Annotated in this window: 51 protein-coding genes and 1 pseudogene (2 of these 52 cut by a window edge); 24 read left to right on the top strand and 28 right to left on the bottom strand. The window is 73.3% G+C overall.

Going from position 1 to position 56,356, the window contains the following annotated elements:
* Positions 1-1,251, bottom strand: partial view of an amidohydrolase gene (locus tag ACFY0D_RS05405; RefSeq protein WP_390797083.1) — the 5' portion only. 333 nt of this gene lie to the left of the window's left edge; only the first 1,251 of its 1,584 coding nucleotides appear in the window; its start codon is at positions 1,249-1,251; the stop codon falls past the left edge of the window.
* A 12-nt stretch (positions 1,252-1,263) separates the two neighbouring features.
* Positions 1,264-2,598: a lysine N(6)-hydroxylase/L-ornithine N(5)-oxygenase family protein gene (locus ACFY0D_RS05400; RefSeq protein WP_390797082.1), complete on the bottom strand. Its 1,335-nt coding sequence runs from the start codon at positions 2,596-2,598 to the stop codon at positions 1,264-1,266.
* Between the two features lie 256 nt (positions 2,599-2,854).
* On the opposite strand from ACFY0D_RS05400, the gene ACFY0D_RS05395 reads away from it, so the two are divergent.
* The 3 genes from ACFY0D_RS05395 to ACFY0D_RS05385 all read left to right on the top strand — a co-directional run bounded on the left by ACFY0D_RS05395 (position 2,855) and on the right by ACFY0D_RS05385 (position 6,146).
* A complete protein-coding gene (locus tag ACFY0D_RS05395) occupies positions 2,855-3,799 on the top strand; it encodes a methionyl-tRNA formyltransferase (protein WP_390797081.1) in 945 nt (314 codons plus the stop codon).
* A gap of 156 nt (positions 3,800-3,955) precedes the next feature.
* Positions 3,956-5,512, top strand: a complete 1,557-nt coding sequence (locus ACFY0D_RS05390; RefSeq protein ID WP_390797080.1) for a serine/threonine protein kinase — start codon at positions 3,956-3,958, stop codon at positions 5,510-5,512.
* A 121-nt stretch (positions 5,513-5,633) separates the two neighbouring features.
* Positions 5,634-6,146 (top strand): hypothetical protein, encoded by a 513-nt coding sequence (locus ACFY0D_RS05385; protein ID WP_390797079.1) that lies wholly within the window; start codon positions 5,634-5,636, stop codon positions 6,144-6,146.
* Between the two features lie 25 nt (positions 6,147-6,171).
* Here ACFY0D_RS05385 and ACFY0D_RS05380 read toward each other — a convergent pair whose 3' ends face one another.
* Positions 6,172-7,107, bottom strand: a complete 936-nt coding sequence (locus ACFY0D_RS05380) for a LysR family transcriptional regulator (protein WP_390797078.1) — start codon at positions 7,105-7,107, stop codon at positions 6,172-6,174.
* 127 nt (positions 7,108-7,234) lie between these two features.
* On the opposite strand from ACFY0D_RS05380, the gene ACFY0D_RS05375 reads away from it, so the two are divergent.
* On the top strand, positions 7,235-8,488 hold the full coding sequence (locus tag ACFY0D_RS05375) for an MFS transporter (protein WP_390797077.1): 1,254 nt from the start codon (positions 7,235-7,237) through the stop codon (positions 8,486-8,488).
* Between the two features lie 33 nt (positions 8,489-8,521).
* Positions 8,522-9,358: an arylamine N-acetyltransferase gene (locus ACFY0D_RS05370; protein ID WP_390797076.1), complete on the top strand. Its 837-nt coding sequence runs from the start codon at positions 8,522-8,524 to the stop codon at positions 9,356-9,358.
* 54 nt (positions 9,359-9,412) lie between these two features.
* On the opposite strand, the gene ACFY0D_RS05365 is transcribed toward ACFY0D_RS05370, so the two are convergent.
* From ACFY0D_RS05365 to nadE, 3 genes are all read right to left on the bottom strand, one after another.
* Positions 9,413-10,174, bottom strand: coding sequence for a GNAT family N-acetyltransferase (locus ACFY0D_RS05365; protein ID WP_390797075.1), 762 nt, complete (start codon positions 10,172-10,174; stop codon positions 9,413-9,415).
* Positions 10,175-10,233: 59 nt separating this feature from the next.
* Positions 10,234-11,457, bottom strand: a complete 1,224-nt coding sequence (locus tag ACFY0D_RS05360; RefSeq protein WP_390797074.1) for a PP2C family protein-serine/threonine phosphatase — start codon at positions 11,455-11,457, stop codon at positions 10,234-10,236.
* Positions 11,458-11,587: 130 nt separating this feature from the next.
* Complete coding sequence (gene nadE / locus ACFY0D_RS05355; protein WP_390797073.1) at positions 11,588-12,418, bottom strand: ammonia-dependent NAD(+) synthetase; 831 nt, start codon at positions 12,416-12,418, stop codon at positions 11,588-11,590.
* Between the two features lie 146 nt (positions 12,419-12,564).
* On the opposite strand from nadE, the gene ACFY0D_RS05350 reads away from it, so the two are divergent.
* Together ACFY0D_RS05350 and ACFY0D_RS05345 are read left to right on the top strand one after the other, a co-directional pair.
* Positions 12,565-17,400: a hypothetical protein gene (locus ACFY0D_RS05350; RefSeq protein WP_390797072.1), complete on the top strand. Its 4,836-nt coding sequence runs from the start codon at positions 12,565-12,567 to the stop codon at positions 17,398-17,400.
* Between the two features lie 64 nt (positions 17,401-17,464).
* A complete protein-coding gene (locus tag ACFY0D_RS05345) occupies positions 17,465-18,214 on the top strand; it encodes an SAM-dependent methyltransferase (protein WP_390797071.1) in 750 nt (249 codons plus the stop codon).
* 130 nt (positions 18,215-18,344) lie between these two features.
* Here ACFY0D_RS05345 and ACFY0D_RS05340 read toward each other — a convergent pair whose 3' ends face one another.
* Positions 18,345-18,758 carry a nuclear transport factor 2 family protein gene (locus ACFY0D_RS05340; RefSeq protein WP_390797070.1) on the bottom strand — a complete coding sequence of 138 codons (414 nt, stop codon included), beginning with the start codon at positions 18,756-18,758 and terminating at the stop codon, positions 18,345-18,347.
* Between the two features lie 86 nt (positions 18,759-18,844).
* Between ACFY0D_RS05340 and ACFY0D_RS05335 the strand changes: the two genes are divergently transcribed.
* The 3 genes from ACFY0D_RS05335 to ACFY0D_RS05325 all read left to right on the top strand — a co-directional run bounded on the left by ACFY0D_RS05335 (position 18,845) and on the right by ACFY0D_RS05325 (position 20,738).
* Positions 18,845-19,411 carry a PadR family transcriptional regulator gene (locus tag ACFY0D_RS05335; RefSeq protein WP_390797069.1) on the top strand — a complete coding sequence of 189 codons (567 nt, stop codon included), beginning with the start codon at positions 18,845-18,847 and terminating at the stop codon, positions 19,409-19,411.
* Positions 19,398-20,177 (top strand): SGNH/GDSL hydrolase family protein, encoded by a 780-nt coding sequence (locus tag ACFY0D_RS05330; protein WP_390797068.1) that lies wholly within the window; start codon positions 19,398-19,400, stop codon positions 20,175-20,177. Before ACFY0D_RS05335 ends, ACFY0D_RS05330 begins: the two co-directional genes overlap by 14 nt.
* A gap of 78 nt (positions 20,178-20,255) precedes the next feature.
* Positions 20,256-20,738, top strand: a complete 483-nt coding sequence (locus tag ACFY0D_RS05325) for a hypothetical protein (protein WP_390797067.1) — start codon at positions 20,256-20,258, stop codon at positions 20,736-20,738.
* A 75-nt stretch (positions 20,739-20,813) separates the two neighbouring features.
* On the opposite strand, the gene ACFY0D_RS05320 is transcribed toward ACFY0D_RS05325, so the two are convergent.
* The 9 genes from ACFY0D_RS05320 to ACFY0D_RS05280 all read right to left on the bottom strand — a co-directional run bounded on the left by ACFY0D_RS05320 (position 20,814) and on the right by ACFY0D_RS05280 (position 28,382).
* Positions 20,814-21,401, bottom strand: coding sequence for a GNAT family N-acetyltransferase (locus ACFY0D_RS05320; RefSeq protein ID WP_390797066.1), 588 nt, complete (start codon positions 21,399-21,401; stop codon positions 20,814-20,816).
* A gap of 66 nt (positions 21,402-21,467) precedes the next feature.
* Positions 21,468-22,880, bottom strand: coding sequence for an ATP-binding protein (locus tag ACFY0D_RS05315; protein ID WP_390797065.1), 1,413 nt, complete (start codon positions 22,878-22,880; stop codon positions 21,468-21,470).
* Complete coding sequence (locus tag ACFY0D_RS05310) at positions 22,877-23,608, bottom strand: response regulator transcription factor (protein ID WP_301373850.1); 732 nt, start codon at positions 23,606-23,608, stop codon at positions 22,877-22,879. The genes ACFY0D_RS05315 and ACFY0D_RS05310 overlap by 4 nt, the downstream gene beginning before the upstream one ends.
* A gap of 34 nt (positions 23,609-23,642) precedes the next feature.
* Positions 23,643-24,230: a hypothetical protein gene (locus tag ACFY0D_RS05305; RefSeq protein ID WP_390797064.1), complete on the bottom strand. Its 588-nt coding sequence runs from the start codon at positions 24,228-24,230 to the stop codon at positions 23,643-23,645.
* Between the two features lie 76 nt (positions 24,231-24,306).
* Complete coding sequence (locus ACFY0D_RS05300; protein ID WP_301373847.1) at positions 24,307-25,083, bottom strand: cytochrome c biogenesis CcdA family protein; 777 nt, start codon at positions 25,081-25,083, stop codon at positions 24,307-24,309.
* On the bottom strand, positions 25,080-25,727 hold the full coding sequence (locus ACFY0D_RS05295; protein ID WP_390797063.1) for a TlpA disulfide reductase family protein: 648 nt from the start codon (positions 25,725-25,727) through the stop codon (positions 25,080-25,082). Before ACFY0D_RS05295 ends, ACFY0D_RS05300 begins: the two co-directional genes overlap by 4 nt.
* Entirely contained in the window at positions 25,724-26,485 is a 762-nt protein-coding gene (locus ACFY0D_RS05290; RefSeq protein ID WP_390797062.1) for a thioredoxin family protein, read from the bottom strand. The genes ACFY0D_RS05295 and ACFY0D_RS05290 overlap by 4 nt, the downstream gene beginning before the upstream one ends.
* Before the next feature lie 256 nt (positions 26,486-26,741).
* On the bottom strand, positions 26,742-27,308 hold the full coding sequence (locus tag ACFY0D_RS05285) for a hypothetical protein (RefSeq protein ID WP_390797061.1): 567 nt from the start codon (positions 27,306-27,308) through the stop codon (positions 26,742-26,744).
* Positions 27,309-27,497: 189 nt separating this feature from the next.
* Positions 27,498-28,382 (bottom strand): CAP domain-containing protein, encoded by an 885-nt coding sequence (locus ACFY0D_RS05280; protein WP_390797060.1) that lies wholly within the window; start codon positions 28,380-28,382, stop codon positions 27,498-27,500.
* A 398-nt stretch (positions 28,383-28,780) separates the two neighbouring features.
* Here ACFY0D_RS05280 and ACFY0D_RS05275 point away from each other — a divergent pair, with 398 nt between their 5' ends.
* Positions 28,781-29,491 carry a hypothetical protein gene (locus ACFY0D_RS05275; protein WP_390797059.1) on the top strand — a complete coding sequence of 237 codons (711 nt, stop codon included), beginning with the start codon at positions 28,781-28,783 and terminating at the stop codon, positions 29,489-29,491.
* Here ACFY0D_RS05275 and ACFY0D_RS05270 read toward each other — a convergent pair.
* Together ACFY0D_RS05270 and ACFY0D_RS05265 are read right to left on the bottom strand one after the other, a co-directional pair.
* On the bottom strand, positions 29,451-30,089 hold the full coding sequence (locus ACFY0D_RS05270; RefSeq protein ID WP_390797058.1) for a GNAT family N-acetyltransferase: 639 nt from the start codon (positions 30,087-30,089) through the stop codon (positions 29,451-29,453). The two genes, ACFY0D_RS05275 and ACFY0D_RS05270, sit on opposite strands and share 41 nt — an antisense overlap.
* Positions 30,090-30,262: 173 nt before the next feature.
* Entirely contained in the window at positions 30,263-30,742 is a 480-nt protein-coding gene (locus tag ACFY0D_RS05265; protein WP_390797057.1) for a hypothetical protein, read from the bottom strand.
* A 71-nt stretch (positions 30,743-30,813) separates the two neighbouring features.
* Between ACFY0D_RS05265 and ACFY0D_RS05260 the strand changes: the two genes are divergently transcribed.
* The 3 genes from ACFY0D_RS05260 (at position 30,814) to ACFY0D_RS05250 (ending at position 32,809) form a co-directional block, all read left to right on the top strand.
* Positions 30,814-31,671, top strand: a complete 858-nt coding sequence (locus ACFY0D_RS05260) for an NADPH-dependent F420 reductase (RefSeq protein ID WP_390797056.1) — start codon at positions 30,814-30,816, stop codon at positions 31,669-31,671.
* A gap of 126 nt (positions 31,672-31,797) precedes the next feature.
* Complete coding sequence (locus ACFY0D_RS05255) at positions 31,798-32,136, top strand: PadR family transcriptional regulator (RefSeq protein ID WP_390797055.1); 339 nt, start codon at positions 31,798-31,800, stop codon at positions 32,134-32,136.
* A gap of 355 nt (positions 32,137-32,491) precedes the next feature.
* Positions 32,492-32,809 (top strand): hypothetical protein, encoded by a 318-nt coding sequence (locus tag ACFY0D_RS05250; RefSeq protein WP_390797054.1) that lies wholly within the window; start codon positions 32,492-32,494, stop codon positions 32,807-32,809.
* A 53-nt stretch (positions 32,810-32,862) separates the two neighbouring features.
* On the opposite strand, the gene ACFY0D_RS05245 is transcribed toward ACFY0D_RS05250, so the two are convergent.
* The gene (locus ACFY0D_RS05245; RefSeq protein ID WP_390797053.1) at positions 32,863-33,657 is read right to left on the bottom strand and encodes a class I SAM-dependent methyltransferase; all 795 of its coding nucleotides are present in this window, start codon (positions 33,655-33,657) and stop codon (positions 32,863-32,865) included.
* A 282-nt stretch (positions 33,658-33,939) separates the two neighbouring features.
* Between ACFY0D_RS05245 and ACFY0D_RS05240 the strand changes: the two genes are divergently transcribed.
* Positions 33,940-34,344 carry a RidA family protein gene (locus tag ACFY0D_RS05240; protein WP_390797052.1) on the top strand — a complete coding sequence of 135 codons (405 nt, stop codon included), beginning with the start codon at positions 33,940-33,942 and terminating at the stop codon, positions 34,342-34,344.
* An 18-nt stretch (positions 34,345-34,362) separates the two neighbouring features.
* Here ACFY0D_RS05240 and ACFY0D_RS05235 read toward each other — a convergent pair whose 3' ends face one another.
* The gene (locus tag ACFY0D_RS05235) at positions 34,363-35,202 is read right to left on the bottom strand and encodes a dienelactone hydrolase family protein (protein WP_390797051.1); all 840 of its coding nucleotides are present in this window, start codon (positions 35,200-35,202) and stop codon (positions 34,363-34,365) included.
* Positions 35,203-35,477: 275 nt separating this feature from the next.
* On the opposite strand from ACFY0D_RS05235, the gene ACFY0D_RS05230 reads away from it, so the two are divergent.
* Both ACFY0D_RS05230 and ACFY0D_RS05225 read left to right on the top strand, forming a co-directional pair.
* Entirely contained in the window at positions 35,478-37,379 is a 1,902-nt protein-coding gene (locus tag ACFY0D_RS05230; RefSeq protein WP_390797407.1) for an alkyl/aryl-sulfatase, read from the top strand.
* Positions 37,380-37,408: 29 nt separating this feature from the next.
* Entirely contained in the window at positions 37,409-38,059 is a 651-nt protein-coding gene (locus ACFY0D_RS05225; protein ID WP_390797050.1) for an HAD family hydrolase, read from the top strand.
* A gap of 19 nt (positions 38,060-38,078) precedes the next feature.
* On the opposite strand, the gene ACFY0D_RS05220 is transcribed toward ACFY0D_RS05225, so the two are convergent.
* The 3 genes from ACFY0D_RS05220 to ACFY0D_RS05210 form a co-directional block, all read right to left on the bottom strand.
* Complete coding sequence (locus ACFY0D_RS05220) at positions 38,079-38,813, bottom strand: hypothetical protein (protein WP_390797049.1); 735 nt, start codon at positions 38,811-38,813, stop codon at positions 38,079-38,081.
* 129 nt (positions 38,814-38,942) lie between these two features.
* A complete protein-coding gene (locus ACFY0D_RS05215; protein WP_390797406.1) occupies positions 38,943-39,773 on the bottom strand; it encodes an IclR family transcriptional regulator C-terminal domain-containing protein in 831 nt (276 codons plus the stop codon).
* A 923-nt stretch (positions 39,774-40,696) separates the two neighbouring features.
* Positions 40,697-41,275, bottom strand: coding sequence for an RNA polymerase sigma factor (locus ACFY0D_RS05210; protein ID WP_301373819.1), 579 nt, complete (start codon positions 41,273-41,275; stop codon positions 40,697-40,699).
* Positions 41,276-41,902: 627 nt separating this feature from the next.
* Here ACFY0D_RS05210 and ACFY0D_RS05205 point away from each other — a divergent pair.
* Positions 41,903-43,795 (top strand): hypothetical protein, encoded by a 1,893-nt coding sequence (locus ACFY0D_RS05205; RefSeq protein WP_390797048.1) that lies wholly within the window; start codon positions 41,903-41,905, stop codon positions 43,793-43,795.
* A 56-nt stretch (positions 43,796-43,851) separates the two neighbouring features.
* Positions 43,852-45,072, top strand: coding sequence for an FAD-dependent monooxygenase (locus tag ACFY0D_RS05200; RefSeq protein ID WP_390797047.1), 1,221 nt, complete (start codon positions 43,852-43,854; stop codon positions 45,070-45,072).
* Positions 45,073-45,092: 20 nt separating this feature from the next.
* On the opposite strand, the gene ACFY0D_RS05195 is transcribed toward ACFY0D_RS05200, so the two are convergent.
* A complete protein-coding gene (locus ACFY0D_RS05195) occupies positions 45,093-45,725 on the bottom strand; it encodes a hypothetical protein (RefSeq protein ID WP_390797046.1) in 633 nt (210 codons plus the stop codon).
* A 135-nt stretch (positions 45,726-45,860) separates the two neighbouring features.
* Here ACFY0D_RS05195 and ACFY0D_RS05190 point away from each other — a divergent pair, with 135 nt between their 5' ends.
* Together ACFY0D_RS05190 and ACFY0D_RS05185 are read left to right on the top strand one after the other, a co-directional pair.
* Positions 45,861-46,538, top strand: coding sequence for a response regulator transcription factor (locus ACFY0D_RS05190; protein ID WP_390797045.1), 678 nt, complete (start codon positions 45,861-45,863; stop codon positions 46,536-46,538).
* Between the two features lie 88 nt (positions 46,539-46,626).
* Positions 46,627-48,003, top strand: coding sequence for a sensor histidine kinase (locus ACFY0D_RS05185; RefSeq protein WP_390797405.1), 1,377 nt, complete (start codon positions 46,627-46,629; stop codon positions 48,001-48,003).
* Between the two features lie 38 nt (positions 48,004-48,041).
* On the opposite strand, the gene ACFY0D_RS05180 is transcribed toward ACFY0D_RS05185, so the two are convergent.
* On the bottom strand, positions 48,042-48,926 hold the full coding sequence (locus ACFY0D_RS05180) for a thermonuclease family protein (RefSeq protein WP_390797404.1): 885 nt from the start codon (positions 48,924-48,926) through the stop codon (positions 48,042-48,044).
* A 519-nt stretch (positions 48,927-49,445) separates the two neighbouring features.
* Here ACFY0D_RS05180 and fusA point away from each other — a divergent pair.
* Positions 49,446-51,521: an elongation factor G gene (gene fusA, locus ACFY0D_RS05175; protein WP_390797044.1), complete on the top strand. Its 2,076-nt coding sequence runs from the start codon at positions 49,446-49,448 to the stop codon at positions 51,519-51,521.
* Between the two features lie 228 nt (positions 51,522-51,749).
* Here the strand turns inward: fusA and ACFY0D_RS05170 are convergent, their stop codons facing one another.
* From ACFY0D_RS05170 to ACFY0D_RS05160, 3 genes and pseudogenes are all read right to left on the bottom strand, one after another.
* Entirely contained in the window at positions 51,750-52,487 is a 738-nt protein-coding gene (locus tag ACFY0D_RS05170; protein ID WP_390797403.1) for an SAM-dependent methyltransferase, read from the bottom strand.
* A gap of 18 nt (positions 52,488-52,505) precedes the next feature.
* Positions 52,506-53,717: pseudogene (locus tag ACFY0D_RS05165) on the bottom strand (glycosyltransferase); the annotation flags it as partial.
* Between the two features lie 112 nt (positions 53,718-53,829).
* Complete coding sequence (locus ACFY0D_RS05160) at positions 53,830-54,471, bottom strand: hemerythrin domain-containing protein (protein WP_390797043.1); 642 nt, start codon at positions 54,469-54,471, stop codon at positions 53,830-53,832.
* 241 nt (positions 54,472-54,712) lie between these two features.
* On the opposite strand from ACFY0D_RS05160, the gene ACFY0D_RS05155 reads away from it, so the two are divergent.
* The gene (locus ACFY0D_RS05155) at positions 54,713-55,606 is read left to right on the top strand and encodes a LysR family transcriptional regulator (RefSeq protein ID WP_390797042.1); all 894 of its coding nucleotides are present in this window, start codon (positions 54,713-54,715) and stop codon (positions 55,604-55,606) included.
* Positions 55,607-55,836: 230 nt separating this feature from the next.
* Positions 55,837-56,356: the 5' portion of an FABP family protein gene (locus tag ACFY0D_RS05150; RefSeq protein WP_390797041.1), read on the top strand. It continues 23 nt past the right edge of the window; 520 of the gene's 543 nt are visible here — the first part of the coding sequence; the start codon lies at positions 55,837-55,839; the stop codon falls past the right edge of the window.

The following is a 56,356-nucleotide window of genomic DNA, read 5'->3' as shown; positions in this document are numbered from 1 at the left end:
GGTGACCCCGTGGTCCAGGAAACCCCGGCCCCGGTACATCCAGGGGGCCCGCTCCGGGCCCATCACGGCCGCGTAGTCGTCGCCGAAGGAGCGCAGGAAGTGCGGCTGGACCACCGCGCTCACGCCGAGACGGGCGAAGCGCGCCAGCTGGTCGGGCCGGATCAGGCCGGCGTGTTCGATCCGGTGCCGGGCGGTGGGCCGGGGCCGTAGCCGCTGGGCGCGTTCCAGGGCGTCCAGGGCCAGGTCGGCGGCGCGGTCCCCGATGGCGTGCACGGCGAGCTGCCAGCCGGCCAGGTGGCCGTCGACGATGGTGTCGGTGATCCGCTCGGGGCTGTCCTGGAACTCCCCCGCGTGGTCGGTCCCTTCGTAGGGGCGGGTGAGTGCGGCCGTACGGGCCATCATGCCGCCGTCGGTGTAGACCTTGAGCGCGCCGAGGGAGAGCCAGTCGTCTCCGAAGCCGGTGCGCAGGCCGAGGTCGAGGGCGCGGGGGATCCCGTCCGAGGCGTGCGCGGCCACGGGCCGCAGGGTGTCGGCGGCCGCCATGAGCTGGACCCGCAGCGGCAGCCGTCCCTGGTCGCGAAGGAGTTGGTAGGCGCCGAGCTCGACCGGGCTGTTGCCGAGCAGGCCGCCGCCGATGCCCGCCTCGGCGCAGGCGGTGACGCCTTCGGCGAGGCAGGTGCGGCCGGCGTGCTCGACGGCGTCGGCGATCTCCTCCTGAGAGTAGGGCAGGCGCAGCCGGCGCGCGGTGGTCATGGCGCTCTCGGCGAGGAAGCCCTCGCCGTGGGCGAGTTCGCCGGGCAGCAGGTCGAGGACGGTGGTGTCGACGACGCAGCCGTGTCCCGAGTCGTGCAGCATGAACACCTTGCGGCCGTCGCTGACCTTGTCCAGTTCGGCGGCGGTCAGGTGCCGGCCGAGGGCCCGCTGGTCGTAGCCCACGATGTCCACCCACGCGCCGCGCGGTTTCCGGGCCACCGCCTCCGCGACGACGGCGAGCACGTCCTCGACGCGTGCGCAGGGCGCCACGCTGGGGGTGGTCGCCTTGAGTCCGGTCCAGGCCAGGTGCACGTGGGAGTCGATGAATCCGGGCAGCACGGTGGCGCCCTGGAGGTCGACGACCTCACGGGCGGGCAGTGCGGTGACGGCCTCGTCCAGGCCGACGATCCGGCCGTGCCAGATGCCCAGGTCGTGGGCGACGGGGTGGCCGGGGTCCATGGTGAGGAAGGTGGCGTTCGTCAGCCTGGTGCAGAGCATGGGTGCTGGTCCTCAGGGGGTGGGCGCCGTACGGGAGGCCGGTACCGGTACGCGGCCGTGGGCGATGATGGACTGGAGGATCTCGCCGACCCTGACGGCGGTGTTCGACAGCAGGGAGGACGTGATGCCGTGCGTGTGCTCCGTTCCTCCCTGGAGGTAGATGCCGCAGCGCAGTTCGGGCTCGCTCTCGACACGGTAGTCGCGTGCCACGCGGACGCGGCCGAGGCCGTCGCGCCGGCAGTACTTCTCGACGTCCCCGAGCAGTCCGAGGCCGTCCGCCGAGCGGTATCCGGTCGCGTAGACCAGCGCGTCGGCCGCCAGGGCCTCCTTCTCCCCCGTGACCAGCGACTCGACGGTGACGCGCACGTGGTCGGGGGTCTCGGTGACGTCCGCGAGCCGTGACACCTTCAGGAAGCGCAGCCGCTCGGTGCCGAGGACCTTCTCCTGGTACTCCTGCCGGTAGAGGTCGTCGATGAGGTCGATGTCCACCACGGAGTAGTTGGTGTTGGCGTGGTACTCGATCAGCTTGCGCTTGATCTCCTCGGGGGCGGTGAAGTACTCGTCGACCGCCGAGGGGTCGAAGATCCGGTTGGCGAAGCCGCTGTCGTCGGCGGGGCTGTAGCCGTAGCGGGAGAAGACGGCGCACACCTCGGCACGGGGGAAGGTGCGGTGCAGGAAGGCCACGTTCTCGGCGGCGCTCTGGCCGGCGCCGACGACGATGAACCGGGCGGGGTCCGCGTCTCCCAGCGCGGCCACCCTTGTGAGGAGTTCCGAGGTGTGCCAGATGCGCTCGGTGCGTTCCACGCCCTCCGGCATCTGCGGCCGCAGGCCGGTGCCGATCACCAGGTTGCGCGCCCGGTGGACCACGAGCTCGGAGCCGGAGCGGGCGGTCACGTCCACGTACTCGATCGCCCCGTCGCGCAGGACGGGACGTACGGCGACGACCTCGGACCCGTAGGAGACCATGTCGTCGACCTTGGCCGCGGCCCACTCGAAGTAGTCGTGGAACTCCACGCGCAGCGGGAACAGGTTCTTGTGGTTGACGAAGTCGATCAGGCGGCCCCGGCTCTGGAGGTAGCAGAGGAAGCTGTACTCGCTCGCCGGATTGCGCAGTGTCACCAGGTCCTTGAGGAAGGACACCTGCATGGTGGCGTCGTCGATGAGCATGCCGCGGTGCCAGCCGAAGCGGGGCTGCTGCTCGAAGAAGTGGGCGGTGACCGCCTCCTGCGGTCCGACGCCGGCGTTGTGCTCGCTGAGCGCGATCGCCATGGCCACGTTCGAGGGGCCGAAGCCGATGCCGATGAGGTCGTGGATCAGTGGCGCGTCATCGGGCAGATCCTGTGACATGTCACTCCCAATCGTGCGGGGGGGGGCAGCCGATCGCCATGCGTGGGGGAACCGGGGGCAGGGCACGCCGAAGGAGCGGAACCCGAGGCGAACTTAGGGAAGGCTAACCTGACACGATGGACCTGTCGATGGGCAAATCAGATCGAGCCTTCATCGATTTGCCATTGAACTCTCTCCAAAGAAGGGGATGTTGCGCAGTTAGGTAAGCCTTGCTTTACTCATTTTGAAATCTGTCGCCGCTCCAAGGAGGAACCCCATGCGGGTCGTCATGTTCGGCTATCAGACGTGGGGGCACCGCACCCTGCAGGCCCTGCTGGAGTCCGAACACGATGTCGTTCTGGTCGTGACGCACCCGAAGAGCGAGCACGCGTACGAGAAGATCTGGAGCGACTCCGTCGCCGACCTCGCCGACGACCACGGCGTCCCGGTGCTCATCCGCAACCGCCCCGACGACGAAGAGCTGTTCACCCGGCTGAAGGAGGCGCAGCCGGACATCATCGTGGCGAACAACTGGCGCACGTGGATCCCCCCGCGCATCTTCAACCTGCCCCGCCACGGCACCCTCAACGTGCACGACTCCCTGCTGCCGAAGTACGCCGGCTTCTCACCGCTGATCTGGGCGCTGATCAACGACGAGCCCGAAGTGGGCGTCACCGCCCACCTGATGAACGACGAGCTCGACGCGGGAGACATCGTGGTCCAGCGGGCCGTACCGGTCGGCCCGACGGACACCGCGACCGACCTGTTCCACAAGACGGTCGACCTGATCGCACCGGTCACCGTCGGCGCCCTGGGCCGGATCGCGGCCGGCGAGACCGATTTCACCCACCAGGACCGCTCGCAGGCCAGCTTCTTCCACAAGCGGTCGGCCGAGGACATCCGCATCGACTGGAACTGGCCCGCCGAGGACCTCCAGCGGCTCGTCCGCGCCCAGTCGGCCCCCTATCCGGCCGCCTTCACCCACCACCGCGGCAAGCGTCTGGAGGTACTGGCCGCCGTCGTCTCCGAGGGCCGCTACGGCGGCACGCCCGGCCGTGTGTTCTACCGCGAGGGCGAAGGCGTCGTGATCGTGGCCGGGGCCGACGCCCGCACCGGGCGCAACCACGGCCTCGCCATCACGCGGGTACGGACCGAGGAAGGCGAAGAGATGCCCGCCACCGACTACTTCACCACCATGGGCGGGTACCTGACCAGCCGCTGAGCCCCGGCGCCGACCCGGGCGCCGGGCTGGGCCGTGTCCGGCCCCCGGCGCCCGGGCGGCGACCTGGACCACGTCTGCGAACGCCTCCGAACACCCGCATGACCATGGTTCAAGCCACTAGAATCCGGCCGTACCAGGCGCGATCCGGGGGGCCGAGTGGACGCATTGATACCGGGTGACCCCGTGCGGGTCGGGCCCTACCACGTCGTCGCACGGCTCGGCAGCGGCGGCATGGGCCGCGTCTACCTGGCCCGCACGCCCGGCGGCCGCAGCGTCGCCGTCAAGGTGGTGCATCCGGAACTGGCCCGGGACCCGGAGTTCCGGCGCCGCTTCGCCCGCGAGGTCGCCGCCGCGCGAGCCGTGGACGGGAGGTACACCGCGCAGGTGCTCGCCGCCGGCGTGGACGACCCGACACCATGGCTGAGCACGGTCTTCGTGCCCGGGATGTCGCTCGCCGAGGCGGTGGCCGAACACGGGCCGTTCCCCGAGGCCTCGGCGCTCGCCCTGGCGCGCGGGCTGGCGGCGGCACTCGCGGCGGTGCACGCCGCCGGGCTGGTGCACCGTGACCTGAAACCGTCCAACGTGCTGCTGGGCCCCGACGGACCCCGGGTGATCGACTTCGGGATCTCGCGGGCCACCGAGGCGAGCGCGCTGACCCGCACCGGACTGACCGTCGGCTCCCCCGGCTTCATGTCGCCGGAGCAGGCCTCCGGGGGCGCCGTGGGAACGGCCTCCGACGTGTTCTCCTTCGGGGCGGTGCTGGCCTTCACCCTGAGCGGCGAGAGCCCCTTCGGGTCCGGCGCCACCCCCGCGCTGCTCTACCGGGTCGTGCACTGCGAGCCGCGGCTGGACGCCCTCTCGGGGCTCGCGCTGGACCTCGTACGGCGCTGCCTCGCCAAGGACCCCGCCGCGCGGCCCACCCTTGCCGCGCTGTTCACGGAGCTCTCGGCCGGGACGGACGACGCCCGCCCGGTCGGTTCCGGCTGGCTGCCGGCCCCGGTCGCGCACAGCCTGCTCGCGCGCGCCTCCTCGGCACTGGAGGCGGACTCCGACCCCTCGCTGACGGCCACCGCGCCCCCGCCGTACGCGCCGACGCGGGTGGACCCCGCCGTGGCGGCCGGGCCGCCCGCCGCCCCGCCCGGGTACGGACCGCGCCCGGCCGGGGCCCGCACCCGGTTCCGTACGGCACCCTTCGTCGCGGCCGCCGCCGTGGTGGTGGCCGCGGCGATCGGGGCCCTCGTGTACACGGCCGCGCAGAACGGGAAGGACGCGGCCGAGCACTACGTCTCCCAGGACGACAGCGGCGGCACTCCCACGGATCCGGCGCCGGAGAGCACCGACCCGCTCTACGGCTGGTCCCTGTCGGACGAGGCGGAGGTCCAGCTGCCCACCGGCCACGGCATCGACGCCGCCGACCTCACGGAGGCGAAGGCGGGGGACGGCTTCGATGTCGACCTGCACCCGAACTGGGACCTCGCCGGAGACGACATCCTGCTGCTCAAGTCCGGTGACTCCGACCTGAACAGCGACTGCCTCGCGGACGGACACGGCTCCGGCTACGGAACGCTGGTGGAGGACGCCGAGTGGGACACCGACGACATGATCTGCGTCCGCGTCTCCTCCGATCTGCTGCTCGTGCTGGAGGTCACCCACATCGAGGACGGCCAGGACGACTACCTGGAGGCCGTCGCCAAGGTGTGGGAGCGCGATTGATCCGCCGCCGCCCGCACCATGATCACTACCGGTAGGGTGATACGGAAAATCCCATATGCCTGACGGCGGTTCACCGCACCCCACGCACGCCCCACCCCACCCACCGAAGCGACGCACCCCTGTGAACGAGACAGACCCGGCACCCATCGACGACACCCACTTCGGCGCGATCACCGTGCGCCAGGACGGCCAGGACCGCGTTGAGGTCGACGGCGAGGCGATCCCCCGTGTGAGCCTGGAGCGCGACCCGGCGAGCGAGGCGGACCCGCAGACAGCCATCGGCACCCGCGACCCGGCGCACCTCACGATGCGGGTCGACGGCGCGGTGGTCCGGCTGCTGCCGGCGAAGGGCCGCCTGAGCAGGCACTCGTACCGGGTGGACGTGACGTACGACGGAGCGGACTACCGCCTGGTCCCGGACTCCGTCGCCACCAGTCGGCTGACCCGCGACGGCGTGCACCTGGGCGACTTCTCCTCGGACGGCGACGAGACGGTCATCGCCGAATGGCGGGAGGACCGCGAGATCCGGCCGGCGGACGCGGCGATCGGGTACGCCCTGGCCTCGGCGTTCGGCACGGGCGCCCAGCCCATGTGGATGATGATCGTCGACGGCGTGACCAGCGCACTCCCCTGAGGATCGCCGCGCGGGCGGGGGTGGTTCAGCGCGGAATCACCCAGCCCGGTACCCAGGTCCCGGCGGCGGCGTGGCCGGCCGCCGTGGCGGCCAGGTGGGCGCGGAGGGTGACCAGGGCCGGGTGGGGGTTGTCGCGGTGCCACAGGAGCGAGTGCGGGTAGACGGGCGTCGGATCGGTCACCGGGATGCGGCGCAGGCCGTGGCCGGCGGGCCAGATCAGGCGGGTGTGCTCGCCCATGAAGGTGGCCAGGGCCGGGCTGTCGGCGATGGTGTCGAGGAGCGCGTCGGAGCCGAAGTTGGGGCCGGTCGCCTCGATCGTGAGCCCGAACTCCGCGACGAGGTCGTCGTAGTAGGCGCCCCACTCGGTACCGGGGACGATGCCGGGCATCCAGATCCGGTGCCCGGCGAGCTGAGCGACGGTCACCGTCCGGGCGCCCGCCAGCGCGTGGGCCGGGCCGGTGAGGAGCTGGAGCGGCTCGTCGAGCACCCGGACGGACTCGATGTCCTCGGGAAGGGGCCGGCCGGGCGCGGCGACGGCGCGGAAGGACGCGTCGATCGCACCGGACCGGATCGCGGCGACGGCCGTCTCGATCTCGAAAAGCATCACCACGTCGAGGTCGATCTCCGGGTACGCGCGGTGGAAGCCGCGCATCAGGCCGGCCTGGGCGCCGCGCGAAGCGATCACGTCGACGCGTAGCGGACGGCGACCGGGGCGCACGGACGTGACCGCGCGCTCGGCAACGCGCAGCAGCTCCCGCGCATGGGGCAGGAACGCCTGCCCGTCGATGGTGAGCTCGGCGCCACGGGGCGCGCGGGTGAACAGCCGCACGCCGAGGCTGCGCTCCAGGGCGGCGATGCGCTTGGAGACGGCCTGCTGGGTGACCGACAGGTCGGCAGCGGCTTTCTGGAACTGGCCCGCTTCCGTGACGACGACGAAGGTGCGTACTGCTTCGAGATCCACGCCGATCCACCTTAGTGAACAACGAATGGTTGTGGACAACCGGGCGTGCGGTTGTTTGACCTGCGGTTGTGCTGCTCGGTTGGCTCCCACGGGTCAACGTCGGTTTGTTCGGGTGGGAGCGCTGGGCATGGTGGGCAGGAGACCGTCGGGCCGGCAGTTCGGCCTGCTGTGGACGGCGTATGCGGTGAGCGCCTACGGGTCCGGGCTGGGGTTCGGCGCATTGCCGCTGATCGCCGTGCTGGCGTTGCACGCCGGTCCCGCCGAGGTGTCCGCGCTGTCCGCGGTGGGGCCCGCGATGGGCGCGCTGATCGCTCTGCCGCTCGCGCCGTGGGTGGAGTTCCGGCGCAAGCGTCCGGTCATGATCGCGATGGACCTGACGCGGTTCGCGGTCCTGGCGACGATCCCCGTCGCCTACTTCTCCGGGCGGCTCGGCTTCGTCCAGCTGCTGGTGGTCGCGGCCGTGATCGCCGCCGCCAAGATCGCCTTCAACGCGGCCGGTGGCGCCTACCTCAAGGCCCTCGTCCGGCCGGACGGCCTGCTCGTGGCCAACGCGCGGTTCGAGTCCACGAACTGGAGCTCGATCGCGGTCGGGCCGCCGCTGGGCGGGGCGGCGATCGGCCTGTTCGGGCCGGTCACCACCGTGGTGGCCGACGCGGTCAGCTACCTGGTCTCCGCGCTGTGCCTCACCGCGATGCGCGGCCGGGAAGAAGCACCGCAGCCCGGCGGCAGGAGCACCGCCCGGGCCGGCGCACTGCTCGACGGCTGGCGCCACATCATGGGCCGTCCGGATCTGCGGGCGCTCTACCTCAACAACATGCTCGTGTCCGGTCTGATCATGGCCACCGAGCCGCTGCTGGCCGTACTCCTGCTGCGCCAACTCGGATTCCCGCCCTGGCAGTACGCCCTCGCCTTCGCCGCTCCCTGCGTCGGCGGACTCATCGGCTCGCGGCTGGCCCGCCGTGTCGTGGCCCGCCACGGCCGGCACCGGGTCCTGCGGACCGTCGGCACCCTGCGCGCCGTCTGGCTGATCGGCCTGGTCTTCGTCCGGCCCGGCGTCGTCGGCCTCGTCACCGTGATGGCCGTCGAGCTGGCGATCATCGTCAACATGAGCCTGTACACGCCGGTGCTCGCCACCTACCGGCTCGAACACACCCCCGGGCATCTCGTCGCCCGCACCCTGACGGCCTGGTCGATCGGCCAGCAGGCGTCCATCGCCGTCCTCACCGCGCTCGCCGGGCTGCTCGCCGACGTCACCGGCCCACGCACCGCTCTCGCGGTCGCGGGCCTGCTCATCCTGGCCACCCCGCTCCTGCTTCCCACAGCCACCCATGACGCACCCCGACACGCCGCCGAGGGCGGCCGGCCGCAGGTGGACCGGTGAAGGGGTGGACCTACGGCCTAGGTCCAAACGCGTATGGCGGGGGCGGGGGCGGGTTGCGAGACTGCCGGGATGGAAGAGCTTCCCGTGACACGTGTTGACGCCTACCTGCGGCGGATCGGGGCGGCGCGGCCCGGGTCGGCGAGTGCGGCGGCCCTGCGCGACCTGCACCTGCGGCATCTGCGGACCGTCCCCTTCGAGAGCCTGTCCATCCATCTGGGACAGGAGATCGTGCTGGAGGGGGAGGCACTGCTCGACAAACTGCTGCGGGGCGGCCGCGGCGGGTTCTGTTACGAGCTGAACGGTGCGTTCGCGCTGCTGCTGCGGTCCCTGGGCTACCGGGTGGAGATGCTGCAGGCCCGGGTGCACTCGGCCGACGGCGGGCAGGGCGTTCCCTACGACCACCTGGCGCTGCGCGTGGAGTGCGAGGACGGCCGCCCGTGGCTGGTGGACGTGGGCTTCGGCGACCACAGCCACTTCCCGCTGGCCTTCGACGAGCGCGGCGAGCAGACCGACCCGGGCGGGGTGTTCCGGATCGTGCCGGCCGGTGGCCCGGAGGGGGACCTCGACGTCCTTCAGGACGGCGTGCCCCGGTACCGGATGGAGACGCGCCCCCGGGTCCTGTCCGACTTCGTGACCGGCGCCTGGTGGCACAGCACCTCGCCCGCGTCCGGTTTCACCCGCAAGCCGGTGTGCTCGGTGCTGACGGAGTCCGGCCGGACCACCCTCAGCGACCGCGTGCTGACGGTCACGGCGGACGGGACACGCACCGAGCGGACCCTGGCCGACGACGCCGAGGTCCTGGCGGCCTACCGCACCCACTTCGGCATCGACCTGCCCCGCGTCCCGGTCCCCCTCCACCCCCGCCCCTGACGGCCGGGCGGGCGGCGCGCAGTGCGTCGGGAGGGGCGTACGGTGCCTGACGCGTCAGCCGCGTTCGAAGGCGTGCGAGCGGCCGATGACGGCGAAGCCGCGGCGCTCGTACCAGTGGCGCGGCCAGTCCATCGCATCGGCGGTCAGGAAGCGGAAGTCGCTGCCGTGGGCGGCCGCCGCGTGCAGGGCGCCCGCCAGGACGGCGTCGGCGTAGCCGTGCCCGAGGTGGGACTCCGAGGTGATCAGGTCCTCGATCTGGGCCGTTCCGGTCGCCCGGTCGACGTAGAGGTCGGCCCATGAGGCGACCTCGCCCGCCTCGGTGCGGGCACCGATGAAGCGGACGACGTCCGCCCCGCGCCGACGGGCCTCGCGCCGGTCGACGAGCTGGCGCAGGACCTCGTCGTCGGCGTCCGGGAGGAATCCCCGCCAGCGCCGGGTCAGCGGAACGCGCAGCCCGTCGAGGTCCACCTCCCGCGCGGGTCCGGCGTCCGGCACCGGGCCCGTGTGCAGCATGACCAGGTAGGTGGAGTGGGTGTATCCGGCCCGGATCAGCGGCTCCGCGCACGCCGTGCCGGTGTCGTCGTCGAGTACGGAGACCAGCCGGTGCGGCAGATGCCCCAGGGCTTCCTCCGCGAGGGCGGGCAGCGCCTCGGGATCGACGTCCGCGTCGATGACGACCTGGTTGTTCGCGCGGGACTGCGCGTACGCGTCGTCGTACACGGCGAACCCTCCGGGAACGGCGGCGGTGCGCGCGGCCTGGCGGCGGGCGAAGTCCGACAGGAAGGCGTTGACGCGCTGGAGTGCTGGGCTCGGCATGGGCCGAGCCTATGCAGCCGGGGCCGTGGACGCCTTCGATTTACCCTGGCGGGCGGCCGTCACAGGCGCAGGATGACGAGCGCGGTGTCGTCGGTGATGCCGCCCGCGGGGATGAGCTCGGCCAGCAGTGCGTCGGCGAGGGTCTCGGGGTCGGCGGTGCGGTGGCGTGCGAGGGCGTCGGCGAGCCTGCCGAGGCCGACGTCGATGTCCTCGCGGCGGCGTTCGATGAGCCCGTCGGTGTAGAGGACGAGGGTGGAGCCTTCGGCGAAGGCGAGCCGGTCCTCGGGGCGGCGGGCGTGTTCGGGCCGGGCGCCGAGCGGAGGATCGGTGGCCCGGTCGAGGAAGGTGACCGTGCCGTCGGGGTGGCAGAGCAGGGGCGGGGGGTGGCCGGCACTGCTGTAGGTGAGGGTGCTGCTGTTCCAGTCGATGAAGACGGACACGGCGGTGGTGGACTCGGCGCCGTCGATGGAGCGGGCGTACAGGCCGAGGACCTCCAGGGCCTGGGCCGGGCCCTCGGCGACGTGGGACGCGGCCGACAGGGCGCTGCGCAGCTGGCCCATGACGCCGGCCGCCCGGAGTCCGTGGCCGACGACGTCACCGACGGCCACGGCGGTGCGGCCGGGCCGGTCGACGAGGTCGTACCAGTCGCCGCACACGTTCAGGGCCACGGTGGCGGGCCGGTAGCGGACGGCGGCCCGGTGGTGGCCGAGCGGGCGCGGCGCGGGCAGCAGGGTCTCCTGGAGGTGGAGGGCCACCTCGCGCTCGTGGGCGTGGGCCCGGCGCAGGCGCTCGTTGACCTCCTGGAGCTCCCGGCCGCGGGTGTAGATCTCGGCTTCCAGCACCTGGGCGCGGTCGCCGCCGCTGCGCGCGCCGGCCCGGATGAGCTCGGTGACCTCTTCCACGCGGTGCAGGAGCAGCGCGACGGCGCCGTCGGGGGCGAGGACGGGCACGTTGACGGGGCTCCAGTAGCGCTCGTGCCAGACCCCGGACCGGTCGGGGTACTCGACGTCGTAGCGCTGGACGGCCATGCTGTCGGGCTCCCCGGTGGCCGCGACCCGTTCCAGGGAGGCGCGCAGGTTGCGCATGCCGTTCGCCGCCGGATCGTTGGGGTTGTCGGGGAAGACGTCGAAGAGGTAGCGGTCGATGATCTGCTCGCGGGTGCGGCCGGACGTCTCCAGGAACGACTCGTTGACGTCCAGGTACACCAGGTCAGGGGTCAGCAGGGCGACCGCGCCCGGAAGGGCGTGGAAGACCGCGTGATAGTCGATCCCTGAACCGTCCACATCCACCTGTCCGCGCGCCACCGCCGGGCCATGAGGTCACTTCCACGATAGGTGCGACCGTGCGGAGCGGGTCCGTCGTCGCCCCGGCATTGAGCCGTTCGGCTCAATGCCGGGGCCGGCGCGGGGCTGCTCAGGGGGCGATCGGCAGCTGTCGCTTGTGCTCGGTGAGGCGGTAGCGGGCGACTATGGCCGCGAAGGCGGGCCCCTCGACGGGCTTGCCCTCCAGGAGATCGTCGATGTCGTCGTAGGTGACGCCGAGCGCGTCCTCGTCGGGCTTGCCCGGGTCGAGCGTCTCCAGGTCCGCGGTCGGGGTCTTGTGCACCAGCTCGGCGGGCGCGCCCAGCTCTTCCGCGAGGGCGCGGACGCGGCGCTTGGTGAGGCCGGTGAGCGGGACGACGTCGGCCGCGCCGTCGCCGAACTTGGTGAAGAAGCCGGAGACCGCCTCGGCGGCGTGGTCGGTGCCGACGACGAGGCCGTCGTGCGCGCCCGCCACCGTGTACTGGGCGATCATGCGCTGCCGGGCCTTGACGTTGCCGTGCACGAAGTCCTGGTGGCGCGCGTCGCGGAAGACCGTGCCGCCTGCCAGCGCCGCTTCCAGGGCGGCGTCGCTCGCGGGCTTCACGTCCACGGTCAAGGCCCGGTCCGCCCGGATGAAGTCCAGCGCCAGCTGCGCGTCCTTCTCGTCGGCCTGGGTTCCGTAGGGCAGTCGCATCGCGAAGAACGTCGCCTCGTGCCCGGCGGCGCGCACCCGCTCGACGGCGAGCTGGCACAGTCGGCCCGCGGTCGTGGAGTCCACGCCGCCGCTGATGCCCAGGACCAGTGCCCGCAGGCCCGTGGAAGTCAGCCGCTCGGCGAGGAAGGCCACTCGGCGCTCGATCTCCTGCCGTACGTCGAAGGACGCGCTCACCTGGAGATCGCGGGCGATCTCCTGCTGCAGGGATATGGACGCCAGGTCGGTCACGGTTGCTCCTCGCTCGGGCCCGTGCGCGGGTCGGCACGCGCCGCCCGGCCGGGGTCACAGTCACGTGTACGGGACGGAAGCACTCTAGAGGAAGGCCGGGAGGCCGTGGCCCGGTGGTGTCAGTGGCCCGTGCGACGATGCGAAGCATGATCGTCTCGCTCGATGGCCTGTTGCCCTCCTCCCGTCCGCACGCCTCGACCACGTACGCCGACTGGGTCGACGCCCACGACCCGGGTGCGGCCGGGATCGCGCGGGACCTGATCGAGGACATGTACACCGAGCTCGGCCGGTCCCGGGAGAAGCCCGGCCGGTTCGTCGACACGATGACGGCGCGGGCGCGGCGGCTGCCGCCGGCGCACCTGCCGTGGTTCTGGGACACGGTGGGCCATCGCCTGATCGGGTACGGGAGCCGCGCGGGCGGGCGGGCCTACGCGGCTGCGCGCGCGGCCGAGGCCGAGCACGGGCTGCCGGTGGATCCCGCCTACCGCCGGGCCAACGCCCTGCTGTTCGCGGCGGGCGGAGCCATGCCGGCCAAGGAGTTCGGTGCCCATCAGCGCTTCCTCGCCGAGACGCTCGATCCGGCGGCGGCGCACACGGCCCTGGAGGCTTTCCTGACCGCGTGGGCGGGATCGCGGGCGGACCTGCCGGCGGATCTGGTGCGCCGGGTACGGGCGTCGGCCAGGGCGGCCGGGCACGGGGACGGCGAAGCCGCGCGGATGGTGGGCGCGATCCTGTCGGTCACCCGCGGGAAATCGGTGCCCGAAGCGCTGCTGGGCGCCGCTGAGCCGGTCCTGACGGCCCATCCGCCGACGGACGCCGTCATGGCCGGACTGGTCGAGGTCTTTCCGGCCGGGGTCACCGACGGCGGGGCCTGGCTGCGGATGCTGATCGGCTGTGGCGCGACGGAGGCGATGGCGGCCGGGCGGGTGGTGCCGGAAGGCGGGCTGCCGCACTGGGTCGGACAGTTCGTCCGCATGTACCAGTACGCGCTGCAGTCCGGCGGCGGGGTCTCCCGGCAGCCGCTGCCGGCGGAATTCCTCGACCTGGTCGGCCGCTTGGGGCCGCGGCTGCGGGCTGCGGGCACCCCGGTCGCGGTGCACACCACCCGGTACCACCACCAGGGCTTCGACGCGGACGTGCTGGACGCCTGTCTGGCGGCCGGGGCCGCGGTGGTCGACCCGGGCGCGGAGGTCCGGATGCGGTTCTGGGGGGAGCGGTCCCGGCGGGACCTCGTCGCGCTGGCCGCGGACCCGGTGTTCGGACCGCGGCTGGAGGGGACGGTCCATGCCGGTCTGCTCCCCGACCACTGGGCCGCGCGCGGGCGCCGCACCGGGTCCGCGGTGACACTGCTGCCGGACAACGAGGGCATCGCCCACGAGGTGGCCGGCCGGGTCGGCAAGCTCGTCGGCACGGTCGGGGGCGGCGGCATGGCGGGGGCCGAGGAGGCCGTGGCCGAGCTGGAGACCCTGCTGGACCGGCCGACGGTGACGGCCCTCGGCGGGATCGCCGACGCCCTCGCCGGGGCGGGCGCGGCGGGCACGCTGCGGCGCTCGCTGGCGGCCGGTCTGCCGGAGGAACTGGCCTGGCCGGCCCTGGAGTCGGTGTACGCGGGGTTCGCGGAGCCCGCCCCGCCCGCCAGGTCCGCGACGGGCGGGACGGACGGGACGGGCGCGGCGGCCGGCTCCGGTGGGGCGGCGGACGCGGCACTGCCGGGCGTGGCCGGGGTGACCTGCACCTGGCCGGTACTGACGGTCTTCGGGCGCGACCGGGCGGTCGCCGTCGCCCCGGACGGGGAGCGGGGCTCCTGCCGGTTCACGGTTCCCGAGGACGCGACCCTGTTCGCCGTGCACTACGTGGGCGGCTCCTTCCTGGTGAGCTGGACCCTCAAGCCGAACCCGTACTACTGCGACACCGCCGTCTGGGCCGACCGGCCCGAGGAGCCGTTCGAGCCCGCGGAGGTGGGCGGGCTCGTGCCGTTCGGCGGCAGCCTGGACGGGGCGTACGGCTTCCAGTTCGAGTCCGCCGACGGGGGCGGGCGCCACAGCGGCCTGCGCGTGCTGCGTCCGGGTGGCACCGACGGCATCGACAGCGAGGAACTGCTGCTCGGCGACGGCTCGCGGATCTGGACCAACAGGATCTACGGGAAGCAGCCGTGGGAGGTGGTGGACCCGGCCACCGGAGAGCGGCGGGGGCCCGTGCCGCTGCCGGACTTCCCCGGCCGCGCACCGAGCGCCGATCCCGCCGCGGAGCCGTCCGAGGTCGGGATGAGCCTGGACTCGGAGGCGCTGCAGCTGGCGAAGCTGCCCGCCGGGCTGTCCGGCTCCCCGCTGGGCAGCCGGGACGGTCTGGTCGGGACCCGGGTGCTGTTCCGTACCCGGCACCGCGACCACGCGCCCGACCACTACCTGGTGGAGAGCGTGGACGGCCGGACGGCGCGCTTCGACATCGACCGGCCGGGGCAGGAGCCGTGGGGGCTGTGGGCCGCGCCGGAGGGCGCGGTGGAGGACGTGGTCCTGGCCGAGGCGCAGACCCGTACGGGCGTGCGCGCGTACACCGCCGACGGGGTCCTGCTGTGGGAGCTGGACGGGCACCGCTCGCCCAAGCATCCGCGGGTGCGGCCGGCCCGGCAGGTCACCGTGTCGGCGGGCGTGGCCCTGCCGCCCGCCTTCTGGTACCTGCTGCGCACGCGGGACGCGGCCGGGTCCCGGGCGCTGCGGAGTGTCGGCCGGGAGACGGCGCAGACGCTGCTGGCGGCCGCCCTCACCGGCGAGGAGGCGCTGCGCGCCGCCGTGGCCCGGGAGTTGCCGGAGGTCACCGACCCGGTACTGGTCGAGGCGGTCGTGATGGTGGCCGGGCGGGCCGCCCGGGTGGAGCGGCGACGTCGGGCCCTGCACCGGCGCGTGTGCCTGCTCGCCGAGGCCCCGCCGGTCGTGCTGCGCCGGTCCGCGCGGGACACCGAGCTGCTGCCCGCGCTGTTCGGGCTGGTCTCGAACGGGGAGGACGACGCGCGTCGGCGGACCCGGGAGGTGGCCCTGCCGGCGACGCTGAACGCGCTGGCCGCCGACGGCGCCTGCCTGGCCGGGACGATCGGGGAGGAGGTGCGGCGGCTCTCGCCGCCCGCGCCGCCGCACGACTGGTCGCAACTGCTGGGCTCGATCGACGCCGTGGCGTGGCGGGCGGCGGTGGCACCGACCCCGGACGCGGACCGGACCGCCCTGCTCGCACTGCTCGACACCTGGGCCGACCAGCCGTTCACCCGTGCGGGCAGCCGGTGGTGGGTGGGCCGGACGTCCGACTCCGCGGCCCTGGACGGGCTGCGGGCGGGCGGGACCGCCGTGGCGTCCGCCGGGCTGCGGGCCGGCGGCCCGGCGTGCTGGTTCGTGGCGCCCGCCGCCGGGGACCCGGACGGCGACCCGGTACCGGCGACCCTCGCACAGGCCCGCCCGGTACGGGTGCGGCGGGACGACGCCGCCCGGCTCCGGGCCCTGGTGGCGGCGGTCGAGGCGCACGGGCCGGTCCCGGTGCCCGAGTCGGCGGCCGCACGCTTCGCGGAACTGACCGGTGTCCGGCGGGCCGTGGCCCGGCTCGTGGTGGCCGGTCTGGTCGGCCGGGCCCACCGGGACGAGGACCGCGCCCTGGCGTGCAAGGCCCCGTACCGGGCGACCGTGATGACGGCCGGGGCGTACGAGGAACTGCGCGCGCGGCTCGGCGCCGCCGGACAGCGGGCCGTCCTGGCCGCGGCCCTGCCCGAGGACCCGGCCGAGCTGTGGCGGCCGGGCGGGGTCGACGGGGCCGTGGAGCGGATGGCCGGCGTGTGGCGGGAGCTGATCGGGGCGCTGCCCGACGTGCACGACGAGGCGGCGGACGCCCTGGAGACCGACCTGGGGCTCGGCGAGGCGTGGGCCCGGCGCCTGGCGGGCGGCTGGGAGACCGCCACGGACACGATCGTGAACCCGGCCGTGGAGGCGGCCCTGGAGGCGGTCGTGGAGGCGGTCGGCTGGGAGCTGGCGGCGACCCGGTACGGCATCGGGGTGGAGGTCAGGGCCGTGCCCCCGGCCGGGCCCGAACTGCCCTGCCGCACCCCGGTGGGCCTCGACCTCCACGGCATGGCGAGCGCGCTGGTGTGGGCGTGGACGGACCGGCCCGTCGGGGATCCGGCGGTGGCCGGCGCGATGGACGTGTACGAGCGGCTGCGGGCCGAACTGGCCCGTCCGGAGCTGCTGCTGGCGCTGCCCGGCGGCCGGGTCCAGGACACCTCGGCGCGGATCGCGGAACGGTTCGGGCCCGGGCTGCTGCCGGTGGCGATGGACGACCGCAAGGAGGAGGGCCCGGTCCCGGTGACCGCGTACGACTACGGCCCCCTGGTGGTGTGCGCGCCCGGCGGCGCCGCGTTCCTGCGCCCCGCCGCGGTCGCCGACCCCGAGGTGTGGCGGCGGGTCCGCGAGGTCACCGACCTCGCGGAGGAGTTGGACCGGGTGGCGCCGATGGTGGCCGGTGGCGGGCTGGAGCGGATGATGCTGCGGGCCCGCTCCGGAGCGGTGCCGGCCGGTGCGTACGAGGCGGATCCGCGGCAGTCCTGCCCGGAGCTGGTCACGCGGGCGGCGGGTGAGCTCGGCGTCGGCGCGGACGCGGCGGCGCTGTACCTCCAGGTGGCGGCGCTGGCCGCCCCCACCGACCGGAACGTACGGCGGTGGAACGGCTGGACCGCCAAGCGGCACAAGGAGGTCCAGGCGGAACTCCTCACCACCGGCGCGGTCATGGAGGCCAAGCGGGCGCGGGCGGGCCGGACCGTGTTCCTGCCCGGTGAATGGACCGAGCTGAAGGCCCCGAACCTGCCGCTGGAGACGGTGAAGCTGGCGACCCACGGGGTGCGCCCGCTGTGGAGCAACTCGGTCCGCTCCCCCTTCGGCCGGGTGCTGCCGACGGCGCCCCTGCACGAGATGTTCGCGCAGGCCTGGGAGCGGAGGTCCGCCGGTCGCTGAAAGATGTTCGGCACCCGGACGCAAATGGGGTGCGCGCGGGCTCCGGCGTTGACAAGCTGCCCCGGTGAATCATGAACAGATCTCCAGGATCGCCCACGCCGACCACCCGATAAAGGCCCCGCTCGACGACGCATCGGTGCGCCGGCTGCTGGAACACGGCGCACCGCGCGACGGCGAGCGGGTGCTCGACCTGGGGTGCGGTACCGCGGAATGGATTCTGCGCGCCCTGGCCACGCACCCCCGTCTGCACGCCGTGGGGGTGGACACCTCCGAGGAGTCCGTGGCGCAGGCCCGCCGGTCGGCGGACCTGCTCGGCGTCCGGGAACGTCTCGTCGTGCACCAGCGGAAGGCCGCGGACTTCGTCTCCGACCAGCCCTTCGACCTGGTGCTCAGCGTCGGGGCCACCCACGCCTTCGGCGGTCTGCTGCCGACCCTCGCGGCGGCCCGGGAGCACCTGGCTCCCGGCGGCCGTGTGCTGCTCGGTGAGAGCTTCTGGGACCGCGCGCCCTCCCCGGAGGCCGTCGAGATCTTCGGCGAACTCCACGACCTCGCGACCACCGTGGACCTCGTCGTCGCCGACGGATGGGCTCCCGTGCACGCCCATGTCAGCACACGCGCGGAGCTGGACGGCTACGAGTGGTCCTGCCTGGGCTCGCTGGCCTCGTGGGCACTCGACCACCCTGACGATCCGGACGCCGCCGAGGTGCTGCGGACCGCCCACGCACGACGTGCGCAATGGCTGCGGGGCTACCGGGACAGCTTCGGCTTCGTCACCCTGGTCCTGCGTCCGGTCTCCGGCCCACACCTGCCGTAGCAACACCGTCCTGGTGTGACGACGAGGAGGGCGGGCGACGGCGGCCGTCCGCACTCCCGCACCGGCGTCCACACGACCCGCGCCGGAAGCAGCGCTGCCCGACCGCCTGCGCGGCCGCCGTCCCGACCGCCTACGCGAGGCCGTCGGCGACCAGGCCGGCGAGGACCGCCTGCCCCAGGGCCTGCACGGCGGACTGCGGGCGGACCATCACGGTGAACTCCTTGATCCGGCCCGCCTCGTCGAAGTGGAGCAGGTCGATCCCGTGGATCTCCCGGCCGTCCACCGCGGCCCGGAAGAGCAGGACCTCCGCCGGGGCCTCCGCGCCGTCGGCGCTGGTCTCGGCCGCGCCCTCGAAGTCGCCGACGTAGCGGAAGTCCTCGAAGACGCGCATCAGGACCCCGAAGAGTCCAAGGACCATGGGCCGGCCCTCGAAGGGCGTGAACTTCACCGGGCTGTAGAAGCGGACGTCCTCGGTGAACAGGTCCTCCAGCCCGCTGAGATCCCGCTTCTCCACGGCGGTGCGGAAGCGTTCGGCAGTCTCCATGACCCCTCCTCATACTCATGAATCTGACTAGTCACTTTCATGAGTATGATGCAGGGGTTGGCGAGGAAGGGGAAGGGGCGACCGCGATGGCTTTGCGACATGCCGTACTGGCGGCGCTGCTGGACGGCGAGTTCAGCGGCTACGAACTGGCGAAGTCCTTCGACATCGGCGTGGCGAACTTCTGGCACGCCCTGCCCCAGCAGCTGTACGCCGAGCTGGCCAAGCTGGAGAACGAAGGGCTGGTCGAGGGCCGCGAGGTGGTCCAGGAGACCCGGCCCAACAAGCGCCTCTTCCAGGTCACCGAGGCCGGCCGCACCGAACTGGAGGAGTTCGCCGCGGCCCCGCTGAAGTCCTCCGTCATCCGTGACGACCTCCTCGTCAAGGTCCAGACCGCCGACCGGATCGGCATCGAACCGGTGATCGCGCAGCTCGAAGCCCGCGCGGTGGCCGCCGACGCCAAGATCGAGCTGCTCGGCAGGGTGCTGCGCAAGATGCGCGGCGACCTGGACGAGGAGGATTTCCTGCTCCACGGCGAACGGATCGGCGGGTACCTGACCGGTCTGCGCGGCCTCGCCTTCGAGCAGGGACACCGCGACTGGTGCCGCCGGAGCGCGGCGATCCTGAAGGAGAGGCTGTCCCGTGCCGAACGGTGAGTACCTGCGCTACGTCGCCCTGGGCGACAGTCAGACCGAAGGCCTCGGCGACGGGGACGACGCCGTGGGCCTGCGCGGCTTCGCCGACCGCTTCGCCGAACACCTCACGGCCGTCAACCCCGGCCTCCAGTACGCCAACCTGGCCGTCCGGGGACGTCTCGCCGGGCAGGTCCGGGCCGAGCAGCTGGGCCCCGCCCTGGCCCTGCGCCCCGACCTGGCCACCGTCGTCGCCGGGGTCAACGACATCCTCCGGCCCCGCTTCGACGCCGCGGAGGTCGCCGGGCACCTGGAGGAGATGTTCGCCGCGCTCACGGCCGCCGGCGCCCGCGTGGCGACGGTGACCTTCCCCGACCTCAGCGTGCTCGTGCCCCTCGCCCGGCCCGTCGCACCGCGCATAGCCGACCTCAACGACCGCATCCGCGCCGCGGCCGACCGCCACGGCGTCGCCGTCGCCGACACCGCGCGGCCGGTCGCCGTGACCGACCCGCGGATGTGGACCACGGACCGCCTCCACGCCAGCTCCGTCGGCCACGAGAGGATCGCCGCGGCCCTCGCGCACGCCGTCGGCCTGCCCGGCAGCGACGACACCTGGACGCACCCGCTGCCACCGCGGCCGGCCGCCCCGGGCGGCTCGTCCGTGGCGGCCGAACTCCGCTGGGCGGCCGCCTTCCTCGGCCCCTGGCTGGGCCGCCGCCTGCGCGGCCGCTCCTCCGGCGACGGCCGCACCGCGAAGCGCCCCGCACTGCTGCCGCTGGCCGCGGACTAGGTTCGGTGCTGGCGATCATCATGCAAGCAACCCCGGTGCTGTTCCGGCCCGGGTCCATGGGAGAGGCGGATGGGACAAGTGAGCAGTGACCTGCGGCGCGCGGCGGTGACGGCGCTCGTCGAACTCGGGCGGAGTGACCACTGGAGTGACCGGGCGGATGCCGGTGCCGGCCTGGCGGGATTCGCCGAGATGCCGGAGGCACGCGGACCCCTGCTGGAGCTCGTGCTCGACGCGGGCGACACCTTCGTGACCCGGCGCACCGCACAGTGCCTGCTCCGGCGCAAGGACAGGGCGGGGCTGTCGATCGTCGCGTCCGCGCTGGCGGTGGCTAACCCGAATCGCGGCGACTACATCCACATCGCGGTCATCGACGTGTTCAGCATCTTCTCCGCGGACCTGGACGAGGCGCTACGGCTCTGCGAAGAGCTGGCGCAGGACGGCGACGATCGCACCGCCCGGGGGGCCCGTCAGCTGCACGAGGCCCTGGCGGAGATCGATCCCGTCCTTCGCCTCGTACAGGAGCCGCGGCCCGGGCAGGGCGCTGCCGGTGGGGTGCCGTAGTGCCGGAGGCGTGATCTCCGGGCCGACGTGCCGGGCCGCCGGCCGCGCCCCCCGCGGTGGCTGCCCGTCGCAGGATCAGACATCGCCCCGGACCAGGGCGTGCAGGTGCTGGTCGTGCCATCCGTCCGCGTGCAGCAGTGCACCGCGCATGGTGCCTTCGAAGGAGTATCCGGCCTGGTCCGCCACGCGGCACGATGCCGGGTTCGCCACCGAGTGGCACAACCGCAGACGGTGCAGGCCGAGATCGTCCAGTGCCCAACGGCTGACCCGCCGTGTCGCCTCGACCGCGACGCCCCCACCACGTGCCGCGGGCAGCAGCCAGTAGACGATCTCGGCACTGCCGCCCTGCAGGTCGACGTCGTTCCAGCCGATCAGGCCCATGGCCTCGCCGCCCGGCCGGGCGACGGCCCAGATCGCCGCGATTTCGGCCTGCCACCGCCGACGCATGCGCTCGATCCTCTGACGCGCCTCCTGCGGGGAGTTCACCGGCAGGCGGTTCCAGAGGTGAACGGCCCGGTCCTGGCCGGCGGCGTACAAGGCCTCGGCGTCATCCGGCTGCCAGGGGCGCAGCTCCCACCCGCCGGGCAGCGTGAGTACGGGCTGTTCGGAGCGGGCCATACGGCCTGCGGGAACGACATGCGGTATCGGCGAGCTGAAGATCATCGCGGCATCCTGCCACAGCCGGTGCGGCTCGTCCCCTCACCATCGTCCCGGCGGACCCGTGCGCGGTCACCGCTTGCGCGGCCACCATCGCGCACGCCTGCGCGAGCCGCGCGGCCCGCGCTCGGGCCGCAGGGGCGGTGCCAGGGCGAAGACCACGGTGATGTGCGCGCCTCCCTGCGGGCCGTGCCCGATCCGCATCGTGCCGCCGGTGACGGCCGCGGCCCTGCGGGCGATGTCGAGGCCGAGCCCGGAGGAGCCCGTGCTGCTCCCGCGGGAGAGGGCCCGCTCCGGTTCCGGGATGCCCGGTCCGGAGTCCTCCACCACCAGTTCCACGGCCTGGGCGGTACGGGCGACGCGGACCCCGAACGCGGTGCCGGGCGGGGTGTGGCTGAAGACATTGCCGATGAGCGCGTCCACCACCGCGGCGACATCGTCGTCGCTGAGGCTGACGGCCGTGGGCTCCTGGGTGAGGTCGAGGGAGCAGGGGCGGTTCTGCTGCTCCGCCAGGACCGCCCAGAAGGCGGTCCTGCGCCGCACGACATCGGCGGCCTCGCACCGGGGGCACTCGGACGACGGCCCCGTCCCGGTCGCCTGCCGGCCCGTGCTCGTTTCCGCGCTGCGCATGCCGTGGCCCATCGGGCCCACGGCGAGCGGTGTCCTCGCCGCGGTGATGATGGCCTGGAGTTCCGACTCCAGCGCGTGCACCGCCGCCTCGACCCTCGCCGACTCCGGTGTGCCGGCCATCCGCTCCGATGCCAGGTGCAGGGCGGTCAGCGGGGTGCGCAGCCGGTGGGACAGGTCGGCGACCAGTTCGCGCTCGATGGCGAGCAGTTCCGTCATGCGGTGGGCCATGGCGTTGAAGGCGACGCCGGCGTCGCGCAGTTCCTTGGGGCCCATGGGCTCCACCCGGGTGTCCAGATTGCCCTGACCGAGGGTGTGCGAGGCCTGGGCGAGCTTCTTGGAGGACCGGACGACCTTGGCTCCGAGCCGGTCGGCGACCAGCACCGAGCCGCCGACCAGGCCGACCGCGAGGAGGAGCATGACCGCCCAGGAGGCCTTGACCCCACGGGTCAGTTCCTCGTCGGGGACGAAGTTCTCGATGACGGCGACCCGGTCACCGGGGAGCACCACAGGCTGCAGGCAGATCCATCCGCCGGGAGTCTTCTGGGAGATGGACTCGCGTCCCTGCTGGGCCCGTTCGAGCAGTTTCACGGGGGCCTGGGAGTCGCCGAGGCTCTGGGCGTCGGGGAGATGGATGACGAGGTGCTCGGCCGCGTCGAGTCCGGCGGCGGATTCCCGCAGCGCGGACGGATCCGTGGTGAGGGTGAGGACGGGTGCGAGGGCTGCGGCGCGCTGCTCGGCCGCGGTGACGCTCTGCTCCTTGACCAGTGACATCACCAGTGCGCCCAGGGGTATGAGGAAGGAGAGGGCGACCATGGACGTCACGGCGAGCGCGACTCCCGCCAGTGAGCGTCTCACCGCGGGGCCACCAGTTTGATGCCGACGCCGCGGACCGTCAGCAGGTAGCGCGGGGCCGCCGCGCGTTCGCCGAGTTTGCGGCGCAGCGACGACAGGTGCACGTCGACGGTCTGGTCGTCGACGTACGGCTCGCGCCAGACCTCGGTCAGCAGCCGGCGTTTGGAGACGACCTGGCCGGTGTGGTGGGCGAGGAAGGCCAGCAGGTCGAACTCCCGCCGGGTGAGGTGGAGCTCCCGGCCGGCCAGGTACGCGGTACGCGCCCCGGGGTCCACCGCCAGCTCGCCCACGGTGGTGGCGCCCAGGGGGTCGGCGGCCGGAGCCGGCCGTGCCCCCGGCCCGGCATGGGCGGCGCCGGCGGGGGGCACGTGGCTGGTGCGCCGCAGGACGGCGGAGAGGCGGGCTATGAGCTGTCCTCCGGAGAAGGGCTTGACCAGGTAGTCGTCGGCGCCGGCGTTGAGGAGCTTGATGATTTCGGTCTCGTCGTCGCGGGCGGTGGCCACCAGGACGGGGACGGAGGATATGCCCCGGATCATGCGCAGTGCGTCTCCCCCGTCCAGATCGGGCAGGCCGAGGTCGAGGACGACGGCGTCGACGGGAGTCTGGGTGACCTCGCGCAGGGCGCCGAATCCGTCGCCCACGCTGCGTACGGCATACCCGTGCTCCGCCAGGACCTCGATGAGTGACTGGCGGATGCTGGGGTCGTCTTCCACGACCAGGACGCTGGGCATGGGCACACCTTAGGGGTTCGGTCCAAGACGCTCCCTAGTGGGCGGCGAACGTCGGGGTGCCGTCGGTGAGGCTCAGGTGTACGGGGTGGTCGGCGACCGGAATGGTGCAGCCCTCCTTCGCGCTGCAGCTCGCGTAGCCGAGCAGCACCGTCGCCTCCCCGTCGCCTTCGGCGCGGATGGGCAGGGTGGTGGTCACGGGGCCGTCCGGGTAGACGGGCATCGGGGCGTCGACGCCGGGCACGCTGATGTTCCGTACGTCGGCCGTGGCCGTCAGCTTCCCGTCGGCCTTGAGGACCCCGGTGACGTCCACCGCGGTCGGCCGTCCCACGCCTTCCACGCCGGTGAGCGGCAGTTCGGTGCTGTACAGGTGGAAGCCCTTCTTCTCGGGGGTGAAGACGGCGGTCAGCGTGCCCTTCGGCGCGTGCCAGTCGGCCACCGAGAGGGTGACGGTGACTCCGTTCTCGGTGAAGCTGGTCGTGGTGGGCGGCGGCGCGGCGGCGGCCGCGGCGCCGGCGGCGTCCTTGGCGGACTGGTCGCCGCAGGCCGTGAGCGCGGCCAGGGAGAGGAGGGCGACCGCGGTCCGGGCCGTCCGGGTACGCCTCTTCAGCGGGGAAACGTTCATCTGGGTGTCCGTGCCTCTTGTGTCGGGAAAACGAATCGGTTCTCGGGTCTTCGGGGCGGGCCCGCAGGGGACCCGCTCACACGGCGGTGGTGAAGTCCGCGCTCCACAACTGCAGCCGGTACACCAGGTCGTTCCACACCCCGGTGGCCAGCAGGACGCCGACGAGCACGAGCATCCCGCCGCCGATCCGCAGGACCCAGGGGTAGTGGCGTTTGACCAGGCCGAAGGCGCCCAGGGCCCGCCGGAAGGCCAGCGCCGCCAGGACGAACGGCAGCCCCAGGCCGAGACAGTACGCCGCCATCAGCAGCGCCCCGCGGGCCGCGCTGGCCTCGCTCCAGGCCAGTGCCTGTACGGCGGCCAGCGTCGGGCCGATGCACGGGGTCCAGCCGACCGCGAACACCGCGCCCAGCACCGGGGCTCCGGCCAGCCCGAGGGCGGGACGCCGGTGGCTGCGGAACTCCCGTTGGGTGAATCCCGGCAGGAACCCCATGAAGGACAGCCCCATCAGCACGGTGAAGACACCGAGCACCTGGGTCACCACCTCCTGGTGGGCCAGCAGGGTGCGGCCGAAGTACCCGAACAACGCGCCCCCGGAGACGAGGACCGCCGTGAAACCGAGGACGAAGAGCAACGCACCGGCGGCCATGCGGCTGCGGCGCCCGCCGCGGGCCTCCGCCAGGTCGGACACCGACAGGCTGGTCACATAGCTCAGGTAGCCCGGTACGAGCGGCAGCACGCACGGCGAGAGGAAGGAGACGAGCCCCGCGAGGAACGCCACCGGGGCGGCGACGGCCAGGGTCCCGTGGAGCAGGGAGGGGGTGTCCGCGGCGGCGAGCGCCAGGCCCGCCGTCATGACGCCTCCTCCGTCACGCGCGCGAGCAGCGGGCTCAGTTCGTCCCCGGTGACCGCGCCGCCGATGCTGACGGCGATGCGTCCGCGGCGGTCGATCACGAGGGTCGACGGGATCGCCTGCGGGTTGAGGAGGGCGGGGGGAAAGCGGAGCAGGAGCTCGCCGGTGGGGTCGTGGAGGCTGGGGAAGCCGAGGCCGTGCGCGCGTACGAAGGACCGGGCCGCGGCGCGGTCCGGGTCGCGGGTGTTGATCCCGAGGAACCGGACGCCCCGGTCCCGGGTCTGCCGGTCGATGCGCGCCAGGTCGTCGGCCTCCGCCCGGCAGGGGCCGCACCAGGACCCCCAGACGTTGAGCACGACGACCTGCCCACGGAAGCCGTCGAGGGCGACCGGCTTCCCGTCGAGGTCGTCGCCCGCCAGCGCGGGCGCGGCGGGCCGGTCGGCGGGGTCGATGACCGTGGCCTCGGCCGCGGTGGCGACCACGGCCCTGACCGCGGTCGCCGGTCCGGCCGCCGCCTCCGCGCGGCTGCCGTCGGCGGCGACCGTGCCGACCGCGGCGAAGACACAGCCGGCCGCGGCCGCCACGAGGGCGGCTGCGGCCAGGGCCGCGGTGCGCACCTGGACCCGGCGGGGGTCCGCTGGTCTCACGAGGCCCACTTGCGCAGGAAGGCGTTGATCCCCTCCGCCGTGAGGGAGGGGTTGCCCGTGGCGTGGGTGTCGGTGCGCACCTTGCCGGACGAGTTGACGACGATGAGTACGGGCATCGTGTAGGTGCCGCCCGAGGGGCTGTACTTGCGCAGGAGCGCGGAGTTGGCGGAGCTGTTGCCGCCGATGTCGATCTTGACCAGGTGGTACGAGGCTCCGAGGATCGCCGCCGTCTGCGGCTCGGCGAACACCTTGTCGGCGGCCTTGCAGTTGCCGCACCAGTTGGCCCCGAAGTCGAGCAGCACCATCCTCCCGTCGGCCTTGGCCGCTGCCAGTGCGGCGTCGATCTGCTTCTGCGCGTCGGCCGAGCTGTCGTAGCCGGGGCCGGGGACCCGGGCCGGGGCGGGCGCGGCGGACGTACGGGCCGGCTTGGGGGCGGCCGAACCGCTCTGGGTCCGGGAGGGGGTCGGCGAGGAGGAGGCCTGCGCGGTGGCGGACGACGACGGCGAGGCCGAAGCGCTCGGGGAGGCCTCGGTGGACGCGGAGGCCGACGGCGTGGAGGCGGCGAGGACCTGCGTGGAGGGTCCGGCGGCGGTGGGCGAGGCGGAGCCGGTGGTCTCGGAGGAAGGCCCGCAGGCGGCGCACAGACCCGCCGCGACGACGGCCGCGGCGGCGAGCGGCAGCCGGACACCCAGGGGAGCGGCGGAGCGGGGCCGCGCGGCGTGGCCGGCACGGACGGGTCGGAGTATGCGAGAAGTCATGGCGAAGACACCCCAAGGCGCGCTGAGAACTACGGGAAGGGCGAGAAGCCTCCCGACTCGGTGAAGCCGGCGGACCCGCGGTTCGCCGGGGCGGTGTGCCCGGGCGCCGGGGGCCGGTCGGCTGACGTGAGCATAGGACCGCGGCGGGCCCTGCGAACCGCCTGAGCGGGATCTTGAGGTTCCCCTAAGGAACAGCTCACCTTCCGCTTCACCGGGACCCGTTCGACGAGCGCGTACGGGGAGGTGGATCCGGCTCTCAGAAGGACGTCTCGCGGACGCTGGCCTTGGCCATCGGGTCGATCGTCGCGGTGATGACCGACCGGTGGTCCGAGCTGCTGAACGTGACCGTCAGGGTGTCGTCGTCGGTCTGTGCCGTGGTGGCCTTGAAGCCGCGGCTCGGGACCGCGGAGATCAGACACACGCCGCGGCTCCCGTACCGCACCGTGACCTTGCCGCCCTGCGAGGGGACGGTGTGCAGGCCCGGTCCGCCGTTCTGGCAGTCGACGCCGGGTTTGGGCGCGGTGGTGCGGGCGGCCGGCGAGGGCTTCGCGGGCGGGGAGGAGGGAGCCGCGGGGGTCGGAGCCTCGGTCACGGTGGGCGAGGGGCTCGGGGACGCGGAGGCGGTCGGGGACGGCGGGCCCGGCGACGGCTCCTGCACCGCCGGCCACGCCGGCGGCGAGCCGAAGACCATGGGGGCGGACCGGGCCACCGGGGGCGTATGGCGGGTGGAGCCGACCACGAACTGGACCGTGGCGAGCACGGCCGTCACGCTGGTGGCCGTGCACGACAGCCATATGAACAGGTAGCGCGGAAATCGAGGCACGGCCCCATAGTGGCCGACGGGCCGGGCGGCGCGTCACCGGCTCCCCCGCATCGGCGCGACGGAGCGCCGCCGCCCGGCGGTGCCGCGGGCACGCACACGGACGTCCTCCGACCCGCGTACGGGCCGGAGGACGTGTGCGCCCCGGCAGCCGGTGGGAGGTGGCCGGTGTGCGGGGCGGGGGAAAGGTTCCTACTTGGACGTCCCGAAGTCCTGTGTCCACCACGGGCCGCCGTCGCCCTTGTGGACGCCTATGCCGATCTCCTTGAAGGAGCAGTTGAGGATGTTGGCCCGGTGGCCGGAGCTGTTCATCCACGCCTTCATGACCGCGTCGGCGTCCGACTGGCCGCGGGCTATGTTCTCGCCGAGGCGGGACCACGCGTAGCCGGCGGCCTCCACGCGGCTGGTCATGGTGGAGCCGTCGGGTCCGGTGTGGGACATGACGCCGCTGCGGGCCATGGTGTCGCTGTACGCGCGGGCCGCGGCGCTGAGCTTGGCGTTCACGGTCAGGGGGCCGCAGCCGGCCGTGGCCCGCTCCTTGTTGACCAGGGCGAGGACCGCGGATTCCGAGTCGCCGGAGGAGCTGCCGGAACCGCCGGAGGAGCCGCCTGACGAGCCGCCGGACCCGCCGGACGTACCCGACCCGCCGGACGTGCCGGAGCCGCCGCCGGTGCTCCCGCCTGACGTACGCGGGGGCTTGCCGGCCGGGGTGGACTTGGCCGGGCCGTCCTCTTCCGCCGCGGGCTTGGCCGCAGCTGCGGACTCCGTGCCTTCGGGCGTCGGCGTCCCGGGCGGCAGCGAGCCCGTGGCCGCCGCGGCATCGGCGGTGACCTCGGGAAGCGGAGCGGTGGGGCTCGCCGCCGCGGCCGTGTCCGCCGGGGTCGGCGTCCCGGACTTCGCCCCGGTGGCGCCGTCGGCCCGCTGGTCCACCTGCGTACCGCCGCCGGAATCGGCAACGGCGACGCCGACCGCCACCGCCGCGGCGGCCGCGGTGAGGGACAGGACGATGCGCGTGCGCATCGCCTTCTTCCGCCGCGCCTCGACGCGGGACGGCGTTGCGGGAGTTCGGCTGCTCATGCCTGTAGCACCTCACAGAGGGAAAGGGGGGTGGGGTGCGACCGAGCCTAGGGTTGCGATCAGTGAAATCCGCGCGCTGGAGGGGTTCTTCAACTTCCCTTAAGGAAGCCCGCAGGGTCGGTTCAGGGGACGAGCCGGGGTATCCCCGGCCATTGGGTCGAAACGGACCCGCCGAAGCCTCGCCGAAGCCCCGGCGAACACCGGCGCACCCTCACCGCACATGGTCGAGGCCGACGCGGCGAGCCCGGCGTTCCGGGCGGGACCGGCGGAGGTCATCCGGCTCGCCGCCGACCCCCTGGCCTGACCGCGCACCCTCGCGGCTCCGCCGCGGGCGGGCGGGCGCGCCGCGGTGGCGTGTGATCATGTCCGTCGACAGATCCGCACCTCATGGGGGGACCATGCGCACCCGCACCACCACCGCCACGACCGGTCTCGTGACCGCGCTCGCCGCGCTGCTCGTCCTCGCCGGCTGTACGGCGCCGGGAGACAGCCGGCCCGCGGCGTCGAGCTCCGTGGCCTCCGTGCCCGCGCAGAGCGGCGGCGGGTCCGGCTTCGAGGGACCCCGGCCGCAGGACCAGAACCTGCTGGCGTGGACCGGGGATCCCAATGACGCGGGGCACGTCACCGCCCAGACGTCGGCCGGGGTCGGCGGTCGGGTCACCCTGGTACGGATCGTCCTGCGCGAGCAGATCACCTGGTCGAACGTCTGGCTGGGCCTGGCCGGCATCGACCCGAACGCCCAGCTCGCCAACTGCCATCTCGGCGTGTACGACGCCAAGGGCGCCCTCGTCGGGGCCACCCCGGACATCTCCCCCCAGCTGATGACCGACGCGATCGCCAAGCCGTTCGCCCTCGGCAAGCCGTTCACCGCAGCCCCCGGGACCTACTTCATCGCGCTGCTGCTCAACGGCACTTGGGCGACCAACGGCCTCACCCTGAAGTCCACGGGCGCCGGCATCTCGGTCAACGCGGGTCTGACGCCGCCGAACCTCCGGTACAGCACCCTGCTGACCGGTCAGACCTCGCTGCCGCCCACCGTGAACCTCGCCGAGCAGTCCACGAGCACCATCAACACCGGCTGGGCCAGCCAGTGGTACGCGATCTCCTGACCCGCGGGGTGCCCACGCTCACGCCCGGGTGACCGCACCCTCCGGGACGGCGGGGCAGCGGGCGGTGCCGGCCGCCTCGTGCCGGTACCAGGCGGAGTCGACGACCCTGCCGTCGGGAAGCGTGTGCAGGGCGGGACCGTCGTCCGGGACGAACCCCGCGGCGCTCAGGGCCCCCCGGCAGCGGTGGGTTGGAGGTCTCGGTACCGGCCCGCACCGACTCCAGGCCCAGGTGCTCGTGGCCGAACCGGGCGGTCGCCGCGACGAGTTCGGTGCCCAGACCCCGGCCGCGGAAGGCCGGGGCGAGCCAGATGCCGATGACCCCGTCGCCGTTCGGGGTGAGCGAACTCATCCCGGCCACCAGGCCCGTGGCCGGGTCGACGGCGAGCAGCCGCTGCTCCTCGGCGGGGCCGGGGAGCACCACCGGCCGTATCAGCTCCCGTCGGACGGCTTCGGGGAAGGCCCGCAGCCGCTCGGCACGGTTGCCGTCGTGGGTGCCGAGGAGATGCGTGGCGGTCTCGGGGGTGACGATCGAGTCGGGGATCCAACCGAACCAGCGCTGTGCGTCGGCGTCGGCTCCGGCCGCCGCGCCCCTCTCCACGTCCAGGATGTCGCGGGGGGTGCAGGACCAGCCGCGCGGTCCGCAGGGCGTGGCGGCCGTCGCCGCACCGGATGGGCGCGGACTGCGGGCGGCGCGGTTCCAGGCCCCAGATCGTCGGTCTCCTCACGCGGGAACTGCATGCGGCCCCCGCGCGCCCGCCGCCTCAGGGTCGGTCAGTCCCGGATGGAGACGATCTTGCGGGTGGCCAGGTCGGCCTGGACGAAAACCTTCGTCGTGTCGCTGCCCCAGGTCAGCGTGACGGTGGCGTTGGTCCGCCCCGTTCCGCTGCCGGTGGAGGTGACCTTCCACTTGAGCGGCACGTTCTGCGCGCGGAGCACGCCGTCCGCGTGGTTCGCCTCCTCCCACTTCCTCAACTCCGCCTGGAGCGGCTCCGAGAGGTAGAAGGCGCGCAGGCGGTCCGCGGTGGGCCCGTCGCCGTCGTACACCGCGTCGATGTAGGAGCCGTAGAAGTCGGCGATCCGGGTGAAGGCTCCCTCGGGGCTGCCCGAGACGGACGGGGCCGCGGCGGCGGCCTGCGCCGGCTCCCCCGTCGCCGGTCCGTTCGCGGAGGCGCCGGTGACGAGGGCGAGGGTGAGTACGGCGGTGGCCGCGAGGGTGAGGGAGGCGGTTCGGCCGGCCGAGAGTTTGGACATCTGCTGAGCCTTTCCTCGTGCTGAGTGGCTGCACCGACCGACGCGGCCCGGGTCCCGTCCGGTATCACGGAATGCGAGAAATGGCCGAAAAGTCACGCCTCCGGCCGTATCGGGCCCGTCAGGGGCCCGGCCGCGTACCGAACGGCCTCGTACGGCGGCGCGATCGCGTCGCTCGACCGGGCGACGATCGCCGCGGGGCGGAATGCCGTACGCGGGGCGGGGGTTGGTGCGGACGCGACACTGATCCCGGATGCACTGGAGAGCTCATGAAGATCGGCATCATCGGCGCGGGCAACATCGGCGGCAACCTCACCCGTCGGCTCACCGCCCTCGGCCACGACGTCTCCGTGGCGAACTCGCGCGGCCCCGAGACCCTGGCCGCGCTGGCCGAGGAGACCGGCGCCACCCCCGTCACCGTGGCGCAGGCGGCGCGCGGCGCCGAGATCGTCGTGGTCACGATCCCCTTCAAGAAGGTGCCGGACCTGCCGGCGGGCCTCTTCGACGAGGCCGCCGAGGGCTTCGCGGTCATCGACACCGGCAACTACTACCCGCGCCAGCGCGACGGCCGGATCGCGGGCGTCGAGGACGAGGGGCTCACCGAGAGCCGGTGGACCGAGCGGCATCTCGGACACCCCGTCATCAAGGCCTTCAACGGCACCTACGCCCAGGACATCCTCGACCGGCACCGCCCGGCGGGCGCCGCGGACCGGATGGCGCTGCCCGTCGCGGGCGACGACGCCGCGGCGAAGAAGACCGTACGCGCCCTGATCGAGGAGCTCGGCTTCGACACGGTCGACGCGGGCGGCCTCGACGACTCCTGGCGCCAGCAGCCCGACACCCCCGTCTACGGCCTGCGGGAAGGTGTCGACGCGGTCACCAAGGCCCTGGCCGAGGCCTCGCCGACCCGCCCGGAGTCCTTCCGCGGCTGACCGCCACCGCCGGTCCCGGTCCCGGGGGGGGCGCTCTCCGCCGAGCCGCGGCGGGGGGCGCCCCCCGGAGGCACGGCGTGCGCCCCGTTGGGCGGCATATGCCGGTGGGTGACCTACCATGCAGGCATGAGTGATCGTGCGATGCAGGAACCGACCCTCCTCCTCCTGACCGCGCTCGCGGACGAGCCCCGCCACGGGTACGCGATCGCGCGCGAGGTGGAGCTGATCTCGGGCGGACGCGTCAAGATGCGGACCGGCACTCTGTACGGGGCCCTGGAGCGGCTGCTGGGTCAGGGGCTGATCAAGGTCCACGAGGAGCAGATCGTCGACAGCCGGCTGCGCCGCACCTACAGCCTCACCGCCGAAGGGCGGCAGAGCCTGGCCGCCGAGGCGCAGCGGATCGCCGCCACCGCACGCGAGGCGGCGCGCCGCCTGGGCGTCTCCGGCGAGACGGCCACGGCGTGAACCGCCGTCTGCTGCGCCTGTACCGGCCGGCTTCCGCCGCACCTCGGCGATGAGATAACCGAGGTCTACCGGGAGGCGACCGAGGACGCCGGGCCGCTCACCCGGCTGCGGGAAGCCGGGGACATCGTGGCGCACGCGCTGCGGCTTCGCCTGGGGGTGGGTTCGGCGCAGCGCGGCGGGCGTCTCTTCGCGGCGGCGGCGCCCTTCGAGCTGGCCGCCACGGGCGCGCATGCCGCTTTCCTGCTCGCCTCGGCCCTCAACCGCGCGTACGTCACCGGTCGGCCCGACTTCGAGACCCCGCTCGGGTATGCGATGAACGGCTTCTCCGTACTGACCTTCATCGGCGCCGGGGCTGGTGGCGCTGCTGCTCTGGGCGCCGCTGTCCGTGGTGCTCCTCGCCCTGCTCGACGCGGGCGGGATCGGCATGATCGTGCTGTGGCGCTTCGCCGTGACCGTGGTGGCCGCCCTGGCCCTCACGGGCCGTCCGGCCCTGTCCGGGATCCGTACGTCCGGTCAGCTCGCCCTGGCCGCGGCCCCGTTCCTGGTCCTGGGCCACTTCGCGGGGGTGGTGGGCGAGGACACCGCGCTGCCGTGCCTGGTCCTGCTCGCGTCCACGGGCCTGGCCGTGCGCCTGTGGCGCCGTGGGCACGCGGACACGGCCGGCCACGCCTGAGCCGGTCGGCCGGATCCAGGCCGTCTTTTCCGGATCCTGTCGGATGAGACGGCCTAAGCCTCGATGCCGGATCCGGCGGCGCTGACGCGGATCTTGGACTGGCCGTGGCCGAGCTCCTCCCAGTCCTCCATGAAGCGTGCGGACAGCCCGTGCCCGGCGGCGAGGTCGACGAGGGTCTGGGTGCGGTAGTAGAAGTCCTCGCGCAGCACCTGGTGTTCGGTGCCGGTGGTGCGGTCGAAGGTGAAGTCGAAGTGGCCCCCGGGCGCGAGGACGCGGCCCACGTGGGCGAAGCACTCGTCGATGACGTCGATCGGCGAGTGCGAGAAGACGCTGTGGGCGTGGACGACGTCGAAGTAGCCGTCGGGGAGGAAGTCCAGCGTCAGGTTTCTGGTGAGGGTCAGGTGCGGGACCTTGGCCTGGAGCCCCCGCTCGGTCAGGGTCCGCTTCGCGGCGATGAGGATGTCGGGCGAGATGTCGATGCCGTAGTAGTGGCCTGCGTCGAGGTAGTCGATGAACCACCAGCCGGCGCGGAGGTTGCCGCAGCCGATGTCCAGCATGCGCGCCCCGGGCTTCAGTCCGTGCCCGAGGAGGTAGTCGTACTGCATCCGCCCGAGCGCGAGCCAGCGTTCGTGGGTCTGGCTGCCGACCGCGGCCTCGGGATTGCGGCGGGTGTCCGAGGCCATCACGGCCCGGTAGTAGCTGACGTGGTCGGGGTGCTTGAAGGCCAGCCAGCGGTCGCGGGCGGCCCGCTTCAGGTACGGGGCGATGCGGTGCGGACGGCTCGCGGCGTAGCGGACCTTGTGGACGAGGGATTCCCGGTTCGCGGCGAGGTTCTTCCTGGTGGCCATGAGCACTCCGTCTCCATCGCAACGTGAATCCCCGGCGGCAGGCAGGAGCGGCGGCTGCCGGGAAGGATCTTCAGACCCCACCATACGTCGATGACCGACATATACAGACCATTGGACTATTCTGGGGAGCGGGAGGCGCGGCACGGCGCACGCGCGGACAGATTCGGGAACGTGGACGTTTGCGGCGATATCACCCAGATTGCCACTCGGTGCGCCGCCGGTCCACGCAACGCGCCCAGGGGTGTGACGCCTCGTCAGTCACGCCTCTGGCAACATGAAGAGATGGCAGACATACATCGGAAGGTCGGCTCGGGATCGCCGCTGGAGCCTCGGATCGGCTTCTCCCGCGCGGTGCGGGCAGGGCAGTACGTCGCCGTCGCGGGGACCGCTCCCCTCGCGGACGACGGCTCCACCGTCGGCCCGGGCGATGTCCACGCCCAGACCGTACGGTGCCTGGACATCGCCGAAGGGGCCCTGCGGGAGGCCGGGGCGTCGCTGGAGGACGTCGTACGGACCCGCGTCATGCTCACCGACGTGACGCGGTGGCAGGAGGCCGCGCGTGCGCACGGTGAGCGGTTCGCCTCCGTCCGGCCCGTCACCACCTTCGTCGAGGTGTCCCGCTTCATCGGTCCCGACTGGCTCGTCGAGGTGGAGATCGACGCGGTCATCACCCGGGAGGAGAGCTGAGAGACCGGCGCGAGGCGGTCACACGGCAGGAGCGGGCCGTTCCCCGAGCAGCCGGGTGCGGAACAGGTCGAGGACGGTGTCGAGCGCCTGCCGGGTGGGCTGTCCCGGTTCGTCGACGAGGTGTTCCGTCAGGACGGAGTGCGGCGCGAGGGCGCTCCGCGGATTGGCCGCGCTCGCGTCCAGCTCGACGGCGACGAAGGCGTCACCGAGTTCCCGCCGGAGGTGGGCGAACCGGTCGCCGGGGACGAGCCGGTCGCCCCGGAAGCGCAGCCCGAGCACCTGGAGCCCCTCGCGCTCGCAGCGTCCGCGGACGACCGCGAGGTCCTCGGGGCTGATGTCGATGGTGCCCGCGCGGCTCGTGGTGCAGGCCAGTGGGAGCGACGGCTGGGAGAGCACCGGGGCGACGAGGCGCTCGTCCGTGGCCATCGCCAGCGCGAATCCGCCGGTCAGGCACATCCCGACCGCGCCGACGCCGGGACCGCCGCAGCGCTCGTGTTCGGCGGCCGCCAGGGCGCGCAGCCACCGTACGACGCGCGAACTGCGCCCCGTGGCCAGCAGCGTGAACTCGCGGCTCACGCACACCCGCCACAGCGACGAGGCCATGTAGCGGGCGGCACTCGACCGGCCGACCGGGCCGAAGTCCGCGTCACGGCCGGGTTCGCCGAACAGCACCGGGAGTACGGCCGTACAGCCGGCCGCCGCGACGTGCTCGGCGAACTCGATGACCTTGGGGGTGATGCCCGGGATCTCCGCCATGACGATCACCGCGGGGCCCGTGCCCCGGCGCAGGATCCGGCGGGTGGCACCGTCATGGGTGAACGTGCTCTTCTCGAACCCGCTCAGATCGTGGTCTGTCACGCGCCCCGCTCCTTCCGACGGCCCTCTCCTGGAGACATAAAGTTACCGAGAAGTAGAGCCTTGTGGTCAAGCGAACGGGACACGATGTGGTGCAGCCGCCCGGGGCGGGGGCGAGCACCACGGTGGCCCGGCCCTCGCCGCTCACCCGGACGGCGGACCGCGCCGGGCGTGCGGAGTGCGGCCGGGCGAGGCTGGGGTGGAACGGCGACGCCCCGGTGTGGGCCCTCGGGGGTCCGGTCGGGGCCGGCCGGGTATCGCCCGAGGAGGCCCACCCGATGGAGAACGGCCCCGTACACGACGCCTCCGGATCGATCGGCGCCGCTCACCGCGCGGCGCGCGGCGCTGCCGCCTTCGCCGACCGCGCCGACTTCGACGACGCCACCCGCGGCTTCGTCGCCGCCCTGGAGCCCTGCGTGATCCGGGCCGCGGACGGGAGCGTCGTCTGGGACGGCGACGCCTACGCCTTCCTCAACGGGGACCGCCCGGACACCGTCCATCCCAGCCTCTGGCGCCAGAGCCGCCTCACCGCCCTCCAAGGGCTCTTCCAGGTCGTGGAAGGCGTGTACCAGGTGCGCGGCCTGGACCTGTCGAACATGACCCTCGTCGAGGGCGACCGCGGCGTCGTCGTGATCGACCCGCTGATCAGCGAGGAGACGGCGGCCGCGGCCCTCGCCCTGTACCGGGCCCACCGCGGGGACCGTCCGGTCACGGGCGTCCTCTACACCCACAGCCACGCCGACCACTTCGGGGGCGTCAAGGGCGTCACCACCCAGGCCGACGTCGACGCGGGCCGGGTCCCGGTCCTGGCGCCCGAGGGCTTCCTCGAACACGCGGTCAGCGAGAACGTCTACGCCGGCACCGCCATGGCCCGCCGCGCCGGCTACATGTACGGGGCCGGCCTGCCCAAGGGCCCGCGCGGCCAGGTCGGGGCGGGCCTGGGCCAGACCACCTCCACCGGCCTTGTGACGCTGATCCCGCCGACCGTCGACATCACCCGTACCGGCCAGGAGGAGACCGTCGACGGCGTGCGCATGGTCTTCCAGCTCACCCCGGGCACCGAGGCCCCGGCCGAGTTCAACCTGCTGCTGCCCGGCCACCGGGCGCTGTGCATGGCCGAGAACGCCACCCACACCCTCCACAATCTGCTGACCCTGCGCGGCGCCCTCGTACGCGACCCGCACGCCTGGGCCACGTACCTCACCGAGTCCATCGCGTTGTTCGGCGACCGGTGCGACGTCGTCTTCGCCTCCCATCACTGGCCCACGTGGGGCCGCGAGCGGGCCATGTCGTACCTGGCGCAGCAGCGGGACCTGTACGCCTACCTCCACGACCAGACGGTGCGCCTGCTCAACCAGGGGTACACCGGGACCGAGATCGCCGAAACCCTGCGCATGCCGCCGGCGCTGGAGGCCGCCTGGCACACCCACGGTTACTACGGATCGGTCAGCCACAACGTCAAGGCCGTCTACCAGCGCTACATGGGCTGGTTCGAAGGGAACCCGGCGCTCCTGTGGCAGCACCCGCCGGTGGAATCGGCCCGCCGCTACGTCGAGTTCATGGGCGGTGCGGCGGAGGTCCTGCGCCGGGCCCGGACCTCCTTCGAGCAGGGCGACTTCCGCTGGGTGGCCCAGGTGGTCGACCACGTCGTCTTCGCCGATCCGTCGAACGCGCAGGCCCTGGAACTCCAGGCCGATGCTTTGGAGCAGCTCGGCTACGGCGCCGAGAACGGCACCTGGCGCAACTTCTACCTCACCGGCGCCCAGGAACTGCGCGGCGAGCGGGTCGGGACACCGGCCACCGCCGCGTCCCCGGACGTGCTCGCCGCCCTGAGCCTGGACCAGCTGGTGGACTCCCTCGCCGTACGGATCGACGGGCCCCGGGCCTGGCACGCGGACGTCGCCGTCCGGTTCGTCCTGCCCGGCTCGGACCCGCTGACGCTGCGCCTGGGCAACGGCGTACTGACCGGCGTCCGCGGGGACAACCCCGCGGCCGGCCGCCCGCACGCCGTCCTCGTACTCGGCGAACCGCTCCTGCGCGGGCTCCTGCTCGGCGCCGTGCCGCCGGACGACCTCCTGCGGCACGAGGGGGTGGCCCTCGACGGCGACCCCTCGGTCGTCGCCGAACTCTTCGCCTACCTCGACTCCCCCGACCCGGACTTCGCCGTCGTCACCCCCTGACGGACGGGGGCGGCCTCTATGCTGCGGGCATGATCAAGCCGATTGAACTGGTGATATTCGACTGCGACGGGGTACTCGTCGACACCGAACGCATCGCACTGCCCCTCCAGGTCGCACTGGGGGCGGAGCTGGGCTGGCCGCTGACCGAGGAAGAGGTCATGGAGCGGTTCGTCGGGCGCTCCACCGCCTCCATCCACGTGGACATCGCAGCCCGGGTCGGCGACGAGGCGTCCGGCCTCTGGCACCGGCTCTTCGAGGAGCGCCACCGCGAGGCGGTGGACGCCGGGTTGTCCGCCGTCGAGGGGCTGCCGGAGGCACTCGGCGCGATCACCCTGCCGACCTGCGTCGCCTCCAGCGGCTCGCACGAGAAGATGCGCCACACCCTCGGCCGCACCGGCCTCTACGCGCACTTCGAGGGCCGCATCTACAGCGCCACCGAGGTCCGCCGCGGCAAGCCGGCCCCCGACCTGTTCCTGTACGCGGCCCGGCGGATGGGCGTCGACCCGGCGGTGTGCGCGGTGGTCGAGGACAGCCGCCCCGGTGTCGAGGCCGCCCGTGCCGCCGGCATGCGGGCCTTCGGCTACGCGGGGGGACTGACCCCGGCCGAACGGCTCGAAGGCGCCGGCACCGTCGTCTTTCACGACATGCGCGACCTGCCCGGCCTCATCGCCGCGGGGTGACCCGCGGGCTGCCTGGCGGTCAGAGGTGCGCGTCGCGGGCGAGGGCGGTCATGACGGCCTCGGTCTTGCGCTCGCCGAAGGGCGGCGGGGTGATGTCGCGATCCCGCAGGGCCTGTTCGAGCCGCGACTGGACCTCTGCGGCGTCGGCGACGTCCGAGCGCACCGAGACCTCCAGGAAGCGCAGGCCGTTGTCGGTGCGCCATTCCTCGATCGCCACCTTGCCGGGCAGCTCGTCCCAGTCCTCTTTCCACTTCACGGCGTGTACGGGACCCAGCGCCGTCAGGTCTGCGAGATCGGCCTCGGTCACCTCGGCCACGCGCAGGAGTTCCCGCTGCTGCTCGATGAGCAGCAGCTCGGGCGGGCCGCCCTCGGCCTCCAGCGAGGCCGACACCGTCGGCGCGAACTCCGGGCCGGTCCGGTCCTGCTCGATCTTGAAGTCCCAGCCGTCGCCCTCCCGGTCCTCCCGCCAGGGCGCCGGCAGCGCCGGGCAGGGACGCAGTTTGACGGTCAGGTCGGTCTCCCGCTCGGATGCGGGCCCCTCGTCGTCCCGGCGCCGGCGCAGGATGACGCCCTGATGCAGCAGGGGCAGAGTGACCGTGCCGTCGGCCGCCCACTGCGGTCTGTCCCAGAAATGGATCGCGCGGCGGCTTCCCTCGTCCCGGTCGAGCTCCAGCGCGTCGAAGGCGGCCTTCGCCTCGGCCCCGGCGAAGCTGATCTTGATTTCCGCGGCCGTGGCGGCCGGAGACTCTGCCATGGTGCCGTTATCCCATGCGGGGCCCCGGCCCGCATCTCACGCGGCGGCGTGCCCGGGGTCGGCGGACGGGTACGGGGACGGACCCGCAGCACTCCGGGTGCGGCGGGCCCGTACTCCCTCGTGACCGCTCTAGGCGGTCGGCGACAGGAGGGTGTCCTCCGGCCGGCGTGCCGTGGGCGGGGTGCTGCCGGCGACGATCAGGGCGAGTAAGACCGCGGCCGCCTCGCTCTGCAGGAGCCGGGCGGCCTGCTTCAGTCGGCCGGGGTCGGGGACGGGGATGGACAGGGCCACGCATTCCGCCTTCGGGCCCGCGGTGATCGGCACCGCCGCGCACACCGTGCCGATCGCGTACTCCTGCAGGTCGAGGAGGGGGGCGTTCGGCGGGCGGTTGTCGAGCTGGTGGAAGAGGTCCTGCTGGCTGGTGAGGGTGTGGGGTGTGAACCGGGTGAGCCGGTGGCGGGCCAGGTGATCCTTCCGGTCGTCGTAGTCGAGTTGGGTCAGCAGCGCCTTGCCCACGGCCGAGGCGTGGGCGGCGACGCGGAAGTCGACCCACTCCTCGACCACGGGTGCGCCCGGTCCGTCGGCGTACTGGGTGATGGAGACCTCGCCGTCGGTGTAGCGGGCGACGTAGACGGCGGCGCCGACGGCGTCCCGCACCCAGGCGAGGGTCTCGTGCAGGTGCCCGCGCCCGTCTCCGTTCGCCGATTCGGCCAGCAGGAGGGCGTTGCCGGCGATGTACGCGTCCGGTCCGGCCGGGGTGGCCAGGTTCGCGCGGATCAGCTGCTCCATGGCCCGGGCGAGGACCAGTTGCGGCAGTGCTGTTTCCCGGGCGATCTGGGTCAGGTTCACGCCGCCCGAATAGCGGTTGATGACTTCCAGGACCCGCAGTGCCTGGTGGGCGGATTCCAGTGCGGCGGGGGCGGGGCGTCCTTCGGGCGTCTTCCGGGCGGCGTGGGTCAGCTGGGGCTGTTTCAGTGCTTCGAGGGCCCAGGCGTTCGCCTGGTGCGTCAGGTGCAGGGGGTTGAGCCGGGCGTTCTGCGCGACGGCGACCGCCACCTGCGGGCCGGGGGTGACGACCTCCCCGAGGTCCGGGTGCTCCTTGCGGGGGCGGGCCTTGAGCGCCTGGTGCAGTCGGGCGGGGAGCCGGCACGGGGACCGGCCGGCCCCTCCGGGTCCGGTGATGAGGGCGGTGAGGTCCTGGGTGGTGATGGGCGGGGTGGTCCAGATGACCGAGGCGCCGAGGGCCTCTTCGAGGTGTTCCGGGAGCTGCGGCAGGGGCGGCAGGTGCTCTTCCGGGGGCAGGGTCCGGGCCTGGCGCCGCCAGTGGCGGGCGGTCGCGACCTCGGCGCGGGCGAGGTGGAGGAGGTAGAGGCAGTGGGCGGCGGTCTGCGAGCCCGCCCCGGCCGCGTACTGGAACCAGAACTGCGCGTCCTCCATCCGGTCGGCCAGATGGAGCAGGCAGCCGAACAGGAGGGCCGAGTCGACGCCGTGGGGCCAGGCGTCGGCGTCGAGGGCGAGTTCGGCGAAGGCCCGGCTCTCCACGAGGCACCAGGTGAGGTCGTCCAGACCGCGGGCGGCGCGCACATGGCAGGCGGCGTCCAGGACGAGGTCGTCGGCTGCTGCTGAGGCTGTGGATGCAGATGCGGATGCGGATGCGGATGCGGATGCGGATGTGGCCTGCCCCCGCGGCAGCGGGGTCGCGGAACCGGGGGGGCCGGTGGTGCCGGTCGCCGAGCGGGCGCGGTCGGCGACGATCCGGCGGGCGATCCGACGGCGGGCCGCGCCCTCGTCGTATCCGGCGTACTCCTCCGCGAGTACCGTCGCGTCCGCAAGGGCCGCGTCCAGTTCGCACAGCGGCATGTCGCGGTGGCGGGGCATGTCGCTCACTGGTCCTTCTCCTCTCCGGGGATCCATTCCACCCCGAGCTTGCGGGACAGGGTTCGGCGTGCGCCGCGGATGTGCGAGCGGACCGTCGCGGGGGTGATCCCCATCATCCGGGCGACCGTGTCGGAGTCGTTGCCCAGGAGGAAGGCCAGCAGCACCACGTCGTACTGCCGCTCGGACAGGCCCGCGATCGCCGCGTACAGCCCGAGCTTCGACTCCAGCAGTTCCAGCCGCTCTCTGGAGGAGCGGCGCAGCGCTGCGAACCACGCCGTCTCCACCATCGCCACCTGCCGGCCCAGGGCTGCCAGCCGCCTTTCGACGTGCTCGCGCAGTACCGCCCACGCGAAGCCGTGGAGGCTCGCCTCCTTCAGGGCCTGGCGCCACACCTTCAGCAGGAAGGTGAACACGTCGTCGACGACTTCCTCGGCGTCCTTGGGGTTTCCCAGCTGCAGGTGGGCGTAGCGCAGATAGGCGCGGTGCTGTTGGGAGTGGAAAGCGGTGAAGTCCACCGGCAGTACGCCGGCCAGTTCGCTGGAGACCGCCTGGTCCCCCGATGGATCGAAATCGCCTTCGCTCATACGCTCCCCCACAGCTGTTCGTCACCGCGCACCGGGGCGGCGGGGACCTCATGGTGACGGGCGCGGGGAGCGGCACGGCGGTGGCCGGCGGCTGGTCCGCCGGTTCCCGTCCGTACCCCCGCGCCCGGCAGGCGCATGGGCGCCCTGAACACATCGATCACGCGATAGCGGGCAGTGGTGGCTAACAGCGCGAGGGCGACCGTCTCGGCAACATTCACGTCGGCGCGGAACCTTTCAAATGGATCACGAGCAACCGGCCTGCCTGCCCCCGAACCGGCAGCCGTGGAGCACGAGGTGCTCCCATTCACCACCCCATCGGAAAGTGCGCCCGATCGTGCAAGCCGGTCCCTGAAAATCTTCCGAAGGAAGCGCATCCGCTTCTCCGCGCGCCCCGGTCCGCCCGCGCGCGCCCCGGCGTGCCTGCCGTGCGCCGCCTCCGCCGACACACGCCCGAACGGGTCCCCTGCGCTGTTTCTGTCACACGATCGGATGCCGTCGCGGCCCCATACGGTGGGACACGTCCCGACTCCCCCCTCCCCGGTGCCCCGTACCTGCATGGTGGGTCCAGCTTTCGGCGCCCCGGCCCCTGGCCCCCGCGCGCCCGTCGAGGAGGAAGGGGCTGTACCCATGGCGTTCGCGAGGACCTTGCTGCCCGCCGTGCTCTGCCTGGCACTCACCGGTGCGCCCGCCGCGCTCCCGCCCGCCGCGGCCGCCGCGCCCTACGAGGGCCAGGCCGGCCACGAGAGCGCGCTGTTCAGTGTGAAGGCCACGAACAACGCGGCGGCCCAGGAGTTCACGGTGGACGGCACCCGGCTCTCCCGGGTGAGTGTCTGGCTGGGCAGCGGGGCGACGACGGGCACCGTGACCGCGCAGGTCCGCCGGGTCCGCGCGGACGCGGACTCGGTGATCGCCTCGACGACCCTGGACCTCGCGGCGCTCGGCGGCGCCGGCGCCGGCTGGGTCGAGTTCCCCCTGAACGCCACCGTCACCGCGGGCGCCACGTACCACCTGTTCCTCCAGGCGAGCACCGCGGAGAGCGGGCCGATCTCCTGGTACGGCACCACGCGGCCGGTGCCCGGCTCGCTGACCAGCTGGAACTACGACAGGGCGTACTGGGGCGGCTGGCACGCCTACAGCTCCCGGCTCGCCTTCCACGTCAATCCCACCGGCAGCGAGCGCTGCGGGGAGACCGAGCCCTGCTACGTACCGGCCTCGGCGCTCGCCGCCCGTACCTCGGGCCTGCTGACCAACCGGGTCGCCACCGAGGCCGTCCTGCCCTCCTTCGCCGTGGGCGCCTCCTACGTCGACGGGAGCAATGTGCTGCGCCTGCCGTCGGGCCGGTGGCGGTACCTGCCCGACGGGGCCCCGGCGTCGGCGGTGGTCGAGGCGGACGACCCGGGTGCCCTGGCGCAGGTCGAGGAGAGCCGCGCGTGGCTGGCGGCGGGCACGGTGCCGGGGACCACCGCCGCGCAGCGGGCCGCGTCGCAGCGCGCCCTGCTGTCGATGCGGGCGCTGCTGAAGCCGAACGGCGCGTTCGCGGCGGCGTGGGCGCCGCCGTGGGAGTATTCCTGGCCCCGCGACGGGGCGTTCGCGGCGGTCGCCTTCGCCGCCACCGGGCACGACGAGGAGGCGTACCGGATCCTGGGCTACGACGCGCTCACCCAGCGGGCCGACGGGACCTGGGAGGCCCGTACCGTGCTGGACGGCAGCGGGCCGCCGGACGCGCGGAAGTGGCAGCTGGACGGCAACGGCTGGGTGCCCTGGGCCACGTGGCAGTGGTACCAGGCGGCGCCGCCCGGCGGGCGGGACGAACGGCTGCGCGAGCTCTACCCGATGGTGCGCAAGGCCGCCGACCACGCCGCCCGCTCCCTGGGGCCGGACGGCCTGCCTCCGGCGTCCCCGGACTACTGGGAGCTGGACACGGAGACGGCCAACATCGGTACCGCCGCACCCCTGCTGGCCGGGCTCAACTCCGCGGCCGACCTGGCCGGGCGGCTGGGCATGGGCGCGGACGCGGAGCGCTGGGGGGAGGCGGCCCGGCGGCTGTCCGCCGCGATCGCCGTCTCCTTCGCCCCGCTGGGGTACCAGCGGACGGTGGACGGCAAGCACGGCCGGGACAGCGCGGTGGCGTTCATGGCGCCCCCGTTCAACGCCGCCCCGGCCGGTCTCGGCGAGGCGCTGGACTCCACCTACCGGGCGCTGCTGCTGCCGAACGGCGGGGTCTCGCCCGGCAACGACCCCTCCTTCAGCTGGGGTTCGTACGCGTGGACGGCCAGCACCTCCTTCTTCGCCCTCGCCTGGGCCGGTACCGGTGAGCCGGCGAAGGCCGGCAGGGTGCTCGACTGGGTGCTGTCCAAGCGCAACGGGCTGGGCGAACTCCCCGAAACGGTGAACGGGGCCGGGCTGCCGTCCGCCGTGGCGCCCCTGGGCTGGACGGACTCGCTGGTCGTACTCACCGCACTGGCCCTCCAGGGTTCCGTGCGGCCCACTCCCCCGGCGACGCGGTCGTCGGTGGAGTGACCGGCCCCGTGAGGGGCACGACATGTGGTGTGCATCGACAGGAGGCGGAGGCGGTTATGCGGGGCGGAACGATCGCGGTGGTCGGCGGGAGCATCGCGGGGTGCGCCGTCGCGACGGCGGCGGCGCGGGCGGGCGCCGGTGAGGTGGTGGTGCTGGAGCGGACGCGCGGGCGGCTGCAGGACCGGGGCGTCGGCCTGTGCATCCACAACGAACGGGCCGCCGAGCTCGGCGCGAGCGGCGCGCTGCCCGGCGGGATCGCCGCGCATCCGCTGGAGCGGCGCCGCTGGGTGGTCCGCGACGATGCCCACGGGGCGGGCGGCCGGGTGATCTGGGAGCAGCCGTTCCCCTTCCACTCCTACCACTGGGGCCTGCTCTGGCAGGGCCTTCGGGAGTCCGTGCCGGACGCGGTGGTCTACCGGCAGGGGGAGGCGGTGACGGGGGTCGGGGAGACCGGGGACGCGGGCGTCGAGGTGCGGCTCGCGGGCGGGTCGATCGAGCGGTACGACCTGGTGGTCGGTGCCGACGGGTACCGGTCGGTGGTGCGTTCGGCGCTCTGCCCGGACTCCCGGCCGCAGTACGCCGGTTACGTGTGCTGGCGCGGCAACTTCGACGCGGCGCTGCTCGCGGGCCTCGGCAGCGTCGCCGACTCGGTGCCGGAGGCGGGTACCACGGTCTGCTTCCCGGGCGGTTCCTGCGTCATCTACCGCATTCCCGGGCCGGACGGACCGCGGGTGAACTGGGTGCTCTACGGCTCTCCGCCGCAGGACGGGCAGCTGCGCCAGGGCGATCCGACGAGCTTCCCGCCGGGCGGCCTCACTCCCGCGCTGGCGGGGCATCTGGCGGCGCTGCTCGATCGCGAGTTCCCGCCGTACTGGGCGCGGGCGCTCGCGCTGACCGACCCGGCGGACACCTTCGTCCAGCCGATCTACGACATGGAGACCTCGCGGACCGCCGCCGGCCGGCTGCTGCTCGCGGGGGACGCGGCGAGCGTCGTACGCCCGCACAACACGAGCGGCGCCGCCAAGGCGCTCCAGGACGCCACCGCCCTCGCCGACGGCTGGCGCCGCTGCGGGTCGTTCGAGGAACTGCTGCACGGCTACGAGGAGACCCGCGGCGCCGCCGGACGGGAGCTGGTCGCGCTGGCCCGCCGGCTGGGCCGCGCCCAGGTCGAGCGGACCCCGGCCTGGGCGGGCATGGACGGCGAGGCGATGGAGGCCTGGTGGCGGGGCCAGCTCGGCGGGGCCCCCGGTATCGGGGGCCGGGCCATGACCCCGTAGGCCTTGGCCCTTGGTGGTCGCTAGTGGTCCTTGGTGGTGTTGCTGGTGATCGTGCCGTCCGTGCCGGACACGGTGACCGCGTGCCGGACGCCGTCGGACCCGATGACCACGGCCAGCCAGGCGCTGCCGCCGCCCTCCTGGGCGACCGCGCGCAGCCCCGCGACCTTCCCGCCCGGCACGGCCGCGGCGGCCTTCTCGGCCGCCTCGCCGATGGCCAGGGAGGGGATGGGCGCGGGCGCCGGGGCGCTCTTGTCGAGGCCCCCGCGCCCGCCGGCGCCTCCGGGACGGTCCTGCTCCCCGGGCGCCTTGGGGCCCGCGGGGCGGCCGGGCTCGCCCTGCTCGCGTTCGTGCCGCGGTTCAGCGGCGTGCGGGCCGCCCCGGAGGCCGCCCTCGGGCCCCGGTCCGGCCCAGGCGAGGTGCGGGCCCCGCTCGACGCGCATGTGGTGGTCGTGGTGTCCGGCCGCGGCCACCGCCGTCACTCCGCCGACGACGACCACCGCGACGGCACCGGCCGCCACCCAGCGGGCGCGCTTGCCACCGGGGACGAGGCGGCCCAGGGCCGCGGACTTGCGGGCCTCGGCCTCGGGAGCGGTCACCGGGGCGGTCACGGCGGCGGGCTCGGCCTGCTCGGAGGGCGGGACAGAATCAGACATACAGGAACTCCTCAGGACAACCGGGCGCGGTGCGCGGCTCGTTCCAGAGCATGCTGAGCGGAAGCTGAAGCCCCGCTGAAGCCACCTGAAGACCTCTTCAGCCAACGGCGGGACGGTCCTGAGATCCTGTCCGGCATGCGCGTACTGGTGGTGGAGGACGAACGGCGGCTCGCCGTGGCCCTGCAGCGAGGGCTGCAGTCGGAGGGGTTCTCGGTGGATGTGGCCCACGACGGGACCCAGGGCCTGTGGATGGCCACGGAGCACGACTACGACCTCATCGTGCTGGACATCATGCTGCCCGGGCTGAACGGGTACCGGGTGTGCGCGAAGCTGCGCGCGGCCGGCAACGAGTCGGGGATCTTGATGCTCACGGCGAAAGACGGCGAGTACGACGAGGCGGAGGCGCTCGACACCGGCGCCGACGACTTCCTGTCCAAACCGTTCTCCTACCTCGTCCTGGTCGCCAGGCTGCGGGCGCTCGGACGGCGTACGGGCCGTCGGCGGCCCCAGGTGATGCGGTTCGGCGACCTGCTGCTCGACCCCGCCCGGCACTCCTGCTCCCGCGGAGGCGCGGAGATCCGGCTGACGGCGCGGGAGTTCGCCGTCCTGGAGTGCCTGGCCCGGCGCTCCGGCGAGGTGGTGCCCAAGCGGGACATCCTGGAACAGGTGTGGGACAGCGCTTTCGACGGCGATCCCAATGTGGTCGAGGTCCACGTCAGCGCCGTCCGCCGCAAGATAGACGCGCCGTTCGGCCGCGCCGCGGTGGAGACCGTGCGCGGAGCGGGATACCGGCTGGCGGCCGACGGTGGCTGAGGCCGAGGCCGGGCGTCCTGGCCTGCGCGAGCGCGTGCGCGCCGCCCTGCAGGCGGTCCCGGGCGCGATCCTGCGCCGGTGGCCGGTGCTGCGGCGGCTGTGGCCGACCACGGTACGGGCGCGGGCGACCGTGGGCGCCAGTGCGGTGGTGGCCGTGGCCCTGGCGCTCGCCTCGTTCGCCCTGCTCGGGCTGCTGGAGGCGAACCTGCTCCGCAACGCGGAGAACGACGCCCGGCGCCAGGCCGAGACGGTGGCGCAGCTCGCCGCCACCGGGAAGCTGGGCCGCGTCCGGCCGCCGGCCCGCGGCATCGACTTCGTCCAGGTGGTGGGCGCCGACGGTCGCGTCCTGTTCGCCAGCCCGAACCTGGCCGGGGTGCCCGCCTTCCCGCCGCCCGGTCCGGGCGCTCCGGGAACCCGGTTCCACACGTGGCGGGTCCGCCCGCTGGACGGCGAGTACCGGCAGCGGGTCGTCCAGGTCGTCACGCAGACCCCGGAGGGCATGGCCACCGTCTACGCCGGCGCCTCCCTGCGGGACGCGGACGCGGCCGACGACACGACCACCGCCGCTCTCGTCATCGGCATGCCCCTGCTGCTGGCCACCGTCGCCCTGGTGACCTGGCGCGTCACCGGCCATGCGCTGCGCCCGGTGGAGGAGATCCGGGCCGAGGTCGCCGAGATCTCCGACCGCGGCCTGCACCGCCGGGTGCCGGTGCCCGCCACCGACGACGAGGTCGCCCGGCTGGCCGAGACCATGAACGCCACCCTCGACCGGCTGGAGGCCTCCGGGATCCGCCAGCAGCAGTTCATCGCCGACGCCTCCCACGAACTGCGCAGCCCCATCACCGTCCTGCGCACCCAGCTGGAGGTGGCGCTGGCCGTCCAGGACCCGGAGCTGTGGCCCGAGCTGATCTCCGGGGCCCTGGAGGACATCGAACGGCTCCAGCACCTCACGGCGGACCTGCTGCTGCTCGCCCGGATCGACGCGGCCCAGCCGGTGGCCGTCGCCCCGCTGGACCTGACCGCCTTGGTGCGCGAGGTGGTGGAGGGCCGGCTCGGCGACCGTGTCCCCGTACGGCTGCGGCTGGAACCCGATGTCGAGGTCACCGCCGGCGCGCTGTGGCTCGGCCGTATCGTGACCAACCTCGTCGACAACGCGCAGCGCTACGCGGACGGGCGCGTGGACGTCACCCTGCGGACGACACACGGGACGCGGCCGGGCACCGCCGTGCTGGAGGTCGCCGACGACGGCCCCGGTATCCCGGCGGCCGACCGGGAGCGGATCTTCGAGCGCTTCACGCGCCTCGACGACTCGCGCAGCCGCGACCACGGCGGAGCCGGACTGGGGCTCGCCATCGCCCGCGATCTGAGCACCCACCACGGCGGAACGCTCACGGCCGAGGGCGGCGCGGGCGGAGCCGCCGGCGCGCGGCTGGTGCTGCGCCTGCCGACGACGCCCCGGCCCTGACGGGGCGGGGTGTCCGGGGTGTCCGGGGCGGCCTCCGCTCACCCGTCCACGAAGAGGATGTCCTCGCTGGGGTGGGTCATCCGCAGGATCTGATCGTCCGTGATCTCGACCACCCGGTGCAGACCGGTGAGGACCTCGTCGCCGGGCAGGATGCGGAACTTGTCCCCGCCCCCGGCCAGGAAGGCGGGGAAACCGCCCAGCGAGCAGTTCTCCGGGTCGAAGTCGAAGTAGTCCTTCAGCCGGCGGAACAGCTTGGGGAGGATCACCACGCCCGTGTCGTTGTCCGTGATCGAGGAGATGCCGTCGATCTCCGCCCCCTCGACGGTCACGTCCTTCGCCCACAGCCCCTTCGGCGGCGTGCTCTCCTTCGCCTCCAGGGCCACCGCCTTGAGAGCGTCCCGCAGGTCCACGGGCAGGCCCTCGTAGAAGGTCGGGTAGGCCAGGCCGAGCGAGAGCAGGTGGTGATTGGCGGTCCGCTCCAGCTTCTCCTTGTCGACGTCGATCCGATAGCCGCTGTACGCGGGCGGGGTGCCTCGGCCGACCAGGGCCACGCAGCGGCCGAACATGTCGGTGCCGCTGGTGAGGATGTAGCCGGGCACCTTGTCGGGGGTGGTGGTGACCGTCTCGTCGTCGTGCCGCTGGATGCTGGTGAAGCGGAGCCAGGTCAGCAGGGCATCGGCGGCCTGGTGCGCGAACTTGAGCGGCTGGTGCCGCTCCGGCCCGTAGCTGCCGTTGGTGTAGTGGGTCTCCAGTGCGTCGATGCCCTCCAGGCGTACGGAGGCACGGCCGTCCGCCTTGGGCAGGACCCCGGTGCACCCCGGCACGAGTTTCCAGTCCGCCACGTTGTCCGGGATGAAGGGGATGGTGTCCCCGTCCGGCTTGGCTCCGCCGTTCACCCGGAACGACCCTCTGATCAGCAGCATCGACACGACGACTCCCACGGACGCAACCGAGCGATCACTTTCAGTAGCAGTACGTCACTCACAGTACACGCCTCGTCCGACATCGCTGCTCTCGCCCGCCCGTGGACGGCGCGGGAAAACCCGGTGCCCCGGCAGGACGCGATCACTAGACTCGCCGTACGCGCTGCCGACAGGGCACCGCGCGCCTGATGCCGAGTGAAGAGAAGGGGAGCCGCGCCATGTGCACGTACCGCACCGCCGCCTTCGCTCCCCCGACCCGGTACGACGTGATCCCCGTGTCTCGCAGCGGGCGGTGCCGGCTGCGCGGCCGTCACCGTATGCCCGTGACCCACTTCTAGGGTTCCGTCCCCTCCTGCCTTCCGTACACCCGTATGCCCGTGGGCCCGTACGTCCTCCTGTCCGGACTCGTTCCGGACGGGTCGGCGACGCCGCTCTGCGCTGCGGCTGCCCGGACGGGCCGGGGCGAATGCGGGGAATCGCGCCGCCCTCTTCCTCAGCACACTCGAAAGGCCTCGGGCCATGCGCGCCAACAGGCAGCCCCGCACCACGACTTTCCCCGCCGCCGTCCGCAACCTGGGCATCCTCGCCCACGTCGACGCCGGCAAGACCACCATCACCGAACGGATCCTCTTCGCGACCGGTGCCATCCACCAGCGCGGCGAGGTCCACCACGGCACCACCGTCACCGACTACGACCCCCAGGAACGCGATCGCGGCATCACCATCTTCGCCGCGGCCGTGAGCTGCGCCTGGGGCGGTCATCGCGTCAACCTGATCGACACCCCGGGTCACGTCGACTTCTCCGACGAGGTCGAACGTTCCCTGCGGGTGCTGGACGGGGCGGTCGCGGTGTTCGACGCCGTCGCCGGGGTCGAGCCGCAGAGCGAGACGGTGTGGCGGCAGGCCGACCGGCACGGTGTGCCGCGGATCGCGTTCGTCAACAAGCTGGACCGGGCGGGCGCCGACCTCGACACGGCGGTCGCGTCGATCCGCGAGCGCCTGGGGGTCGTTCCGCTGGTGGTACAGCTGCCCATCGGAACGGAGGGCTCGTTCTCCGGCGTCGTCGACCTGCTGGCGATGCGCTCGCTGCACTGGCGGTCCGGATCCGACGGCTACCAGGAGGGCCCGGTCCCCGAGCCGCTGCGGGAGGAGGCGGCCCGGCGCCGCCGGCTCCTGGAGGAGACGGTGGCGGAGCTGCACGCCGACGCCCTGGAGGAGTTCTGCTCGGCATCGGCCCTGACGGATCGGACCCTGGTCCGCGCCTTGCGGGAGCTGACGCTGCGCGGGGACGGTGTCGTGGTGCTGTGCGGATCGGCATACCGCAACCGCGGGATCGAGCCGCTGCTGGACGCGGTCCTCGCGTACCTGCCGTCGCCTTCCGACATGCCTCCGGTACGGGGGCTGGTGAAGGACGGCGCGGAGCAGGAGCGCGCCCCCGACCCGGCGGAGCCGTTCACCGCGCTCGCCTTCAAGGTGACGGCCACGGCGACCGGGCGGCTCACGTACCTGCGGGTCTACGCGGGCACCCTGCGCAAGGGCGCGACGGTACTGGACGCGGCCACGGGCCGTACGGAGCGGGTCGGCCGGATCCTGCGGGTCCAGGCCGACCGGCACGAGGAACGGGAGGAGGCGGTGGCCGGCGACATCGTCGCGGTGATCGGGCTGAAGGCCGCCCGGGCGGGCACGACCCTGTGCGCGCCGGGCGCCCCGCTGGTCCTCGAACCGCCTTCGGTGGCCGAGCCGGTGGTGTCGGTCGCGGTCGAGGCCCGGCGGGGCAGCGACACGGGCCGGCTCTCGGCGGCGCTCGCCCGGCTCGCCGAGGAGGACCCGTCGCTGGTGGTGCGGTCCGACCCGGAGAGCGGCCAGACCGTACTGTCGGGCATGGGCGAGCTGCACCTGGAGGTCGCGGTGGAGAAGATCCGCAGCGGTCACGGGGTGGAGGTCGTCGTCGGCCGGCCGCAGGTCTCCTACCGGGAGACCGTCGTGCGCGGGGTCAGCGGCCTCGTCCACCGGCACGTCAAACAGGACGGTGGTGCGGGCCAGTTCGCCCACGTCGTCCTCGACGTCGAGCCGCTGGAGGAGCCCTGCTTCGAGTTCCGGTCGACGGTCGTCGGCGGACGGGTCCCGCAGGAGTACGCGCGCGCCGTGGAAGCCGGCTGCCGGGACGCGCTCGCCGAGGGCCCCCTCGGCGGGTTCCCGGTGACGGGGCTGCGGGTCACGCTCACCGACGGGGCGACCCACTCCAAGGACTCCTCGGAGATGGCGTTCCGCGCGGCGGGCCGGTTCGGGCTGCGCGAGGCCCTGCGCCTGAGCACGATGGAGGTCCTGGAACCGCTCGCCGAGGTCACGGTGACGGTTCCGGAGGACGGTGTCGGGGGCGTTCTGGGTGATCTCGCGGCCCGCCGCGGCCGGGTCTCCGGTTCCACGGCCGAGGCCGGGACCGCCGTGGTCACGGCGGCCGTGCCGCTGGCCGAGCTGTTCGGCTACGCGTCCCGGCTGCGCGGCCGGACGCAGGGGCGGGGCACCTTCACCACCCGGCCGGCCGGTCTCGCACCGGTCCCGGCCTCGGTCGCGGGGACCCTGCAGGTCCGTTGAGACCGGCCGGGTGGCCGCCGGACGACCGTCCGACGGCCACCCGGCCACCCGGCCGCCCCGTCCCCGTTCGCCGGGGGCGGGGCGGCCTCCTGGGCGAACCAGGCCGGGGATCCGCCGAACGGTACATCCTCTCGATGTCCGAGAATGTGCAGCGCCGAGCGGGAGATCATCCGCGCCGGGCCCTGCTCGACGCATGGCCTTGCCGGCCTTGCCGGCCGCCCTCCGCGATCATTCCGAGGTTCGGCGCAGGACCAGGCAGAGGAAGCCGAAGCTGTCCCGGTACCCGTGCAGCCACTCCGAACGCGCGGCGTCGGCCGTCTCCAGCGCCTGTGCGGACCCCGGATCGTCAGGGTGGTCCAGGGCCCATGCGGCCAGCGAGCCCCAGCAGGCCCACTCGTAGGCGTCCAGCTCGCTTCGGGTGCTGACATGGGCGTGGACAGGGGTCCATCCGTCGGCGACGACGTGGTCCACCGTGGTCGCCAGGTCGGCGAGTTCACCGAACATCTCGACGGCCTCAGGCGAAGGGGCGCGGTCCCAGAACGACTCGCCGATCAGCACGCGGCCCCCGGGAGCCAGGTGTTCGCGGGCCGCGGCGAGGGTGGGGAGAAGCCCGCCGAAGGCATGCGCGGCCCCGACGCTGATCACGAGATCGAACGGCTGCGGGGAGACGAAGTCCGCGGCCTCCTGACGGTGGAGGACCAGCCGCTCGTCCACCCCGCGTTCGCCCGCTGCCCGGCGGGCCTGCGTCAGGGAGACTTCGGACACGTCGACGCCCTCGGCGTGCAGGTGCGGGCGCGTCGCCAGGGCGCGCAGAAGCCATTCCGCCGTGCCGCATCCGAGGTCGAGCACGCGCTCGTCGCCCCGCGGGAGGCCGTGTTCGAGCAGCCGGCTGACCGAGTCGTCGGCGAGCGGAGACTTGATCGGGTGGTCGGCATGGGCGATCGCGGAGATCTGCTCGCGGCTCATCGGCGCGGTGTGCCCCGCGTCGAGGAGCAGCTTCGCGGCCACCGCCGTGCCATCGGTGCTGATCGCGGCGGCCACGGCCTTCGCCCGGCTGCCGACTTCCGGGTCCAGGGCTGTCCTGAGCGCGGCCGACAGGGACTGGACGGTCGGAACCGGGCCGTCGTGGGCCACGCCGATGCCCAGTTCGGCCACGCGGCCGGCCCAGTACGGCTGGTCCGCCAGCTGGGGTACCACCACCTGCGGGGCGCCGGCCCGGGCGGCCGTCGTCGTGGTGCCCGCGCCGCCGTGGTGCACGACGGCGGCCACCCGGCGGAACAGTGCCTGCTGGTTGACCTCGCCGACGGCGAAGCAGTCGTCCCCGTCGTCGATCAGGGCCAGGTCCGCCCAGCCACGCCCGACGAGTACGCGGCGACCCTGCGCGCGGACCGCTTCGATCGCGGCCTGGGCGACGTCCTCGGCGTTGCGCACGGGAATGCTGCCGAAGCCCACGTACACCGGTGGCGTGCCGGCATCCAGGAACGCCACCAGATCGGCCGGGAGCGGGCGTTCGTCCGGCCGTATCCACGCGCCGGTCTGCACCACTTCGAGGTCCGCCGGCTCCTGCCACGGGCTCAGGACCGGGTCCGCGGCCAGCCACGGCCGGTCGGTGAGGACGTAGTCGCGGAAGTGGTCCACCGGGGGCAGGCCGATCGACGCCCGGTGGGTGTTGAGCCCCACGCCGAAGAGTACGTTCATGTTCTCGATGTCCAGGTCCCACAGCGCCTGGTTGTCGGTCACTTCCGGCGGGAACGGCCGGCCCGGCCGCTCGAACGGGGCGTGGTGCGGCGACGGCAGATAGGTCGGGAAGTAGGCCACGAACGTGTAGGGGATACCCAGCTTCTCGGCTGCCAGCCGCGCACCGGCCGCGGCCGGGAGCAGGCCGGTCGCCACCATCACGTCACACCCCTCGGCCGCCGGGGCGACCGCTTCGTACGTCATGGCGAGCAGCGCGGCCGCGCGCTCGGGCAGTCCCGCCGCCGGCATCGGCGTCTTGCCGGTCACCGCCCCCTTCACGATCTCACGCACCGGCGAGCCGATCGGCACCAGCGGCAGGCCGACGCCGTCGAGGAAGTCCGCGAAGTCCGGTGGCGCGCACACCCGTACGTCCGCGCCGAGCGCCCGCAGCTGCACCCCGAGTCCCGCCATCGGCTCGATGTCCCCGCGCGATCCGTACGCCATCAACAGCACACGCATGTGGTGATTCTCATTTCCGTAGATCCTGATTTCTGGATTCGTCTGCACGACCCCGGTCATGCCGCAGGCCCCGGCTTTCGTGGTCGAGGCGGTCGTACGTGATGAGGCCGCGTCAGACCGTGGTGCCCGGACTCCAGCGGTCCAGATCGGCGTACGCCGGGATCCACCGGGCGGTGCAGGCGGCGTAGGCGGGTGCGGGCAGCCGGGCGAGGAGCCTCGCCGCCGTCGGTTCGTCGGCGCCGTCCAGCAGCCACGGCAGCAGCAGCGGTGCGTCCTGGTCGATGTACCGGGCCTGGACCCGGCTGAAGTCGCCCCACTCCTCGGCCGTCAGCACCCGCTGAACGAGCGGGAGCACCGTTCCCTCCTCGTGCGCGAGGTGGCCTGCCAGGCCGCGGGTCAGCGCGTCGGCGAGCTGGCCCAGCCGCAGCGAGTCGGCGCCGGGGTCGGTCAGCGCGCCGTCGATGGCCCGGATCACCGTGGCGATGGCGGCGTGTTCGGCCTCCATGACCTCCAGCAGCGCCAGGTCCTTCGGCCGGTCGGCCAGGTTCCGCCGCAGCGACGGCCACAGCGCGTCGTCCTCGGCCGTGTGGTGGGCATGGAGAGCCTTCTTGAACAGCGTCCATCCGGCAGTCGTGGCCAGCACCTGCCCCGGGTCATGGTCCGCGGCGGTGGTGAGCCGGTCCAGATGGGCCAGTTCCCGGCGCAGGGCGTCGTGCATCGCGTACATCTCGGTCAGGTCGATGGCGTCCCTCATGAGCGGATCGAAAGCGTTCCGGCGTGCTCACCGGTCACTGCCCTGACGTGGCTGAAGGCACGACGCGCCGATGACGGGACGAAGGCGCCGACGGGGTACCTCATCGCGTCCGACCGTACGCACGGGGGTTTGTGCACGCGTGACTGCATGCCTCAAAGATCTTCCGGCCCGCGCGTATGATCAAGGAACACTTGTGCGCGGTTCGATAACCGCCAGGTTATCGACGAAGGGCCGTGGGCCGGTGGAGCTGCGGGACATCGAGATCTTCCTGGTGCTGGCCGAGGAGCTGCATTTCGGCCGGACCGCACAGCGGCTGCACGTCTCCCAGGCGCGCGTCAGCCAGGCCATCAAGAAGCAGGAACGGCGCATCGGCGCCGAGCTGTTCGCCCGTACCAGCCGCACGGTGCGCCTGACGGAGGTCGGCCGCCAGTTCCGCGACGATCTGCAACCGGTCTACGCGGGCCTGCACGAATCCCTGGAACGCGCCCAGCTGGCGGCCCGCGGCATCACCGCACAGCTCCGCGTCAGCCTGATGCCCTTCAACGTCGTCGATCTGCACCCCTATTGGAAGGCGTTCCGCGCACGGTATCCGCACTGGGGACTGCGGGTCCGTCAGGCGACCTTCACCGATGTGTTCGGCCAGCTCCGCAACGGTGCGATGGACGTCGTGGTCGCCTGGTTGCCGGTGGAGGAACCGGACTTCACCGTCGGGCCGGTCCTGTGCACCGACTCGCGGATCCTCGCCGTCGCCGCCGACCACCGGCTCGCGGGGCGGGACTCGGTACCACTGGAGCTGCTCGCCGACTTCCCGCACGGCACTGCCCACGGCCTGCCGGACTACTGGGAGGACAGCTACCTGCCCTTCCACACCCCACGAGGCCGCCCGATCGAGCGCATCACATCCGCGGCCTCGGACAACGCCGATCAACTGATCAACCACGTCGGCATGGGCGAGATCATCCACACCTTCCCCGGCCATGTCACCAGGCACTGGGGCATGCCGAACATCCGATGGCTTCCCCTCCCCGACATGGCCGCCCTGCACTTCGTCCTGGTCTGGCGGACCGAAGCCGAGAACGACCTCGTCCGCGCCCTGGCCGACACGGTGCGAGACCTCGGCGTGTTCCGCTTCTGACGAGACGTGCGGGGTGGTCGTCGGGGCCGCGCCGCCCTGACCGCGGCCGGCTTCACCCTGACCGCGGGAACGACCGTCTTCCTCTTGTTCCACGCCACAGGCTGCGACGGCCGCTGAACGGGCTGGTCCGGCACATGGGGGTGGGGCATGGCGAACGAGTCCCGGGCACAGGGGGTGCGCAGCCTCTAAGCTGCGGGATTCGGCGGTACTCGCAGACAGACAAGGTGAACATGTTCGAGCCGGTGCAGGAAAATCCCTACCCTGACAGCCACGTCCTCGGCGAGGGCCCCGAGCCGCACCCGCTGCTGCGGCCCGTACTGCCCCTGCTGGGACGCTGGCACGGCCGGGGGCAGGGCGAGTACCCGACCCTTGAGAAGGACTTCCGCTACGAGCAGGAGATCACCTTCAGCCACGACGGCCGCCCCTTCCTGCGCTACGAGGCACGCGCGTGGCTGATCGACGGGTCCGGGGCGCCGGTGCGGCCGGCGGGCCGTGAGGCCGGGTGGTGGCGGGTGACTCCCGACGCCGCGCTGGAGGTCGTGCTCGCCCACCCGACGGGCATCGTGGAGACGTACGTCGGGCGGGTGTCCGGTGCGGAGTTCGAGATCGAGACCAAGGACGTGGCGCTGACCCCGCTCGCCAAGGAGGTCACCGGCACACGGCGGCACTACACGGTCGGGGACGGCGAGATGACGGTCGTCCACGACATGGCCGCCGTGGGACAGCCCCTGCAGCACCACCTCACGACGC

Source organism: Streptomyces sp. NPDC001502 (genome assembly GCF_042894785.1).
Lineage (GTDB): Bacteria > Actinomycetota > Actinomycetes > Streptomycetales > Streptomycetaceae > Streptomyces > Streptomyces kutzneri.
This window is presented reverse-complemented; position numbering and strand designations above follow the sequence as displayed.

Bases quoted from the DNA above. Each gene is read 5' to 3' on its own strand.
- ACFY0D_RS05205 (WP_390797048.1), top strand. From the start codon at position 41,903: ATGGCGTTCGCGAGGACCTTGCTGCCCGCCGTGCTCTGCCTGGCACTC.
- ACFY0D_RS05365 (WP_390797075.1), bottom strand. From the start codon at position 10,174: ATGCCGAGCCCAGCACTCCAGCGCGTCAACGCCTTCCTGTCGGACTTC.
- ACFY0D_RS05195 (WP_390797046.1), bottom strand. From the start codon at position 45,725: ATGTCTGATTCTGTCCCGCCCTCCGAGCAGGCCGAGCCCGCCGCCGTG.
- ACFY0D_RS05220 (WP_390797049.1), bottom strand. From the start codon at position 38,813: ATGGCAGAGTCTCCGGCCGCCACGGCCGCGGAAATCAAGATCAGCTTC.
- ACFY0D_RS05210 (WP_301373819.1), bottom strand. From the start codon at position 41,275: ATGAGCGAAGGCGATTTCGATCCATCGGGGGACCAGGCGGTCTCCAGC.
- ACFY0D_RS05180 (WP_390797404.1), bottom strand. From the start codon at position 48,926: ATGCTGCTGATCAGAGGGTCGTTCCGGGTGAACGGCGGAGCCAAGCCG.
- ACFY0D_RS05200 (WP_390797047.1), top strand. From the start codon at position 43,852: ATGCGGGGCGGAACGATCGCGGTGGTCGGCGGGAGCATCGCGGGGTGC.
- ACFY0D_RS05190 (WP_390797045.1), top strand. From the start codon at position 45,861: ATGCGCGTACTGGTGGTGGAGGACGAACGGCGGCTCGCCGTGGCCCTG.
- ACFY0D_RS05375 (WP_390797077.1), top strand. From the start codon at position 7,235: ATGGTGGGCAGGAGACCGTCGGGCCGGCAGTTCGGCCTGCTGTGGACG.
- ACFY0D_RS05350 (WP_390797072.1), top strand. From the start codon at position 12,565: ATGATCGTCTCGCTCGATGGCCTGTTGCCCTCCTCCCGTCCGCACGCC.
- ACFY0D_RS05300 (WP_301373847.1), bottom strand. From the start codon at position 25,083: ATGACGGCGGGCCTGGCGCTCGCCGCCGCGGACACCCCCTCCCTGCTC.
- ACFY0D_RS05275 (WP_390797059.1), top strand. From the start codon at position 28,781: ATGCGCACCCGCACCACCACCGCCACGACCGGTCTCGTGACCGCGCTC.
- ACFY0D_RS05320 (WP_390797066.1), bottom strand. From the start codon at position 21,401: ATGATCTTCAGCTCGCCGATACCGCATGTCGTTCCCGCAGGCCGTATG.
- ACFY0D_RS05340 (WP_390797070.1), bottom strand. From the start codon at position 18,758: ATGGAGACTGCCGAACGCTTCCGCACCGCCGTGGAGAAGCGGGATCTC.
- ACFY0D_RS05170 (WP_390797403.1), bottom strand. From the start codon at position 52,487: ATGAGCCGCGAGCAGATCTCCGCGATCGCCCATGCCGACCACCCGATC.
- ACFY0D_RS05370 (WP_390797076.1), top strand. From the start codon at position 8,522: ATGGCGGGGGCGGGGGCGGGTTGCGAGACTGCCGGGATGGAAGAGCTT.
- ACFY0D_RS05305 (WP_390797064.1), bottom strand. From the start codon at position 24,230: ATGAACGTTTCCCCGCTGAAGAGGCGTACCCGGACGGCCCGGACCGCG.
- ACFY0D_RS05395 (WP_390797081.1), top strand. From the start codon at position 2,855: ATGCGGGTCGTCATGTTCGGCTATCAGACGTGGGGGCACCGCACCCTG.
- ACFY0D_RS05335 (WP_390797069.1), top strand. From the start codon at position 18,845: ATGGCTTTGCGACATGCCGTACTGGCGGCGCTGCTGGACGGCGAGTTC.
- ACFY0D_RS05255 (WP_390797055.1), top strand. From the start codon at position 31,798: ATGAGTGATCGTGCGATGCAGGAACCGACCCTCCTCCTCCTGACCGCG.
- ACFY0D_RS05260 (WP_390797056.1), top strand. From the start codon at position 30,814: ATGCGAGAAATGGCCGAAAAGTCACGCCTCCGGCCGTATCGGGCCCGT.
- ACFY0D_RS05240 (WP_390797052.1), top strand. From the start codon at position 33,940: ATGGCAGACATACATCGGAAGGTCGGCTCGGGATCGCCGCTGGAGCCT.
- ACFY0D_RS05310 (WP_301373850.1), bottom strand. From the start codon at position 23,608: ATGCCCAGCGTCCTGGTCGTGGAAGACGACCCCAGCATCCGCCAGTCA.
- ACFY0D_RS05265 (WP_390797057.1), bottom strand. From the start codon at position 30,742: ATGTCCAAACTCTCGGCCGGCCGAACCGCCTCCCTCACCCTCGCGGCC.
- ACFY0D_RS05400 (WP_390797082.1), bottom strand. From the start codon at position 2,598: ATGTCACAGGATCTGCCCGATGACGCGCCACTGATCCACGACCTCATC.
- ACFY0D_RS05160 (WP_390797043.1), bottom strand. From the start codon at position 54,471: ATGAGGGACGCCATCGACCTGACCGAGATGTACGCGATGCACGACGCC.
- ACFY0D_RS05290 (WP_390797062.1), bottom strand. From the start codon at position 26,485: ATGACTTCTCGCATACTCCGACCCGTCCGTGCCGGCCACGCCGCGCGG.
- ACFY0D_RS05225 (WP_390797050.1), top strand. From the start codon at position 37,409: ATGATCAAGCCGATTGAACTGGTGATATTCGACTGCGACGGGGTACTC.
- ACFY0D_RS05280 (WP_390797060.1), bottom strand. From the start codon at position 28,382: ATGAGCAGCCGAACTCCCGCAACGCCGTCCCGCGTCGAGGCGCGGCGG.
- ACFY0D_RS05230 (WP_390797407.1), top strand. From the start codon at position 35,478: ATGGAGAACGGCCCCGTACACGACGCCTCCGGATCGATCGGCGCCGCT.
- ACFY0D_RS05245 (WP_390797053.1), bottom strand. From the start codon at position 33,657: ATGGCCACCAGGAAGAACCTCGCCGCGAACCGGGAATCCCTCGTCCAC.
- fusA (WP_390797044.1), top strand. From the start codon at position 49,446: ATGCGCGCCAACAGGCAGCCCCGCACCACGACTTTCCCCGCCGCCGTC.